Origin of the sequence: Halobacteriovorax sp. RT-2-3 (assembly GCF_047085075.1) — a bacterium.
GTDB lineage: Bacteria > Bdellovibrionota > Bacteriovoracia > Bacteriovoracales > Bacteriovoracaceae > Halobacteriovorax_A.
In genome coordinates, this window is the sequence record NZ_JBKIYF010000002.1 from 1 (window position 1) to 57,671 (window position 57,671).

Annotated in this window: 56 protein-coding genes and 1 pseudogene (1 of these 57 running past the window's edge); 28 read left to right on the forward strand and 29 right to left on the reverse strand. The window is 35.8% G+C overall.

Annotated features, from left to right (window positions below; all coding sequences use genetic code 11):
- The 6 genes and pseudogenes from ACMAYX_RS05755 to ACMAYX_RS05780 all read right to left on the reverse strand — a co-directional run.
- A pseudogene (locus ACMAYX_RS05755) lies at window positions 1-769 on the reverse strand (hypothetical protein); the annotation flags it as partial.
- A 40-nt stretch (window positions 770-809) separates the two neighbouring features.
- A complete protein-coding gene (locus tag ACMAYX_RS05760) occupies window positions 810-1,658 on the reverse strand; it encodes a signal peptidase II (protein WP_412471930.1) in 849 nt (282 codons plus the stop codon).
- Window positions 1,659-1,961: 303 nt separating this feature from the next.
- Entirely contained in the window at window positions 1,962-3,515 is a 1,554-nt protein-coding gene (guaA, locus tag ACMAYX_RS05765) for a glutamine-hydrolyzing GMP synthase (protein WP_103219166.1), read from the reverse strand.
- Window positions 3,516-3,534: 19 nt separating this feature from the next.
- Window positions 3,535-5,013, reverse strand: coding sequence for an IMP dehydrogenase (gene guaB / locus ACMAYX_RS05770; RefSeq protein ID WP_103219165.1), 1,479 nt, complete (start codon window positions 5,011-5,013; stop codon window positions 3,535-3,537).
- A gap of 91 nt (window positions 5,014-5,104) precedes the next feature.
- Window positions 5,105-6,391, reverse strand: a complete 1,287-nt coding sequence (locus ACMAYX_RS05775; protein WP_103219164.1) for a hypothetical protein — start codon at window positions 6,389-6,391, stop codon at window positions 5,105-5,107.
- Complete coding sequence (locus tag ACMAYX_RS05780; RefSeq protein WP_103219163.1) at window positions 6,357-7,076, reverse strand: tetratricopeptide repeat protein; 720 nt, start codon at window positions 7,074-7,076, stop codon at window positions 6,357-6,359. The genes ACMAYX_RS05775 and ACMAYX_RS05780 overlap by 35 nt, the downstream gene beginning before the upstream one ends.
- Before the next feature lie 243 nt (window positions 7,077-7,319).
- Here ACMAYX_RS05780 and ACMAYX_RS05785 point away from each other — a divergent pair, with 243 nt between their 5' ends.
- Window positions 7,320-9,500 (forward strand): cytochrome c biogenesis protein CcdA, encoded by a 2,181-nt coding sequence (locus tag ACMAYX_RS05785; protein ID WP_103219162.1) that lies wholly within the window; start codon window positions 7,320-7,322, stop codon window positions 9,498-9,500.
- On the opposite strand, the gene ACMAYX_RS05790 is transcribed toward ACMAYX_RS05785, so the two are convergent.
- Window positions 9,497-10,315, reverse strand: a complete 819-nt coding sequence (locus ACMAYX_RS05790) for a flagellin (RefSeq protein WP_392992378.1) — start codon at window positions 10,313-10,315, stop codon at window positions 9,497-9,499. The two genes, ACMAYX_RS05785 and ACMAYX_RS05790, sit on opposite strands and share 4 nt — an antisense overlap.
- 171 nt (window positions 10,316-10,486) lie before the next feature.
- Window positions 10,487-10,765 (reverse strand): HPF/RaiA family ribosome-associated protein, encoded by a 279-nt coding sequence (locus tag ACMAYX_RS05795; protein WP_103219160.1) that lies wholly within the window; start codon window positions 10,763-10,765, stop codon window positions 10,487-10,489.
- Between the two features lie 206 nt (window positions 10,766-10,971).
- Here ACMAYX_RS05795 and ACMAYX_RS05800 point away from each other — a divergent pair, with 206 nt between their 5' ends.
- Both ACMAYX_RS05800 and ACMAYX_RS05805 read left to right on the forward strand, forming a co-directional pair.
- A complete protein-coding gene (locus ACMAYX_RS05800; protein WP_103219159.1) occupies window positions 10,972-11,490 on the forward strand; it encodes a MotA/TolQ/ExbB proton channel family protein in 519 nt (172 codons plus the stop codon).
- Window positions 11,487-11,885, forward strand: coding sequence for an ExbD/TolR family protein (locus tag ACMAYX_RS05805; RefSeq protein ID WP_103219158.1), 399 nt, complete (start codon window positions 11,487-11,489; stop codon window positions 11,883-11,885). Before ACMAYX_RS05800 ends, ACMAYX_RS05805 begins: the two co-directional genes overlap by 4 nt.
- Here ACMAYX_RS05805 and ACMAYX_RS05810 read toward each other — a convergent pair whose 3' ends face one another.
- The 3 genes from ACMAYX_RS05810 to ACMAYX_RS05820 all read right to left on the reverse strand — a co-directional run bounded on the left by ACMAYX_RS05810 (window position 11,886) and on the right by ACMAYX_RS05820 (window position 15,617).
- Window positions 11,886-13,016: a glycosyltransferase family 4 protein gene (locus ACMAYX_RS05810; RefSeq protein ID WP_103219157.1), complete on the reverse strand. Its 1,131-nt coding sequence runs from the start codon at window positions 13,014-13,016 to the stop codon at window positions 11,886-11,888. It abuts the gene before it with no gap.
- 32 nt (window positions 13,017-13,048) lie between these two features.
- Entirely contained in the window at window positions 13,049-14,518 is a 1,470-nt protein-coding gene (locus ACMAYX_RS05815; protein WP_103219156.1) for a LysM peptidoglycan-binding domain-containing protein, read from the reverse strand.
- A gap of 100 nt (window positions 14,519-14,618) precedes the next feature.
- Window positions 14,619-15,617 (reverse strand): enolase C-terminal domain-like protein, encoded by a 999-nt coding sequence (locus ACMAYX_RS05820; protein ID WP_412470080.1) that lies wholly within the window; start codon window positions 15,615-15,617, stop codon window positions 14,619-14,621.
- A gap of 44 nt (window positions 15,618-15,661) precedes the next feature.
- Here ACMAYX_RS05820 and ACMAYX_RS05825 point away from each other — a divergent pair, with 44 nt between their 5' ends.
- From ACMAYX_RS05825 to ACMAYX_RS05835, 3 genes are all read left to right on the forward strand, one after another.
- A complete protein-coding gene (locus tag ACMAYX_RS05825; RefSeq protein ID WP_412471082.1) occupies window positions 15,662-16,603 on the forward strand; it encodes a hypothetical protein in 942 nt (313 codons plus the stop codon).
- Window positions 16,604-16,625: 22 nt separating this feature from the next.
- Window positions 16,626-18,269, forward strand: coding sequence for a hypothetical protein (locus ACMAYX_RS05830; protein WP_392992384.1), 1,644 nt, complete (start codon window positions 16,626-16,628; stop codon window positions 18,267-18,269).
- Between the two features lie 100 nt (window positions 18,270-18,369).
- Entirely contained in the window at window positions 18,370-19,467 is a 1,098-nt protein-coding gene (locus tag ACMAYX_RS05835) for a type IV pilus twitching motility protein PilT (RefSeq protein WP_103219152.1), read from the forward strand.
- A 262-nt stretch (window positions 19,468-19,729) separates the two neighbouring features.
- Here ACMAYX_RS05835 and ACMAYX_RS05840 read toward each other — a convergent pair whose 3' ends face one another.
- From ACMAYX_RS05840 to ACMAYX_RS05855, 4 genes are all read right to left on the reverse strand, one after another.
- A complete protein-coding gene (locus ACMAYX_RS05840) occupies window positions 19,730-19,975 on the reverse strand; it encodes a hypothetical protein (RefSeq protein ID WP_103219151.1) in 246 nt (81 codons plus the stop codon).
- A 12-nt stretch (window positions 19,976-19,987) separates the two neighbouring features.
- Window positions 19,988-22,189, reverse strand: coding sequence for a carboxy terminal-processing peptidase (locus ACMAYX_RS05845; RefSeq protein ID WP_103219150.1), 2,202 nt, complete (start codon window positions 22,187-22,189; stop codon window positions 19,988-19,990).
- Between the two features lie 125 nt (window positions 22,190-22,314).
- The gene (gene thiI / locus ACMAYX_RS05850) at window positions 22,315-23,502 is read right to left on the reverse strand and encodes a tRNA uracil 4-sulfurtransferase ThiI (protein WP_103219149.1); all 1,188 of its coding nucleotides are present in this window, start codon (window positions 23,500-23,502) and stop codon (window positions 22,315-22,317) included.
- An 11-nt stretch (window positions 23,503-23,513) separates the two neighbouring features.
- Window positions 23,514-24,605, reverse strand: a complete 1,092-nt coding sequence (locus ACMAYX_RS05855) for a cysteine desulfurase family protein (RefSeq protein ID WP_412470081.1) — start codon at window positions 24,603-24,605, stop codon at window positions 23,514-23,516.
- Window positions 24,606-24,752: 147 nt separating this feature from the next.
- On the opposite strand from ACMAYX_RS05855, the gene ACMAYX_RS05860 reads away from it, so the two are divergent.
- Window positions 24,753-25,238, forward strand: a complete 486-nt coding sequence (locus ACMAYX_RS05860; protein ID WP_412471929.1) for a hypothetical protein — start codon at window positions 24,753-24,755, stop codon at window positions 25,236-25,238.
- 58 nt (window positions 25,239-25,296) lie between these two features.
- Entirely contained in the window at window positions 25,297-26,118 is an 822-nt protein-coding gene (locus ACMAYX_RS05865; RefSeq protein ID WP_103219146.1) for a phosphatase domain-containing protein, read from the forward strand.
- Between the two features lie 31 nt (window positions 26,119-26,149).
- Here the strand turns inward: ACMAYX_RS05865 and ACMAYX_RS05870 are convergent, their stop codons facing one another.
- Window positions 26,150-27,718 (reverse strand): AMP-binding protein, encoded by a 1,569-nt coding sequence (locus tag ACMAYX_RS05870; RefSeq protein WP_412471928.1) that lies wholly within the window; start codon window positions 27,716-27,718, stop codon window positions 26,150-26,152.
- Window positions 27,719-27,766: 48 nt separating this feature from the next.
- On the opposite strand from ACMAYX_RS05870, the gene ACMAYX_RS05875 reads away from it, so the two are divergent.
- Window positions 27,767-30,442: a PEP/pyruvate-binding domain-containing protein gene (locus tag ACMAYX_RS05875; protein WP_412471927.1), complete on the forward strand. Its 2,676-nt coding sequence runs from the start codon at window positions 27,767-27,769 to the stop codon at window positions 30,440-30,442.
- Between the two features lie 27 nt (window positions 30,443-30,469).
- Here ACMAYX_RS05875 and ACMAYX_RS05880 read toward each other — a convergent pair whose 3' ends face one another.
- The gene (locus tag ACMAYX_RS05880; protein ID WP_412471926.1) at window positions 30,470-31,507 is read right to left on the reverse strand and encodes a DUF3419 family protein; all 1,038 of its coding nucleotides are present in this window, start codon (window positions 31,505-31,507) and stop codon (window positions 30,470-30,472) included.
- Window positions 31,508-31,570: 63 nt separating this feature from the next.
- On the opposite strand from ACMAYX_RS05880, the gene ACMAYX_RS05885 reads away from it, so the two are divergent.
- The 6 genes from ACMAYX_RS05885 (at window position 31,571) to ACMAYX_RS05910 (ending at window position 38,756) form a co-directional block, all read left to right on the forward strand.
- Window positions 31,571-32,506 carry a hypothetical protein gene (locus tag ACMAYX_RS05885; RefSeq protein WP_103219142.1) on the forward strand — a complete coding sequence of 312 codons (936 nt, stop codon included), beginning with the start codon at window positions 31,571-31,573 and terminating at the stop codon, window positions 32,504-32,506.
- Window positions 32,496-33,410: a hypothetical protein gene (locus tag ACMAYX_RS05890; protein WP_412471925.1), complete on the forward strand. Its 915-nt coding sequence runs from the start codon at window positions 32,496-32,498 to the stop codon at window positions 33,408-33,410. The genes ACMAYX_RS05885 and ACMAYX_RS05890 overlap by 11 nt, the downstream gene beginning before the upstream one ends.
- Window positions 33,411-33,514: 104 nt before the next feature.
- Window positions 33,515-35,860, forward strand: a complete 2,346-nt coding sequence (locus ACMAYX_RS05895; protein WP_412470088.1) for a phosphotransferase — start codon at window positions 33,515-33,517, stop codon at window positions 35,858-35,860.
- Window positions 35,853-37,469, forward strand: coding sequence for an AMP-binding protein (locus tag ACMAYX_RS05900; protein ID WP_412471924.1), 1,617 nt, complete (start codon window positions 35,853-35,855; stop codon window positions 37,467-37,469). Before ACMAYX_RS05895 ends, ACMAYX_RS05900 begins: the two co-directional genes overlap by 8 nt.
- A gap of 4 nt (window positions 37,470-37,473) precedes the next feature.
- Complete coding sequence (locus tag ACMAYX_RS05905; RefSeq protein WP_103219138.1) at window positions 37,474-37,731, forward strand: acyl carrier protein; 258 nt, start codon at window positions 37,474-37,476, stop codon at window positions 37,729-37,731.
- Between the two features lie 11 nt (window positions 37,732-37,742).
- The gene (locus ACMAYX_RS05910; RefSeq protein ID WP_412470089.1) at window positions 37,743-38,756 is read left to right on the forward strand and encodes a diiron oxygenase; all 1,014 of its coding nucleotides are present in this window, start codon (window positions 37,743-37,745) and stop codon (window positions 38,754-38,756) included.
- A gap of 35 nt (window positions 38,757-38,791) precedes the next feature.
- Here the strand turns inward: ACMAYX_RS05910 and ACMAYX_RS05915 are convergent, their stop codons facing one another.
- Together ACMAYX_RS05915 and ACMAYX_RS05920 are read right to left on the reverse strand one after the other, a co-directional pair.
- The gene (locus tag ACMAYX_RS05915; protein WP_392992403.1) at window positions 38,792-39,157 is read right to left on the reverse strand and encodes a response regulator; all 366 of its coding nucleotides are present in this window, start codon (window positions 39,155-39,157) and stop codon (window positions 38,792-38,794) included.
- A complete protein-coding gene (locus tag ACMAYX_RS05920; protein WP_412463127.1) occupies window positions 39,129-40,442 on the reverse strand; it encodes a CFI-box-CTERM domain-containing protein in 1,314 nt (437 codons plus the stop codon). The genes ACMAYX_RS05915 and ACMAYX_RS05920 overlap by 29 nt, the downstream gene beginning before the upstream one ends.
- A 104-nt stretch (window positions 40,443-40,546) precedes the next feature.
- Here ACMAYX_RS05920 and ACMAYX_RS05925 point away from each other — a divergent pair, with 104 nt between their 5' ends.
- The 3 genes from ACMAYX_RS05925 (at window position 40,547) to rpsD (ending at window position 42,729) form a co-directional block, all read left to right on the forward strand.
- Entirely contained in the window at window positions 40,547-41,056 is a 510-nt protein-coding gene (locus ACMAYX_RS05925; protein ID WP_103219133.1) for a rhodanese-like domain-containing protein, read from the forward strand.
- Complete coding sequence (locus ACMAYX_RS05930) at window positions 41,053-41,913, forward strand: aminotransferase class IV (RefSeq protein ID WP_103219132.1); 861 nt, start codon at window positions 41,053-41,055, stop codon at window positions 41,911-41,913. The genes ACMAYX_RS05925 and ACMAYX_RS05930 overlap by 4 nt, the downstream gene beginning before the upstream one ends.
- Before the next feature lie 183 nt (window positions 41,914-42,096).
- On the forward strand, window positions 42,097-42,729 hold the full coding sequence (rpsD, locus tag ACMAYX_RS05935) for a 30S ribosomal protein S4 (protein WP_103219131.1): 633 nt from the start codon (window positions 42,097-42,099) through the stop codon (window positions 42,727-42,729).
- A 52-nt stretch (window positions 42,730-42,781) separates the two neighbouring features.
- On the opposite strand, the gene ACMAYX_RS05940 is transcribed toward rpsD, so the two are convergent.
- Window positions 42,782-43,339, reverse strand: coding sequence for an adenylyltransferase/cytidyltransferase family protein (locus ACMAYX_RS05940; protein ID WP_412471923.1), 558 nt, complete (start codon window positions 43,337-43,339; stop codon window positions 42,782-42,784).
- 3 nt (window positions 43,340-43,342) lie between these two features.
- Window positions 43,343-43,645, reverse strand: coding sequence for a hypothetical protein (locus tag ACMAYX_RS05945; RefSeq protein ID WP_103219129.1), 303 nt, complete (start codon window positions 43,643-43,645; stop codon window positions 43,343-43,345).
- A gap of 69 nt (window positions 43,646-43,714) precedes the next feature.
- Here ACMAYX_RS05945 and ACMAYX_RS05950 point away from each other — a divergent pair, with 69 nt between their 5' ends.
- A complete protein-coding gene (locus tag ACMAYX_RS05950; RefSeq protein WP_103219128.1) occupies window positions 43,715-44,059 on the forward strand; it encodes a hypothetical protein in 345 nt (114 codons plus the stop codon).
- Window positions 44,059-44,475 (forward strand): NINE protein, encoded by a 417-nt coding sequence (locus ACMAYX_RS05955; protein WP_103219127.1) that lies wholly within the window; start codon window positions 44,059-44,061, stop codon window positions 44,473-44,475. Before ACMAYX_RS05950 ends, ACMAYX_RS05955 begins: the two co-directional genes overlap by 1 nt.
- Window positions 44,476-44,524: 49 nt before the next feature.
- On the opposite strand, the gene ACMAYX_RS05960 is transcribed toward ACMAYX_RS05955, so the two are convergent.
- A complete protein-coding gene (locus ACMAYX_RS05960) occupies window positions 44,525-45,094 on the reverse strand; it encodes a hypothetical protein (RefSeq protein ID WP_103219126.1) in 570 nt (189 codons plus the stop codon).
- Window positions 45,095-45,317: 223 nt separating this feature from the next.
- On the opposite strand from ACMAYX_RS05960, the gene ACMAYX_RS05965 reads away from it, so the two are divergent.
- Window positions 45,318-45,539 carry a hypothetical protein gene (locus ACMAYX_RS05965; RefSeq protein ID WP_103219125.1) on the forward strand — a complete coding sequence of 74 codons (222 nt, stop codon included), beginning with the start codon at window positions 45,318-45,320 and terminating at the stop codon, window positions 45,537-45,539.
- On the opposite strand, the gene dtd is transcribed toward ACMAYX_RS05965, so the two are convergent.
- Window positions 45,540-45,974 (reverse strand): D-aminoacyl-tRNA deacylase, encoded by a 435-nt coding sequence (gene dtd / locus ACMAYX_RS05970; protein ID WP_392992410.1) that lies wholly within the window; start codon window positions 45,972-45,974, stop codon window positions 45,540-45,542.
- Entirely contained in the window at window positions 45,974-47,905 is a 1,932-nt protein-coding gene (locus ACMAYX_RS05975; RefSeq protein ID WP_412471922.1) for a hypothetical protein, read from the reverse strand. The genes dtd and ACMAYX_RS05975 overlap by 1 nt, the downstream gene beginning before the upstream one ends.
- A gap of 114 nt (window positions 47,906-48,019) precedes the next feature.
- Here ACMAYX_RS05975 and ACMAYX_RS05980 point away from each other — a divergent pair, with 114 nt between their 5' ends.
- From ACMAYX_RS05980 to ACMAYX_RS06000, 5 genes are all read left to right on the forward strand, one after another.
- On the forward strand, window positions 48,020-48,484 hold the full coding sequence (locus ACMAYX_RS05980) for a hypothetical protein (RefSeq protein ID WP_392992413.1): 465 nt from the start codon (window positions 48,020-48,022) through the stop codon (window positions 48,482-48,484).
- Between the two features lie 93 nt (window positions 48,485-48,577).
- A complete protein-coding gene (locus tag ACMAYX_RS05985; protein ID WP_412471921.1) occupies window positions 48,578-49,234 on the forward strand; it encodes an inorganic pyrophosphatase in 657 nt (218 codons plus the stop codon).
- On the forward strand, window positions 49,215-50,204 hold the full coding sequence (locus tag ACMAYX_RS05990) for a YceI family protein (RefSeq protein ID WP_412471920.1): 990 nt from the start codon (window positions 49,215-49,217) through the stop codon (window positions 50,202-50,204). The genes ACMAYX_RS05985 and ACMAYX_RS05990 overlap by 20 nt, the downstream gene beginning before the upstream one ends.
- Before the next feature lie 96 nt (window positions 50,205-50,300).
- Window positions 50,301-50,483 (forward strand): hypothetical protein, encoded by a 183-nt coding sequence (locus ACMAYX_RS05995; protein ID WP_146037917.1) that lies wholly within the window; start codon window positions 50,301-50,303, stop codon window positions 50,481-50,483.
- Window positions 50,484-50,553: 70 nt separating this feature from the next.
- Window positions 50,554-51,855: an ectonucleotide pyrophosphatase/phosphodiesterase gene (locus ACMAYX_RS06000; protein WP_392992418.1), complete on the forward strand. Its 1,302-nt coding sequence runs from the start codon at window positions 50,554-50,556 to the stop codon at window positions 51,853-51,855.
- 58 nt (window positions 51,856-51,913) lie between these two features.
- Here ACMAYX_RS06000 and ACMAYX_RS06005 read toward each other — a convergent pair whose 3' ends face one another.
- The 3 genes from ACMAYX_RS06005 to ACMAYX_RS06015 all read right to left on the reverse strand — a co-directional run bounded on the left by ACMAYX_RS06005 (window position 51,914) and on the right by ACMAYX_RS06015 (window position 54,623).
- A complete protein-coding gene (locus ACMAYX_RS06005; RefSeq protein WP_103219119.1) occupies window positions 51,914-52,783 on the reverse strand; it encodes a hypothetical protein in 870 nt (289 codons plus the stop codon).
- A gap of 119 nt (window positions 52,784-52,902) precedes the next feature.
- Window positions 52,903-54,117: a chloride channel protein gene (locus ACMAYX_RS06010; RefSeq protein ID WP_412471919.1), complete on the reverse strand. Its 1,215-nt coding sequence runs from the start codon at window positions 54,115-54,117 to the stop codon at window positions 52,903-52,905.
- A 47-nt stretch (window positions 54,118-54,164) separates the two neighbouring features.
- Complete coding sequence (locus ACMAYX_RS06015) at window positions 54,165-54,623, reverse strand: VOC family protein (RefSeq protein ID WP_103219117.1); 459 nt, start codon at window positions 54,621-54,623, stop codon at window positions 54,165-54,167.
- Between the two features lie 149 nt (window positions 54,624-54,772).
- On the opposite strand from ACMAYX_RS06015, the gene ACMAYX_RS06020 reads away from it, so the two are divergent.
- Complete coding sequence (locus ACMAYX_RS06020) at window positions 54,773-55,117, forward strand: hypothetical protein (protein WP_103219116.1); 345 nt, start codon at window positions 54,773-54,775, stop codon at window positions 55,115-55,117.
- Window positions 55,118-55,219: 102 nt separating this feature from the next.
- Window positions 55,220-55,513 (forward strand): hypothetical protein, encoded by a 294-nt coding sequence (locus ACMAYX_RS06025; protein WP_412471918.1) that lies wholly within the window; start codon window positions 55,220-55,222, stop codon window positions 55,511-55,513.
- A 31-nt stretch (window positions 55,514-55,544) separates the two neighbouring features.
- On the opposite strand, the gene ACMAYX_RS06030 is transcribed toward ACMAYX_RS06025, so the two are convergent.
- Window positions 55,545-55,778 carry a hypothetical protein gene (locus ACMAYX_RS06030; protein ID WP_103219114.1) on the reverse strand — a complete coding sequence of 78 codons (234 nt, stop codon included), beginning with the start codon at window positions 55,776-55,778 and terminating at the stop codon, window positions 55,545-55,547.
- A 159-nt stretch (window positions 55,779-55,937) separates the two neighbouring features.
- A protein-coding gene (locus ACMAYX_RS06035) for an ATP-binding protein (RefSeq protein ID WP_412471917.1) crosses the window boundary here: on the reverse strand, window positions 55,938-57,671 show its 3' portion. It continues 243 nt past the right edge of the window; the window shows 1,734 of its 1,977 coding nt (coding positions 244-1,977); its start codon lies off the right edge, out of view — the gene reads right to left on this strand; the stop codon is at window positions 55,938-55,940.

The window sequence follows — 57,671 nt, forward strand, 5'->3', positions numbered from 1 at the left end:
TCTGGCCATCGCCATCAGCTGTTCCTTCTTCGTTACCGTCTCCATAACCATCACCACTATCGGTTTGCTCATTATTGTCGTTGTCATCATCATCATCATTGCCGCCGCTGCCCCAGTCCCAGCCACCATCGCCTGTTCCTGTGTTACCGTTGTTCTCCCAGCCGTGACTTGAACCAGAATAAGTAACTAGAATCTCTTTTTCATTATTTTCAAAATCAACATAATGAATTACAACCTCACGACCCATATCAAGATCTGAAGGTTTATAAAAAAGTTGATTATTAATCATCTCAATTCTACCTTCACCACTAATAATACTATAATTAACAGGAAGATTACCGCATGCATAAGGAAGATGAAAACTCTCTAAACTAGAAAAGTTCACTTCAAAATTACTATTAGTTACTTGATACTTAAGATATTCATTTGGGCATGGAACACTAGCGGAGAACATACTATCGGCAATAATTTTTATGCCATTATTTTTAGTCACAACAACTTCATGAAGCTTGTTCATTAATAAAGATTCTTCGGGAAAGTCACAATAAAATCGATCATCTCCTTCTGGTAAAAAATTTGAACACTCATATCCAGAAATAGAGACTTGGTCACCTCTGTTAACAATGCCTTTCATTAAGTTACAAAAAAGTCGAAAATTTCCATCAATAAAGCGACATTTGTTCTCAATACTTTGAAATGTCTTACCAGTCTCAGTTCCAGGATCTGTCGCATTAGTGCTATTGCTCCCGGTACAATTGTTATAGCTCAAGAACAAACCAATAATAGTAAGAGAAATTAGTAAGGGCTTTCTATCTCTTTTTAGCTTTTGACAATAAAGATTCAATCCTTCTTGCATAATTTTCAATCTCTTTAAATTCATCATTATCCCTCAATTTGAACTCTTTTTCATTAAAGTCTTCATATTTTTTCAAAAGCCTATTGATACTATAAACTGGTCCGACAAAGGTATTTATAGTCAGTAGACAAATATAAGTTGTTACAATATTAAAAATTAATAAAACGATTACTATTCCTAAAACAAATGTAGTGATGAAGTCATTAAGATTGAAATAATTAAAAAATGAAATCGCATAAATGATAAACAATAAAGAAATAGAGACATTGATAACTAACATTTTAAATAAAATTTTTCTTGTTTCTTTAAACTTCAATAAGTGATTCTTTCGTTTATTTAAAACATACCAAATTTCATCCTTATATATGTTAATGTAGAATAGTAAACCGATCGTGCAAATAGTTATATAGATATCTGCAACATTAAAATAGAAATCTCCAACTAGATTAATAAAGTCTCTGACATATCCAAAGATAACTAAATCAAACACGTTACTTAAGATTGAACCAAAGAGACCCCAGATATAGAATAGAAAAGTAACTTTATGTCTCTCTATTCTATTAGTTACAAAAGAGCATACTAAAAACAAGATAACTACTAGACAGGAAAATATAGTGACTCTAAATGGCTGAGGAATTGAAAAGTCTAGGCCTCCAAAAAAATTATAATTAATGACTGTTCTAAAAGAAGATGCATCTTTAGCTACGATAAACTTTGTAAATTGATCAAATAATAAAATATGTAAGACAATTAGTGTTACATATAGATAAGTATATTTAGGAGTGTATTTCGTCTTAAACATGAACAGCTTATCGGAATCAGTGACCGTCTATTGAAAGATATCAGTATATTCATAATAAATGAATAAACGGTGAATAAGATATTTAAATTACAAAGTGATTCATATGATAGTTTCTATAAAGATTTTCAAGGATCTAGTATTTTAACATTATCGCAGGTTGAGGGGGCTTTATTGCAAAGGCTTTCCCATTGCGCCTGAGGCAACAAGGCCGACATAAACGTCGGCCTGTTGAAGTATTGATTCATTCCAAATGGTGGGGCGCTATAGCCGCGTCAAATCTTGGCTTTGCCAAGATGACCGCGGCTATTCCCATTCAATAGTGCCAGGAGGTTTAGACGTGATGTCATAAACCACACGAGTGATACCCTTAACCTCATTAGTGATGCGATTTGAAACACGAGATAAGAAAGCGTGTGGCATATCTGTCCACGTCGCAGTCATCCCATCACTTGAGTTAACCATGCGAAGACAAATAACTTCTTCGTAGGCACGGCCATCACCTTTTACTCCAACTGTTTTTACAGGAAGTAAAACAGTCAGTGCCTGCCAAGTTGATTCATAGAGATTGTGCTTATGTAATTCTTCAAAAAGAATTTGATCACTTTGTTGTACCTGGGCAATACGAGTTTCAGTTAATTCACCAAGAACGCGAATTCCGATTCCTGGCCCAGGGAATGGATGACGGTGAACCCAACTATGTTCAAGACCAAGCTCTTCTCCCATCTTTCTCACTTCGTCTTTAAATAGGTAACGAAGAGGCTCAAGAAGTTTTAAATTCATTCTCTCAGGAAGTCCTCCAACATTGTGGTGAGACTTAATCGTTACTGACTTTCCATCTTCTTCATGGGGAGAGATTGATTCAATGACATCTGGATATAAAGTACCTTGTAGAAGGTATTCAAAATTAATGCCGTGATTTTCTTGGTATTCTTTTACTTTCATTTCAAAGATATCAATGAAAGTTTTTCCAATGGCCTTACGCTTATCTTCCGGATCAGACTTACCTTCTAAGTTTGCCATAAACTCGGCCTTAACGTCGATCACTTCAATATTTAGCTGAGTTTTCTCTTTTAATGTTTCAATATGCTGGTAATCTTGTGGACGAAGAAGTCCGTGGTCAACAAAGAAGCAGTACAGATTATCTCCAATTACTTCGTGTGAAAGTTGAGCTGCAACAAGTGAGTCTACACCACCAGAGAAAGCACATAGAACTTTTGATTTTTCAATTCCACGCACAAGCTCTTTTGCCTCTTCAAGCATTTCAGTCGCATCCCAATCTTTTTCAAGTTTTGCGATATCTTTAAAGAAATGATTTAAAATATCCTTTCCATGTTCACTATGTTCAACTTCAGGGTGAAATTGTAATCCCATCATTGGACGTGTTGTATGCTCAATTGCAGAAACAAGACCGTTTCCTGATTCCATGACAAGATTAAAATTTTCAGGAAGTTTTGAGATATGATCAGAGTGAGACATCCAAACATTTACTTCTTCAGGAACTCCATCCATTTTGAATCCATTTATTAAATGAATCTTAGCATGACCGTATTCACCGATTGTTCCCTTCTCAACAACACCACCAAAGTACTTCCCCATTAGCTGCATTCCGTAGCACACACCTAGGATAGGAAGTTTCTCATTTTCAAAAACAAAATCATAATTTGTTTCATCTTCAAAAACTGATTGTGGGCCACCAGAAAGAACAAGAGCGTTAGGCTTCTTTCCTTCGCTAAATAATTCACGCGCTTTTTTTACAGTGATGATCTCACTAGAGTAACCGAGCTCACGCGACTTTCTTGTAATTAATTGTGTGTACTGTGAACCAAAGTCCACGATCCATATTTGTCTTGCACTCATATTTTATTATTCCTATTTTTTATTTTTCAATTTGATAGTTTGGCGCTTCTTTCGTAATCATGATGTCATGTGGATGACTCTCTTTAAGTGAAGCTGCCGTAATCTTTACGAATTGGGCCTTCTCTTGCATTTCGACAATTGTTGAAGCACCGATATAGCCCATACCACTTCTAATACCACCATTTAATTGGTAGATATTTGAAGCAAGGCTTCCTCTATATGGAACTTGCCCTTCAATACCTTCTGGAACTAATTTTTGATCATCTACATCACCTTGTCCGTAGCGATCTTTTGAACCAAGCTTCATTGCTCCAAGTGAGCCCATACCACGGTAAACTTTATAAGTACGACCTTGATATAAAACCATCTCTCCAGGTGTTTCATCACACCCTGCAAACATTGAACCAAGCATGACACAACTGGCCCCTGCAGCAAGTGCTTTAACAATATCACCAGAGTATTTAATTCCACCGTCTGCAATAAATGGGATCCCTGCCTTAAAACAAACATCAGCACAATCCATAACTGCAGAAAGTTGAGGAACTCCAATTCCTGCAACAACACGAGTTGTACAAATTGATCCTGGACCAATTCCTACTTTTACACCATCAACACCAGCATCGATTAGAGCGAGACATGCTTCAGGTGTTGCAATATTTCCTGCGATAATATCAACACTTTGATCTTTAGAAATAAGCCCTCTTACTGTTTTAACCATACCGATGACACCTTTTGAGTGACCATGTGCTGTATCAATAATGATACAATCAACACCAGCAGCAATAAGATGCTTTGCACGCTCAACCTCTTTATCACCTACGCCAATAGCAGCGGCAACTCTAAGACGTCCTAATGCATCCTTGTTCGAGTTAGGAAAGTTGATACGCTTTAAAATATCTTTGATTGTAATTAGACCTTTAAGCTTTCCATCCTTACAAATAATTGGAAGCTTCTCAATTCTATTCTTATGAAGAATTTTCTGGGCCTCATCGAGATCAATCCCCTCCAGAGCTGCAACAAGCTTATCTTTTGGAGTCATGATATCTTTAACTTTTTGATTCAGATTATGTTCGAAACGAATATCACGACTAGTAAGAATTCCTACAAGATAGTTTTCAGAATCAACAACTAAAACCCCTGTAATCTTATTTTTACTCGTCAGCCTTATGACTTCTTCTAAATGCATTTCAGGATTAACTGTAATTGGATTTAGAACAACACCTGACTCGAACTTCTTTACCTTCTCAACTTCCCACGCTTGATCTTCAGGTGACATATTCTTGTGAATAACACCAATACCACCCTGTTGGGCCATAACAATTGCAGTCTTAGACTCTGTTACAGTGTCCATGGCCGCCGAAACGATTGGAATATTTAAAGCAATATTACGAGAAAACTTTGTTTTTAAAGAAACATCTCCAGGCAATACTTCTGAATATCCTGGTTTAATTAAGACATCATCATAAGTAAGGGCCTGAGGAATTTGTGCAATAGACATAAGACTGATCCCATCTAAATAGTTAAAATATAAGCAAATAGTTGCTTATATTTTAACTGAGATCATTTTTTTATAATACCGGAAATTTTTCTTAGTAGGCTTCTTTGTAATCCTGACTATAACTCTCAAGATCATTAATTAGACTGTTTACAGCATCGCTATGCTTTTGTTGACCTAAATACTCTTTTCTCAAAGATGTCTCAAATACATCATTTTTAAATTCTTCATCAACAGGTGAAGGTACAGATGCAGGATTTCTTAAAGACTGAGGCTTCTCTGGCCTAAACTTACGCTCTGGACGTACTCCTTCTTGTGGAGCTTCCCTCTCATACTCACGCTCTTTTTTCATTTGAGTAGGAGCCTTTTCTTCAGAAGCAGGAACCCTAGTATTTGGCCCGTATACATTAACTTCTACATCAGATTTAGTTGTGTAGTCTGGCTTAAACTTCTTAAAAGCTTTCTTCTTAGGTGACTCTTTAGCCATTTCCTTAAGTTTTTCTTCATAGAATTGCTCAAGTCGAGTTGCTCTTGCCCCACCTTCTACTCCAACAGAAGCAATCTCTCGACGAGACTTAACTGTTTGAGATTGTCTGACAACAATTTCACCAGGCTTATTAGAAACCCTCATATCTTCTCTAAGAGTAACAGAAGCTGTCGATCTTTTAGGAGTCTTTGTATATAGCTCTTGCGAGATCTTATTGTCTTTATGCCTTGGTGCTCTAGCAACAAGAGTGCGTTCATTCATCGGTTTAACTGCAGGAAATAAAGAAGTCACAGCTTCATAAGCGCTAGAAGAAATAGGTGTCGGAACTCTTGGAGCACCATTTTCATAATCTTCTTTCACAAAAGAAAAGCGGCCAGGGCCAACCTGTTCTTTCATAAACTCATAAACATTATTATTAATTGTATGAGTACCTGTAATACTTAAAATTTGAGTCTTTCCATTTTCTGGATCATAAGAAGCAATATACTCTCCACTATCGTACGAAATTGTCGCATTAACAGTTTGAAGTTGAAACTTATCATCAGTATTTTCAATAGACTTTACCCAGATATATCCAGACTTAAGCTCAACTATTTTATTAAGCATTGAGACATAACTTGAACCTGAAACATGATACTCGTGATCAAAGTAATCTCTAAAAACAAGTTCAGCGCCTACTTCAGTAAAAATATCGTCAAAGTCATAGATGTAGCTTCCTGCATCTAACTTCTTTGTTTGTTGATTACTAGTTACAAAAACATTCCCCTGCACTCTTGCAACAACGGCCCTTGGAGATTTTGCCGTTTCGGCACCAAGAGCAACTGTAAAAAAAGTCGAGATGAATGCTAAGATTAGCAGACTAGTTCTTTTTATATTTCTGTACGATTTTCTCATAGTGCCCACTTAGGATATTCCATTCAGGAGTGTTTCTATATTTCTTTCTAAATTCTTCAACGACTGCAAAGAATTCGTCTTTACGATTTTGTTTTAAATAACTCATACCTAGCCATAATTTTGCACCTAGGTAGTATTTTGATGTTGGATACTTCTTAGTAAGATAAGTGAAATATTTCTCACTCCAATCATAGTGTTTTCCTGACTCATAACTTGCTACACCTGCTTGAAATAAGAAGTCAGCATCAAGCTCTTTTGAGTTTGGAAAGTTCTTTGTGTATGCATTAAAAAACTGCGCACTCTTTTCATAATTCTTAGAATCAAATTCTTTTTGTGCAATTGAGACCATCTCTTTTGCATCCCACTTATACACATCGTACTTAACGAGGTCGTTACTATCGACGCGTGCGACACTTGCAATTGTTCTCTTTGTATAACTCTCCTTTTTTGGAGCTTTATCTTTTAATTGTGTTTCGAGATAATAATTCTTACTTTCAAGAGTTTTGATTTTGTAATTAGCTTGCATAAGCTTATTGTTCATCTCTTGATTTTCTTTTGATAAAACTAGAATCTTGTCCTCTAACTCGTTAATGGCCTGGGCGCGTTTTTCAAAATGCTCCACATAGCTACACGATGTTAGCGACATCAATGCAAGTCCAAAGAATAAAGAATTAACGGTTTTCACTTTTTTTTCCTCGTTATTAGTACCTCTTCGCTCTTCTTTTCGGATAATGGACTAAAATATTTAGCAAAATTTGCGACTACGTATTTTTAAGGAGTTACAAGGTAGAATGTTAATATTCATTCACAATGTTAAGAGAGAAGCTTTTATCGTCAAATCTTTGTCAATTCCTAGATTTAGCGTCATGCTTTAGCGTATAATACCGCTAAGGTATGAAATTAATTAAGATATTTTAAGGAAAAAATAATGTACAAAATCCTACTGGCCCTAGCCATCACCCTCTTTGCCTACGCCGATAAAAAAGATTACTCAGACCTAGTGAAGGCCCAGGTAACAACGTTTGCTAAGAACAACAATAAGTACTTGGCCATTAACTTGAGAAATAAAGATGGTTGGCATACATACTGGCAAAACCCAGGGGATTCAGGTTTAGCGACAGAAGTTGAGTTTAAACAAGATGGCGATAAAATTGTACTGGATCTAGTGGAATGGCCAATACCACATAAGTTTATTGAGAAGGGTGATATTCAGACATTCGGTCACAAAGATGATTACTCGTATTTCTACTACCTAGGAAATTCATTTGATAATGCGAAGAATTTTGAAGTTCATTTAAAATACTTAATTTGTCATGACATTTGTATTCCACAGGAAAAGATAATTAAGGGTGACTTTGATGGTGGTGTTTTCAAATCTAAAGATAATCAAATCCAAGTAGCAAATTCTGAAATTGAAAAAAGATTTAATAACCTTCCTACTCTTAGAGAAACTCCAACATACCTAAATCTTCAATTAACAAAGTATGAAGGCGGACTTGCTCTTGTCTATAATATTACTGGTGAAAACCAAAAGCTTACGGCGGGACAAAATGTCCTGACACCTTATACAACGAGTCCAATCAGTTTTAAAAGAGAAGCACTCTATAAAGACACAAAAGGAAATCACTACGGACTCTACCAGTTAGATTGGGATGGAGAATACTTAGAGCCAGAATACCCTCTTCCGACAGATGGGCGTTTTGTTGAACCACTTGCATTTAAGTTTGTTTTTAATGACCCAGTTATCGGTGAAACATATCGAGTTGATTTTGACATTAATTCATTTGGAACAAATGAAGAGTCATTTAAAACATTCTACGCGAGACTAACAAAAGTTGATAATGATAGGCCTGTTCAAGATAAGAATATTGTAAGCAATGAGGAAGGCTCTTCTTCCCTACCTTACTTTCTTTTTATGGCCTTTATTGGTGGATTAATTCTAAATATCATGCCATGTGTTCTACCTGTTATCTCTCTTAAGCTATTTGGGCTAATTAAGCATTCGAATGAGAGTCGTTCAAAAGTATTAAAACATAATATGTTCTACTCACTAGGTGTCCTTGCTACATTTGCGGCACTTGCCTTTACTATTGTTGGCCTTAAAGCATCTGGTGAACAAATTGGTTGGGGTTTTCAGCTTCAATCACCAATGTTTGTAGCGATCATGGTCTTTGTCATCTTCACGATGGCGCTAAACCTCTTTGGTCTCTTTGAATTTAAAACTCCTGGTGGAACAAAACTTGGAAATGTTGAAGTTAGAAATACCTTCTACGGTGACTTTATTAGTGGTGTTTTAGCGACAGTACTTTCAACTCCATGCTCGGCTCCATTTCTTGGAACAGCTCTTACTTTTGCATTTTCAGAATCAAGTACAAATATTGTCATGATCTTTCTAGCAATTGGACTTGGTTTAAGTGCACCTTTTATTCTAACAGGAATTTTCCCTGCACTAATTCGCTTCCTTCCTAAGCCAGGTATGTGGATGGATCACGTGAAGAAACTTTTAGGATTAACTTTAATTCTAACAGTTGTCTGGTTACTTGATGTCTACTCAGCACTGGTGGGATCACCTGTTGCGATGATGTATATCAATTCGGCCCTTGTCTTCACATTCTTCCTTTTCTATATGAGAAAGAATATGACAAAGAAAGCTCTAGCAACCTTAATCATTGTTCTTCCTGTCTTCTACTTAGGCTATTCTGCAATAACAACTCCACTTAATACTGGTGGTAACGGAAACTCTCTTATCGAAGACAAAAAAAGAGAAGGCCTTAACTGGACTAAATGGACACAAGAAGAAATGAATAAGCGCATTGATGAGAAGAAGCTTACATTTATCGATTTCACTGCTCGCTGGTGTATCACTTGTAAGGTAAATGAAAAGCTTGTTATCAATACTGACTCATTCAAAGATATGGTTGCTGAGAATAAGATCGATCTACTTCTTGGAGACTGGACTCGTAAAGATGAGGCCATCGGAAAATGGCTAGAGTCTCAGGGAATGGTTGGTGTTCCTGCTTACTTTGTGATCAATGAGAATGGTGAGTTAATTAAGCTAGGTGAAACAATCACTCTTGGAAAAGTAAAAAAAGCTCTTGGAGTAAACTAACCAAGAAGCTTTGCAATTGCTCCTGGCGCAGTATTAGCTTGCGCTAGGAATGCTGTTGCAGACTCCATTTTAATCGAATCGAGGGCCTTTGCTGCCGTCGCTTTTGCAATATCTGTATCTTCTATTTTTGATCTCGCCGCTTCAGAGTTTTCATAATTATGCTGAAGATTAGCACTAGTACTTTCTACTCTTTTCATCGTTGAACCAACCTTGGCCCTAGAATGTGAGATCTTATCAATTAAAGCATCTGCAGCTCCCATTGCAGACCTCGCCCCTTCTTTTGTCAGAACGTTTTGATTAAGAAGCTTACGATTTGAAGTCATTACATCACTGATATTGTACTTGATACGATCATTCTTCTCTGAGTTACGAATACCAATTTGCATTTCAAGATCACGGCCACCATTTAAAAGTTTTGTGCCATTATATTCAGCATTTTCTTGAATACGTATGATTTCACGTGCAAGCTGCTTGAATTCACGGTTTGTATTGGCGCGATCACTATCGTTATAAGTATCAGTTGCCATTTGGATAGAGAGCTCTTTTAAGCGAATTGCAATATCTTGCATACTCCCCATTGTTGCATCAGCAACCTCGAGCATTGAAAAACTATCGTTTGAGTTTCGTTGGGCCTGAAGATTAGAGCGATTCTGTGCAGACATCTTTAGGGATATAGCTGCGCCGGCCGGATCAATTGCGGCCTGATAAATGCGCTTTGCACCTGCTAGTTTGCGAACCTCACTCGTCTGGTGATCGTTCACTTCACCTAGCATTCTTTGCGCCAGCTGTGATGTGACATTAGTCCCTACTCTCATCCCTGAAGACTACCCTTTAAATTTTCGGCCCTTTCCACCATGAAAGGGTCTACTACTTAAAATTTATCGGAAAAAAATGCCCAAAGTTTATACGTGTAAGTAAAAAACTTTGGGCACTTGTCTAGTTAGAATTGAGAGCCGTAAGCCGACTGTTTTGGTATCTTATTTTAATTAGCTAGCAATCTTCTGATCGCGATACCAGCTTTTAAAAGCAACTAAGACACCAGCAGCTGCTTGATAAACATTATCTCCTTTGGCTTTTTTGTGGAACTGATGTTTGTGACCGTTCACATTGGCCGAGAATACATATTCTGGACCTTTCTTATCGGCCACGAACTGAATATGACCCACATTTCTAAAGTCGTTTGAAATTCCTTTCAACTTTTTAGCTACGTAATCCTCAAAAGCTGGTGAGTGATCAACGTTGTGAAAGCTTAATTCATAGTTCATAGGACCTCCAATTTTTTCCTGTGTTCCTCTATGAATATATAATATCAGGCCAGCACAATTAATTATCTGAGCTATGTTAGATTTTTGTAAATTTCTCTAAAAGTAATAAATTGTTTGATTTGAGCATATCTGATCAAAATATTTTAGTGTTCTCATGGCCCCATTTTTATAATAAAATTAAAATGTTTTATAATAAAGGAGACGCAATGCGCTTATATGAATACATCCAACAGGGTGGCTTAATTATGTATATTCTACTATTTATCAATGTAGTAGGATGGGCAATCATGTTATCAAAAGCTTATTTTCTTTCAGTTGAAATGAAAATGACTTCTCAAACTTCAAGCGATATTCAAAAGAGGATAAAAGATAATGGTGAGCACATGGACACCTCATCAACTATTGAAATTGCAAAGCAGTACCTTGCTGGCCACATCATGAATGTTGAAAAGGGTCTAAACACTGTAAAAATTATTGCAACGATCTCACCTCTTCTAGGTCTTCTTGGTACAGTAGTTGGTGTTCTTACGGCCTTCCACGTAATGTCAGAAACAGGTCTTTCAAATCCGGCTTCATTTGCACAAGGGATTTCAATGGCACTGATCACGACAGTTGGTGGAATGATCGTAGCGATTCCACACTTTGTTGGTCACAACTACCTACTTGGTTCAGTTGATAAACTAGAGACAAAACTAGAAAAAGAAATCATGGAAAAAGTTCTATGAGTTCACGCACAAAAAGAACAAGACAAGAAGCAAATGCTGACATCACTCCATTGATTGATGTTGTCTTTTTACTTTTGATCTTCTTCATGACTTCAACTGTATTTAAGAAGTCTGAGCTTGCGCTACTTTTAAATCTTCCAAAGACAGAGTCTGGTGAAAAGGCTTCTGCAGATTCTAAAGTTTTAACAATTGAATTATCAAAAGAAGAAGTTGCAATTGCTGGTAAGAAATACACTATTGATGAATTAGATACTGAGTTAGCATCTATTCAAGATAAGAATAAACCAATTGATCTAAGAGTTGATCAAGAAGTTCAGTACTCGAGGCTAGTGCGTATTTTAGATGTGTTAAAGAAATACAGCCTAACTAACCTCTCACTAATCACTGAAAAGTAATTACATACTCGAATACAAATCAATTAAATTCTGGGCCGTCTTACGACGATGAAATTTTTCAACGAAGTTACGGCCCGCTTCTACCATCTCAAAGGCAAGATCAGGATTCGTAAGTACGTTGACAATTTGCTCACTCATTTCGTGTTTATTACTTGGATCAATATAAATCGTATTAGGGCCACCCGCTTCAGGAAATACGGATCCTTTAGAAGTAATCACAGGTGTCTTCGAAAATAACGCCTCAATAATTGGAATACCAAATCCTTCAAAGAATGATGGAAAAACAAATAAATCACTTCGTTGGTAAAAAGCTGGAAGGTCATCATTAGTCACATTTGAAAGAATCATGATACGATCTTCAAGTCCTTTAGAGTGAATATAACTTTCAACCTCTTTCTTGAAACTTCCACCATTTCCGATAATAACAAGCTTATGATTAATCGACTTCTTAATATCTGCATAGGCCTTAACAAGAGTTAGAACGTTCTTATTAGGCTCAATTGCACCAACATAAAGAATAAACTTCTCGTTCACACCATAGCGTTCAACTGTAGAAACCTGTTTCTCAATAGGAATTGGAGAATAGAAACGAGGATTACAAGTTTGATATACAACCTTGATCTTATTTGGATCACAGCCAAGATAATGAATTAAATCACTCTTCGTTTGCTCACATATTGCTAAAATAACATCTGCAACTTCTGTCGCGTACTTTATTTTTCTAAGATAAACTTGTCGATCGATCCATTTGAAGTTTTCAGGAAAACGTAAGAATAAGAGATCGTGAATTGTTACAACTGACTTGATTCCCGTCTTCTCAATACCGTGAGGTAGTTCATGAGATAAACCATGAAAAATATCAATCTCTAGCCTCTTTGCTTCATCTGCAACTTTAAAAGATCGCCATGCTGCTGGAAATTTTTTAGACCAAAAGTCAGAAGGTTTAACTACATTCAAATTATCATATTGATCTAGCCAGTGAATGGCCCTTGGGTCATCAAATTCTGGTGTAAAAAGATAATATGAGTTCTGTGAGTGATAGCGACTTAAACTTGCAATGAGGTCCCTAGAATAATTCCCTAGACCTCTGAAGTTATGAAATGCTCTCTTTGCATCAAATCCAATTTTCATTTGATTAGTATAAGGGAAAGGCCACTATTTGCCTATCCCTCACTTGGAACTTTTATCACTTGTCCTGCATATAAAGCAGAACCTGAAATATCATTTACTTTCTTGATTGTTCCAATCGATGTATTAAACTTACGTGCAATGGCAGTTAAGTTATCACCACGACGTACGCGGTATTTCTTATATGCAACACTTGATGGAACTCTTGTTGTAGAAACCTTTAGTCTCTGTCCAATGAAGATTCTGTTTCCTTTAAGATTATTCAATGTCTTAATATTTGAAACTGTTACACCGTACTTACGTGCAATATCAATTAAGTTATCACCTCTAGCAACTTTATGAGTAACGATATCGCCTTTAGTCTGATACTTAAGCCTTTGTCCAACAAGAATCTTAGAACCTCTAATTCCATTAATTCGCTTTAGATCAGTTACTCTAACACCTAGACGATTTGCAATAATTGAAAGGTTATCTCCACGTCTTACTTTATAAAATCCAGAAGATTTTTTATCTGAAGAGTTGGAAGCAATATTGATATACTTACGTGTTTCATACTCTGCTAATGAATCATAATCAGTAAACTCACTTGAAGGTAGGAAGATGCTTTGAGTATGTCTTCTTTGTACCTTTACCCACTTTCTTTTTAAATCTGGATTTAAAACTTTAAGTGTTTTTAAATCAACACCCTGAGCGCGTGCTAATTTGTAAAGATCAAATGAACCTTTTACGTTGAGTTGCTTTACTTTCTCAAAAGGACTATCTTTTGATTCTGTAATCTTCATTCCGTATTTACCTGGATTATTATAGATCTCACGTACTGCAGCGACCTTTGGCACGTAATAGATTGTTTCTGTAGGAATTAACTTACGTGAAACAAGTTTCATATAATCACGTGTCTTACCTTTTCTAATCGCTCTAATGATACCGTACTCACCTTTATTATAGGCAACAAGAGCAAGCTCCCATGAGCCAAAGATATTATAAAGATCTTTAAAATACTGAGCTGCTGCTTCAGTTGATTTAATGATATGAGTTCTCTCATCAACGTAGCTATCAACTCTTAACTTATATCTAATACCTGTTGCCTTAATGAACTGCCAAGGACCTACTGCAGCGGCCTTTGATTTGATAAAAGTATTGTAACCAGACTCGATTAAGCCTACAAAAAATAAATCTTCCGGTATACCGTGTGAGCGCATAATCTTTTCGATTACATTACGATAGCGTGCACCATTATTAACATATCTAAGAAATAAATCTCTTTCTTTTTCTGTAAAATACTTAACCCAAAAATCGAAATGTTTCTGGTGATAGTGAAGTTCAAGTTTATCCATATTGTTGATGGTGTAAGCCTTTACACTACCTACATCTTTAGATTTATACTTTACGACTTCCTTTACAATTACTTTTGGATTTTGTGCCGGTGTTTCACTAACATATGTTGGCTGAACGTTTGCACATGATACAAGAATAAATAAAGGTAATAAGATATTGATTTTTTTCATTGGGCTCCCAAAAAGCTTCAATACAGGTTTTTCTGTAATTTTACCAATTTACATATCTTACTATTTTAAATGAACACCACAATTTTTCGAGGGGGGGAATTTAATTCATATTAGACAAAATCACTTTTCCTTTTTCCCAAATAACATGAGGCCCTGAATCGTCTTTCAATTTTGTAAAACCATCAAAATCAAAATAATCAAAACCATAAGCAATATTGAAAAGTGACGCAATTCCCACTGTTGATTCAACCATGCAGCCAAGCATTGTCTTAAGTCCTAGCTTCTTTGCTTGTTGAAGTTGTGAGAAAGTCTTCATCAGGCCATTTGCCTTTGAAGTTTTAAGAACAACGCCATGACAAAGGTCTTTAAAAGGATCAAGAAATCGATGATCTTCAATGCCTTCATCAAGAAAAACATCGATTGGTGACTTTTCTTTTAATTCTTTATAAAGGTCGAACTCATTTCGATAAAGCGGTTGTTCGATAAAAAGTACATTCTCATCTTCTATCATAGCTAAATGCTCAAGTAATAATTCGAGATTACTCCCATATGACTCGTTAGCATCTAAAACGAATACACGCTTTGATTCATTTATAAGTTGTACCTGAACAGGAAATGTTTCATGTGTAATCTTTAATTTGATAACCCCATTAGTATCTGCATCATCAAGCAGCTTTCTTCCTTCTTCTATTGTTTCAAAAACTGGAAATGAGTCTAATGAGTCTACGCTTTTAACTGTATTAGTACCTAAAATTTTCCATGGACTAAGTTCAGTGGCCTTCACAAGATAATCTAAGAAAGCTGTTTCCACCCCTAGTCTTAGACGAGGAACATAAAAATCATATTGGTCTAGATATTGTGTTAACTCATTATATTGAACAATACCTGCATTTTCATAATCTGATGCAAAACGCTCAAGTTCTTGTTTTAAATCTTCGACGCAGATATTCTCTTTTGAACCATAGCTAATTTCCCCAACTCCCTTGTATTCACCATTTTTAAGAGTCACGTAGATAATCTCTTTGGCCAAAACCTCGGCCCCTGAAATCTTCCATGGTTTATTTAAGTTAACTAGTCGTGTATCTATTGCCCATTCCATATTATGCCTTAAAGCGTTAAAATAATTATTAAAAAGACTAAAATATGTTACCAAAAATAATTTCAAATATCACACTAGCATTTATTGCCATCGTTTTGGCCTACATGCTTGCGCCTCTGTTTAAAGAGTTCTTTGATGGAATCTTTAATCCTCATAAGAAATCAAACAAGTCTCATTCAAAAGAAGAGTTTGATGAGATGGTTCGAAGAAAGATTGAAAGAATGTCTGCTACAGGTAATTCAAACTCAACTCAAGCAACGGGGGCCAAAACAACGAAAGGATCTCAAAGAACCTTTCTCTCTTATTTTGAAGAAAAGAAAATGTTTGCAAGTAATGAAGATTTAAATTTCTTTATAGGTCTTCAGTCGTCTCTTCAGTGGGGAGATTTTAAAGAAGGTGAAGAGATATTAAATCTATTACGTAAAGATTTTAAATTTGATAAAGAAGAGCTATCTCCCCTAATAAATCCTTTTATAAAAAGTTTCTTTTGCAAGGAAGAGCTATTGAAAGTAGCAAAGCTAAACAAATCAAGTCTTTCAAAAGAATCCTTTCTGTCAGCTGCAACAACGGCATTTTTCTTTCAAAACATAGAAAGAATTGAACATAAACGCTTTAATAAACTAACACTAAAGCTACTTATAGCTTTATCCACAATAAAAAGTGATAGAGTAGCAATTCTTGAAGGCTTTATAAGAAGCGAAGAAATAACCTTACCGATTAAGAAAGACTCTTTATTTACTTCGCTGACAAAGAAGATGAACTCTTCATATGATGAGATTTTTGCACTTTTTCCAATTGATGAAAATAAATTAAGTGATGAATTTAGTTCACTAAAAGAAGAAAGTGACCGAAAAAAGAAATATAAGAAATTAGTGCAAACCTATCATCCAGATAAGTGGCAGGCAGAATTAAAATCAAAGATCATTGATGATCGTTTAAATGAAAACTTTAATAAGATTCAAAATATTTATAATAAAAATAAGTAATTGATATAGAGAGAAGTAAAAGATGCAAAAGAGAAAAGAACAAATTATCAATAATATTGAATGTGAGCTAATTAAGATTGTAAGCGAAACAAATGGTATCTCTTTAAATGATACCCTAGAGCTACTTGTGCACTCACCTAGTATTCGCGACAATCAATTATTAGAGAAGCCAGTTCTTGAATTTATGAAGCTACTCTCATCTTTTCAAATTGATGAAGTTGATATTGAAACTCTTCTCAATCACCCTGTATCAGATGCAGTTTTTAACTTTTTTCAAAAATTTCCAATTCCATACTACGAAGAACATATCCACCTAACAGGATCTTTAAATGCAGAATTTATCTATCCACGTTTAAAGAAACTTCTAAGTGGTAAGAATAAAAAAGTTTACGAAAAGAGAATTGCAGAAGTTTATGGAGATGATGCTCTCCCAATTAATAGTATAGAAGATGTCGATAACCTTATTCGACTTAAAGAAGGCGAACAATTTGCAACTTACCTTCGAATACTCTTTTTAGCAAAGCTTATCCTTACATCTAAAAAGGCCCATCAAGATGCTGCCTATCATATGGCAAAAGAATTGTACGAAAATTATAACGTCGGAAGTATTCGTCTAAAGTTTACATTATCTCGTGCTTCAAATATGGATGCAGAACAAATCCCTGGTATCGGAGAAGTTACTGAAGAAGATGTTGTTCTAGGACTTTATGAAGGTTTCAAGAAATTTCAAAAAGAAGTACCAAGTTTCAAATTTATTCTATCTCCGTCTTTTAGAAAAGAATTGAACTTCTTTGATGACATTAACTTTGAGACTAAGAAAGAACACTTTGAGCATCAAGTGGATGCCCTACTAGATATCTTGGAAAAGTATCCGTACTTAAAAGAGAACCTAGTAGAAGTTGACACAGTTGGAGATGAGAAGGCCCTTTATCGTAAGGCGCACTTTAAAGAGCTTAAAAGTGGACTACGTAAGCTTCAGTACCGTGGATTAAAGATTCGCTCTCACCATGGAGAGACTTGGTTGACTTTAAAAAAAGGAATTCAATCTGTCGATAATGCTATGAATATTTGGCATATTGATACACTTGAACATGGGCTAAGCCTTGGAATTAATCCTAACTATTACTACCACCGTCTCTTTCAAAGAATAGTTGAAGCAAATGCAAAACATCAACCGATTGATAAGAAATCAACAGAAGGACATGAGCTCGAAGAGATGGAGTGGGAATCTTATTCTATTGGAGTAAAAAAGAAACTCTTTAAAGGTGAGCCACTTGAAGCAGATGAAGTGACTTTACTATTAAAGACTAAATTTCATAATGCACGTGAAGTTGAACACTATCAACACGATATTCTAAACCGTATTATTCAAAAGAGTGTTTCACTTGTTGCGCTTCCATCATCAAACCTTAAGCTCACAGGAGTTTTCCCAGACTTTAAAGACCATCCATTTTCATGGTGGGAAAAGAAAGGCGTTAAGCTTGGGGTTGGAACAGATAATTACATTACCCTTTCGACAAATTTCATTCGAGAGATGCTGATTCTACTCTACTCAGACCCAAAGAACCTTAAGATCACAAAGCTTCTAATGCTTACGACTAAGGAGTCGAGAAGGCCTTATATTAGTAATCTTCTATGGGAAATGCGAAAGAAATACGCGAAGTAAGATATTAATATTACATAATACTAAACTTTTTTGCGCGGTCTTCCGACAAGTCTCTATCTATCTATGATTTATAGAAGCTATACGATGAAGGACGTAATTAATGACATTTGAGTACTCTCATTTCAAGTCACTAATCAATGTCGCTATTGACAACAATGCGAGTGACATACATATAAGGGCAGACGAAACCCCTTGCTTTAGAATAAGTGGTGACATGGTCGCCGTTAAATCAAATAAATTACTAACCCAAGAAAGCATCTACGATATCCTTCGCCTACTCGTTGGAGATAAGGAACAGCAAGAGCTTGAGGCAATCAAGGATCTCGATGGCTCTTTTGACTTTGAAGATAAGTGTCGTCTAAGATTTAATTACTTTAAATTCAACAATAAGAATGGCCTTGTTTTTCGTGTCATTAAAAAAGAAATTCCAAGCTATAAGGCCTTAGGCTTAAGTGATTCACTAAAACAAATTATCCGTGCTAAACGTGGACTAATTCTTGTTACAGGAGCGACAGGCTCTGGTAAGTCGACGACTCTTGCAAGTATGATCAACTATATTAATGAGCGTCGTGCAAAACATATTATTACAATCGAAGATCCAATTGAATATATCCATGAACAAAAAAAATCACGTGTCACCCAAAGAGAAATTGGAGTGGATACCGATAATTTTGAAGATGCTCTAAAATATGCTCTAAGACAGGACCCAGATATTATCTTACTTGGAGAGCTCAGGGATCAAAAGTCAATCGAAATTGCTCTAAAGGCATCTGAAACTGGTCATTTGGTACTAGCAACGATTCATACGACAGATGCGATATCGACAATTAGTCGAATCATTTCAATGTTTCCAGGTGAAGAACAGGCCGATGCACGAAAACGTTTGGCCGACTCCCTTTATGCCACAATCTCACAACGAATGATACGTTCAAAAAAATCTGCTAATGGTGTACGAGTTGCCCAAGAAATTATGGTCACTGGCCCAGGTGTTAAAGAATGTATTCGTGGAGATGAGCCTCTTGATCGCATCATTCCAATTATTGAAAATGGTGGAACAAATTCAGCAGACATCCCTTGCCAGAGTTTTGATCAGGCAATCCTTAATCTTCTTGAAGGTAATTATATTAGTGAGGAAGATGCTGCTAAGGAAGTGCGAAGCGCAAGTGACTTCATGAGAAAACTGATGCTGACAAAGTAGTAAACAAGAACGCTACCTCAAGAATAGAAAAGGCCCTGGTGGGGGCCAGGGCCAATCCGTCTAACGCGAATTAGACTAACTTGATGTGAGGATAGTAAGAAAAGACTTACATGGTATTTATTATTCGCCATTTTTCCCTTTTTATTAAGAGGAAGAAATTTCAGCAAATAAAAAGTAAAAGGCCAAGTACTTATGACTTGGCCTTTGTTAATTTAAAATATAAAAATAATCTAAAACTTTTACTCTTTTTTACCTTAAAAAATTATTTTTGATGTGAAAGAATCTCTTTTACGACTTTATCAACCAGCTTTTTTGCATCATCACATTGAGTCTTCCAATGTGCATGATCTAAACTAGGATCGTGATTCATTAACAACTCTCCTAAGGCCTTAGTGCTATCATTAAATTTTCTAAGTAGCTCAACTGATAATTGCTCATCATCCATTTCCTCAAGAACTGCCATCACATGATCAATATCTGAATTATCAATTAATTTATTAAAATCCATTTCTTATCCTTATTATTTCTTTGCTTCTTGAGCAATCATATCACGCATAATATAGATTGCTTCCTCAAGCCCTGCATCCTTACGTAGAGATGATACCCATTCTTCCTTACGTTGTTTAAAGTCTTCTTTCCACTGCTTTTCATCACCTTCTTTTACAGTCTCATGTGACTTTAGTGATTCTTCGAAGTGAGTAACAACTAAATCTTTATTTTCTAGATCTAGTTTTAGACTTTCTAGCTTCTTCTTATTTGCCTCTTCTTCTTTCATCCAAGAGTCAATATTAAGCTTAAGCTCAGTCTCTTTACGTCTCTTCTTAAGGTAAGCAACGCTCTCTTCAATCTTTTGCATGCGCTCATCTTTTTGAACACGTTTTTGAGACTCACTAATAAGCTTTTTCATATCATAAGACATACCTGCCCACTTCTGATATTTCTTTGGCTTAATTTCATCCCACTTAAGTGAGTAAGTTAAATCCTTTTCACGGTTTTCAGCATATGACATTGGATCTGGAATTACAATATCAGGTGTTACACCTTTATACTGTGTTGATACTCCATTTATTCTGTAGAATTTTTGGATCGTAAGTTTTAATGCTCCAAACTCTTCACCAATCATTTTATTTAGACCTTGATCAAGGCTATAGACAACCTGAACAGTCCCTTTACCGTGAGTAACTGCACCACCAACAATTACAGCTCTCTTATAGTCTTGCATTGCTGCCGCTAGAATCTCTGATGCAGAAGCTGAGTAACGGTTAACCATAACAATTAGTGGGCCACCATATTCAATACTTGGATCTTCATCTGCAAGAGTTTCAACTTGATTCATATAGTTTCTAGTTTGAACAATTGGCCCTTCCTTAATAAATAGACCTGACATAAGTTGTGCATCTGTCAGGGCCCCACCACCATTATTTCTAAGGTCAAGGATGACACCATTAACTTTTTGTTTCTTTAATCTTTTTAGTTCAGCTCTTACATCATCAGTACAATTAATCGTTCCATTAAATTCACGGTAGAATTTCGGAACATTAATATATCCAAACTTACCTTTCACACCTTTAAGTTCAAGAACTGAAGACTTAGCAAAAGAGGCCCCCATCTTAACAACATCTCTTGTGATACCAATTGACTTACGTGAGCCATCGGCCTTCTTAACATGAAGCTTAACAACTGTTCCTTTCTTACCACGAATGTATCTAACGGCATCATCAACTCTCATCCCAACAAGATCAACCGGCTCCTTCTCTGAGTCACCTTCGCTTACAGCAAGAATTAAATCATCAACTTCAAGTTCCTTTTGTCTCCATGCAGCTCCACCTGGAACGATTTCAACAACTTTGATATAACCTTCATCTTCAGATAAGACAGCACCGATACCTTCAAGTTGCCCTGACATATCGATATCAAAATCTTCTTTTCTCTTTGGAGCAAGGTACGCTGTGTGCGGATCAAATACAGCACCAACAGAGTTATAGAAAAGCTCCATATAGTCATCTCTTGTGTCTTTTAAAAGTCTTTCGAAATAAAGGCGATATTTCTTGTCGATAGCTTCGTGGGCCTTAGCTACGATTTCTTTTTCAGTTAGAATTTTTTCAGACTCAAGCTTCTTCTTTCCATTCTTTTTATTCTTAGCAGTCTTTTTAGCATTCTTCTTAGGATTCTTGAGGTCTTCTTGGTCTTCTTTAATCGAGATATAACGGGCCATTACTGATTGCTTATAAGTAAGGCGCCAGTTCTTTTCAAACTCACTCTTATCTTTTGCAAAATGTCTTTTTTCTGGGTCTAGCTCAACAACTTCATTTCCATGAAAGTTAAACTTACCTTTAAACATTTTCTTTCTTAAAGCATCTGCTTCTTCAATTCTTTGCTTTTTAATTTTCATGGCATCAAGAACAAGCTTGTAGTTTCCTGATCTCATCTCATCATCCATTAAAGACTCATACTTCTTAAGTTCTTTAACATCCGAATCATATAGAAATTGCTTTGAGTAATCGACTTTTTGAACAAATTCTTTGAAAGCATTTTTAGAAAGATCATCATTAACTTTTAATTTTTTATAATGAAGTTTTTCGAGAACATCGATTAATAAGTTCCCTAAAACTTGATCTTTATTAATACTAAATAAACCATTTTCCGCTCTTAAAACAAATGGCGTTGATAAAAGAATGAGACCTAAAAATAGTCCCAACGACTTTCGAAATTTCTTGTGCATTGAAGCTCCAATTCTAATAATATTAGGTAGTTCCTAAATTATATTTTAAAGCCTCTTCAGTATTAATCAAAGATTAATTATTCAGGAAGAAATTACTTGCAATGCACAATAAAATCTCATTCCGCTCATTTTTTTTCAAAGTTACCTTGAATATCATACTGATATACTTCAGCATTATTAACGCATTCTTTAATTAACTCTGATAAATCATGCTCTTCGCAAAACTCCATAAAGTACTTTATTTCTGCCTTAATTACTGGATGTTTCGGTGCAAACATTGAACAAGCGTCATCATGTGGAATAATAGATGTTTCAAATGTATCAATTTTTTTGGCCTCTGTAATGATGTCCAGCTTATTCATCCCAATAAGTGGCCTCATCACAAGCATCGGACAAGAACGATCAAGTACACTCATATTCTGAAGAGTCTGACTTGAAACTTGTGAAAGGGCATCTCCCATAATTAGGGCACTCGCCTTTGCTCTTCTTGCAAGATACGCAGAAGTATCCATCATATATTTTCTAAAAAATAATGTTCTGTAATCTTCCTTGCAATTTTTTGCAATATAGTTTTGAATATCTCCATAAGGAAGAACATATAATTTAAAGCTATCCTGAAATTTAGAAAGAATTTTTCCAAGCTCTAAAATCTTCTCTTTTACTTCCTCTCCAACATATGGATAGGCATAGAAGAAAGCAAAAGATTGTCTCACGCCTCTTCTTGCCATTAAATAACTAGCAACAGGTGAATCAATCCCACCAGATAAAAGAGTAATAGCATGTCCGCTTGTCCCTACAGGGAGACCACCAATACATGGAATCTTTTCCCAAGATAGATAGATCTCTTCATTCATGACTTTTACATCAACCATGAGATCAGGATTTTTTACATCAACTTTAAGTTCCGTATTTTTTAAGATTGCAGTTGCAATATAGCGGTTAATTTCATCACTATTTTTTGGAAATTGTTTAAGAGCTCTTTTTGTTTGAACTTTAAAAGTCTTAATATTTGATAATTGACTTAATTCTTTTACGGCAAGATCACAAACATAATCAAGATCTAATGGACACGCTCGCATCGGAGTAACAGAGCTTAGGCCAGCAACAGAAGTTAATCTATGGATTAGTTCTTCACTAAACTCTTCTTCACTTTCGGCCACTAGTCGCTGTTGATTATTTTTTAGCTTCCAAGATGTATGATGATACTTACTAAATATTCGACTTAGATTTGTCTGAAGTTTCTTATAGTAGCTCTTTCTGTTCTTACCCTTAAGCCATAATTCATCAACTGTTAAAATTAAACTTTTATACATCTTTATTATTCCTATTTAATTAAAAAACCAATTTCTTCAATAACTTCGCCAAAACCTTTTAAAAGGCCTTCCACCTCTTCTTGTGTTGTTGACTTACCAATCGATATCCTAAGAATATTTTTATGAAACTTCTCTTCAATCCCAAGTCCTGCAAAGAGAGGGTTTAATCCCTTAATCTTTGATGAACAAGCTGTAGATGAAGAGATCATGATTCCCTTGGTTTCAAGGTGTCTCATGATGATATCACTAGCAATTCCCTCAAAGAGAACACATAGAATAAATGGTGAAGTATTTCGATCCTCAAATGGATAACTTATATTTTTATGTAGAGCACTTAGCCCTTTTTTAATTACTTCTTTAAGAACTTCTGCTTTCTCAAATGAACTCTCTAAATCCTTAAAGGCCAATTCACATGCTCTCTCAAGAGCTACAACAAGAGAAGTAGGAGGTGTCGATGCTCTTAGGCCTTTTTCATGTGCACCACCTCTTAGGTAGCGTTTAAGAAATTGAACCTTACTTTCTTTAAAAATAAGACCGCCAATTCCTCTTGGACCTCCCATTTTATGAGCACCAAAAGTGACATAATCAATTTCAGAGTCTTTGAGTGTGAAAGGAACCTTACCAAAGCCTTGTGTCGCATCCACATGAACGAGACACTTTCTATTCTTGGCCTTCACAGCTTGCGCTATTTTTTCAACTTCAAAGTATTGTCCAGATTGTGAGTTAACAAGGCTGATACATACAAGTTGTGTTTCACTTGTTACGCCATCGACAATTTCATCGATGCTTTTATAACCTTGTCCATTATCAATGACTTTAGTGACAGAAGGATGATCTCCACTTAAAAAAATAATCCCCTCCTCAATCGAGCGAATCACCTGATTATTTGCTTCAGTTGCAGAAGAAGTGAAGATTAGGCCATAGTTTTTGGCCTGAATAAGTTTTAAGATATTACTTCTAGCATCCTCAATTTTCTTAGCACATTCCTTTCCTGCTAAATGCTTAGCAGCAGGATTTGGATAGTCCAGTTCGAAGCTTTGCGATAAAACTTCAATAACTTCAGGATAGAGCTTAGTTGAGGCAGCGTGATCAAAATAGTACATAATTTGCCTTATACCATGTTTTAAACAGTAAGTACCTTAAATAACGATATTTTTAGACACTGTCCATATACTAAACACTCCAAGTTACTGAAAGCTCGTATAAAACTGCCCTATTTCTTGGCACTTTTCTTGCTCTATAAAATACATATGAAAATAAGATACTTTATCTTTATATTAATCGGAGTCTACTGGCTTTCAAATACGGTTCATGCAGTTGGACCTAAGGCCAATGACTACCTCTTTCGCTCTCAAGTAAAAATTGAAGAGTTTAATAACTTTTCAAAGAAAGGACTGGGCCATCTTGCGGCCAGAAGTCTTAACGAATCAAAAGATTATCTAGAAAGATTAGCACAGATTAAGCACGAACTCTCCCAAGAACAATTAAATCTCTTAAATGAACTACACGAAGAAGTGACTCAAAAAGAAAAAATTGAAGCCGAAACAATCAGCACTTGTGATTATCGAAATATTGAGCACTATAAGGAGATTGAAAAGCTAAAAGAGCTAAAAGTGAATGGTAGTATTCTCACATTCAGATCTCATAAGAATCTCTACTTATTAAAGGCCAAAGAAGTCCAAAAATGCCAACAATTCAGTACTTGGATGGAAAACTTTAACGAAATCTCTGTATAATGTTCATACTAACGCGATACATGGTGAAATTAGTGAATTCATTCAATATGATTTCTTCATGAAAACAAGAAAGATGAAATCAGTAATCCTAGTATTAATGTTAAACCTCTTAGCTTCGGCAACACTAGCTTTTACTAAAGATAGTGGGAAGACGATTCTAATTTCAGATATCGACGACACAATTAAAGTTGGCCATATCAGATCAAAGGTCGATGCCGTTTCAAACGCCTACCGTACAAATAATATTTTCCTTGGCATGGCCGACCTTTATCACATCATAAAAAATCGCCTCGATGCAGATGTTTTTTATCTAACAAATGCGCCAGAGGAAGTGATGGCATGGTCGCACAATGAACTCCTTAAAAACGGAAACTTCCCAGAGGGAAGCTTGGAAATTAGACCTTTTAAAGTATCGAGCAAGGTATTTAAAGCGCAAAGACTTCAAGAGCTAATCGCTGAGAATAGACCTGATACAGTTATCCTAGTTGGTGATAACGGAGAACACGATAACTCTTTCTATAATGGTATCAAACAGACTTATCCAGGAATTAAGTTTCATACTTTTATACGTGCTGCCTACAACTTTGATGAATCAAATGAACTCTACAAAGGTCAAGCAAGTTTTGTTACACCATTTGAAATCGCAGATACTCTTTATCAGAGAAAAGTTTTAGAAAGATCTGACTCGAAAGAGCTTTTAGATAAGCATCTTCAAAATTATATGGAAGAGTACCTTTTAAGAGATAAAGGACAACTTTATACTCCTCACTGGCAAAGATGTTATGGACACGAAGTAAATAGCGGATCAAGCCTATTTTCAACACTACCTAAAGAGCTGACAAAGAAGATCTCAATTCTTTGTCGAAATTACGATAACTAGTATAAGAGTTTAGATATCAATCCAGCACAATCTACTTGTGCTGGATACTTTCTCTTATGGCATTTCGGTCAACTCGAGAAAAATGCCTTGAATCAACAGGAACACGGCCAAATTCAACTAGCGCTTCACCAAGATTCCAATCATTTAAGATTTCACTAATATGTTCTTTTATCTTAACTTCACCCTCAATCAGACACAATATCGTATCATTGACTTGAACGAGAGCTGCTCTTTGAACACCATCAATTCGGGCCAATTCATTCTCATAGTGAAATGTTGGAACGAGCTTGCCATTAACCTTTAAACAATCTTTGAGTCGCCCAAGAAGATAAATCTGTCCCCCACTCACATATCCAACATCACCAGTGAGGTGCCAAAGTCTTCCCTGTTCATCCCATCTCTTAGTCGTTTTATTGGCTGGATGATTATCAATATACTCTTTAATAACATGAGGTCCACTTAGACAGATTTCTCCCCAAACGACTCCTTCCTGAAAATCAAAACCATTAGCGACCTTATCAATCTTAGTATCTAAAACTTCAATGATATGCCCCAACTTAAGTCCAACTTTCTTATTTGAAATATACTCTTCAATTGGAACAAAACTAATGGGCTCAACTTCAGTAGAGCCATAGATAATATGAATCTCAACCAACGAACAGGCCCTATCGAATTGTTCCTTCACAAAACTTGCATGCTTTGTCGATATTTCAGCACCACCAATGATAATACTTCTTAACGATGGAATTTTGACATCATTTGATGCAAGGTAGTCAGCAAGTCTTTTGATAATCATTGGATTAGCACTAAATCGCGTGACACCATATTGATTCATTTGCGCAATAACCCTCGAAGCATCAAACTCAGCTAATTTACGATAGTCGATATCTGGGAAAATTGTGGTGATTCCAAGGCCCAAGTTTTGTAGAACAAGAGTTGGGAAAAATGGCATATCAACTTCATCTTCTTTATGTAGCCAAAAATATTCTGAGACAATCTTTTGTGATAAAAAGATATCAAGACTTCGATTTGCCGCCTTAGGTCTTCCAGTGGAGCCAGTTGTAAAAGAAATAAGTGTCTGAGCATCTTGCTCAATTGGTGTTTGCGAGAAATTAAGATTATCTTGCGCTCTAATACTTGTTAAAGTTTTAGTAAAAAGACAATTTTGATCAAACGTAAAGCGCTTCATCTTCCACAGAGCAGGAATTAAAGGCGTCCATTTTAAAAGCTCTTTAACAGAGATGATCCCTTGAGCATTTGCATCTTCAATGGCCTGCTTAAGTTTATCCTTTGGCATAGTAGAATCAATTGAGACGACAACTGATCCCATATAGAACAATGCCACCATTATCTGATAAAGCTCCAGTCGCAATGGAATGAGTACGATAACTCGATCCCCTTTCTTTATTCCAGCATCAGATAATGTCTTTATCCATGCCCCAACCTGAGACATAAACTCGCCATAGTTCTGATCTTTATTTTGATAGATCAAGCATCGCTTTTCTAAATTATTTCGAAAGTGAGAATCCAGGTAGTGACATCCATTTATCGGTATACCTTCGTAATCCAGTTCTTGCCTTATATCTTCAATTTTTTTCATATGATAATATTAAATGAAAATAATATAATTTGTAATGTTAGGTAGTAAATGTATCTATTAAGTAAATTTGATTCTCTTCTTACAACAAAAACACAAGTTGGTGGTAAGGCCTATAACCTTGCTAAGCTTGAAAAGTGTCGTGTTAATACACCAGATTGGTTTTGTATCACTAGTGATTACTTTCAAACATTAGTTGACCAAAATGAGGTATTAAAGCGACTCATCGTAAGCTACACACAACTTCAATTTATTGATGATTTAAAAGAACTAATTGCAAAAATTCATGCTGAAATTGATAAGTGTGAAATTTCCATTATTGATGAAGTTATGGAGAGAATTAATCCTAATATTCACTATGCTATTAGAAGCTCAGCTGCTGATGAGGATGGTAGTCACTTCTCTTTCGCTGGACAATTAGAGTCTTTTCTCTATGTTCAAGGAAAAGATAAAATAGAAGATGCCATTAGAAATTGTTTTAAAAGCAACTTCTCTCTAACGGCCCTTACATATCGCTTTAAAAATCAAATCCATCAATCGACACCAAAGATGGCGGTTATCATCCAAGAGATGATTGATCCTGAGAAGTCAGGTGTTCTCTTTACGGCCAATCCAATTAATGGATACAGAGACGAGATGCTTATTTCAGCAAACTACGGTCAAGGAGAAGGTGTTGTAAGTGGTGAATGCAATACTGATGAATACACAATCAATGACCTTGGTATCATTAGAGATGAAATTAGGGAAAAAGACTATAAGATTATTGCTGACTACGAAAACAAAACAACAAAGAAAGTTGAAGTTACAGGAAATGATATCAATTCAAGTGTCTTAACTCACGCAGAAATCATTGAGTTAAATAAGCTTGCCCTAAATATTCTTGCATTAAAGAAGAAGCCTCAAGATATAGAATTTTGTTTTCAAAATGGAAATATCTATATTGTCCAGACACGAGATATCACATCTCTTCCAATGGATAAGCGTGAAGACTTCGCCAATGTTTTTGATAACTCAAATATCCAAGAATCATTCAATGGAGTTACAACACCCCTAACTTTCTCTTATGCCTCAAAGATGTACTACAAGGTCTATCATCAACTACTAGGCTTAACTGGGCTAAGTGAAGAAGAGTTAAAAAAGCACGAAAAAAGACATAAGAATATGATCGCTCTTATTGAAGGTCGAGTATTCTACAATATTCAATCTTGGTATAAGGGGCTCCTTTTGCTTCCGTCCTTTAAACAATCTAAAGGAGATATGGAGAAAATGATGGGGATTACAGACCCTGTCGACTTTATTGAAGATAAAGACCTACCTTTATGTGAGAGATTAAGAATGTTACCAGGTCTGATAAAAACCTTTGGTAGTCTTCTTTGGTATTTCTCAAAAATAGATAAAGTTGTTGCCGACTTTATGTCTGATTTTTATAAAGTTTATAATGACATTGATTTCACCAAACTCAATAGACTTAATCTTACTCAACTCTATGATCTAACTGAAGAGCTCGATCAGAAGATCACGAGTAAATGGCACGCTCCACTTATAAATGACTTCTACGTTATGATGATGAATGGTAAGATGTATCGCTGGATGGATAAGCTTGGTGTTGAAAATGCAGATATCACTCTTGGAAATTTATTATCAGGAGAACATGATATTGCCAGTACTCAACCGACTAAAGAACTTTTAAAAATAAGTGATGAAATTAAGAAATGCGATCAAAATCTTAAGGATCAATTCCTAAAACTAGAAAATTCAAAAGTTATGGACTTCTTCTATATCAACAATAAAGCCATTTTTGATTTATGCCAAGATTATATCGAAAACTATGGTGATCGCACAATTGGTGAGCTTAAGCTTGAAAGCTTATCACTGAGAGAAAGCCCAGACTTTCTCATCAATATTCTAAAAAATTACGTGATTAAAGAAAGCCTAAGTTATGAAAGCTTCATTGCAAATGAGCTTGAACTTAGAGAGTCTGAAGAAGAAAAGATTGAGCCAATAGTTAAGAAAAAGCTTTCAATTTTTGGAAGAAAACGTTTTTATAAAGATCTGGCAAAACTTAGAAAGGCCATTCGTTATCGTGAAAACACAAGACTTCTTAGAACAAAGTCTTTTGGTATCTCACGTCAAATTTACCGTGAAATGGGAAATCAATTAGCAAACTTCAATCTAATTAGTACACCAGATGATATTTTCTTTTTAACTCTTAGTGAAATTGAAGAACTAAAAGATGGGCGTATTGTTCAGACAAATCTAAAAGAACTAATAAGCTTAAGAAAGTCTGAGTACGATTCATATGAAGATGAGGAACCTGGTCATCACTTTAAGACATTTGGCTTCGTTCACGCAGGAAATAAATTTATCTATGAAGGCAATACAAATCTTGATCATGATGGTGCATTAAAAGGTATAGGATGTTACCCAGGTCACATCACAGGAGAGGTTGCCCTACTCTTTAAGCCGGATGATGGAATTGATGTTAATGACAAGATTCTATGTACAGTAAGAACTGATCCAGGATGGGCACCATTATTTCCGTCAATCAAAGGACTACTTGTAGAAAAGGGATCGACACTTTCCCACTCAGCAGTTATTGCTAGAGAACTTAAGATTCCTACAATCGTCGGAGTTCCAGGAATTACAAAAATTGTAGAAAATGGACAAGATATTGAAATGGACTGTGAAAAAGGTCTAATCAACTTATTACAAGAAAATCAAGAATAAATAAAGGCCTCATAAGAGGCCTTTTCTTTATGAAACTCTTTTATAAAATTTTATGTCGTAAACTCCGACCTTTTCTTTCTTTATAAGATCTTTAAATTCAGCTGTGATATCTTCAAAGCCTTCTAGTTCCGGCGTATGGACACGTAGATAATAACGGACACAAATAACTCCACCAATAGCAATTGATGGCCTTGCCTTCTTAATAAAATCCTTACCTAGTTTATCATCAAAGTAACTAGGAACATCTGAGTAAGAAAAGTAATCAAATTGATACTTACCACTTTCAAGCTCCGCAACCACATCACCAATATGATAATTAACTTGCGTTGTCTCTATGCACTCTTTAAGCTCAGAATAATTTCGACAACGAAGGGGTGTATTTGTCAAAGTAACTTCACCAAAAAAGCACAGGCTTAAGAAAAAATTATCTTTAATCAGATTATTCTTAAATAGACGAGCAAATCGGTTTCGATAAAATTTCACATAACTTTCTGGGATATTCTTTCTAATGAAGTCACCTCGATACAAGAGAGAGTTCATTAAGGCCTTATTTCCTACAATTGATAAGACAACTGTCCACTTAACCTTAAAGCTTACTGTATCCATTATATTTAATTGCTCTTGAATTGTTTTACAATTTCTAAGGGCCTCAATAATACGATGTCCTAAAATTTTACGACAAAGCTTTGAAAAGGTAATAAATGTTTTTTCCCATGATCCGGCAAGTGCCGCAATTTCATTGGCCTCAAAATAATCATTAAGTCCAACATTAGCACCAACTGTTTTTAAAATCGCGGAATCATCATGGTATGCTCTTAAATAATCCACTTCTTCAAGTGCAAGAATCGCCTTCTCATACGCTCTTGCCCATTCAATCTGAAGGCCCGATACATCAAAGAGGTCTAACTTTGAGTCAGTATTTGTAATAAGGTATAACCCTCTTGGTCCTGCACCACAAATAGAGCCAATTTTTTTAGGAGAAAGTTTTTCACAAACTTTTGACTCCATCTCAATATCTTCATTTGCTAGTGAGTAATTTAATTTGTCAGTAAAATATTTTGCCATGTCACAATTATAGTTGTTTTCATTATATAATGGTACAAAGAAAATAAATTCAGATGAGGATGTATGAGCAAAGATATAAGTCATATTACAATAGAAGATTCATTTATTAAGAGATATTTAGCTTGGTCAAACGAGCGCTTCCCAATGGCCAATGTCATCTCCGGTCTAATAACTTTCTTTGTCATGAGTCGCCTTGCTCTATTCTTACAAGATAAAGCATTAGATTTTACACCATTAGATATCCTAGGGGCAGTTGCTGTAGTCGGACACTACTTTGTCTTAAGAGTATTTGATGAACATAAAGATTTCAAAGTTGACTGTATTAATCACCCAGAGCGTGCGCTCCAAAGAGGCCTCATTAAACTTTGGCACCTAGATATTATTGCTGCAGTTTTTACTATTATTGGATTAATTTATTCTGCTTTAATTTCAAATAATTATTTAACGCTTATTTGCTACGGCGCTGTTTATCTGTGGTCCATACTTATGGCCAAGGAGTTCTTTATTGGTACATGGCTAGAAAAGCGCTTAACGCTTTATTCAATTAGCCACATGCTCGTTTCTCCTCTTATTATTATTTGGATTATGTCGGCAAAATGGCAGGTTCCTACATTTGAATTCTATGTTTATCTTATTCTTGCCATGTCTTTTGCATCAGGTTTCTCATATGAATTTACAAGAAAGACTCGTGGCCCTGAAGAAGAGACTGAAACACTTGACTCATATACAAAGATTTATGGCACAGGTGGAAGCGTTCTCATTATCACATTAATGAATATGATAACTCTTGGATGTTTTCTTTATCTCATCCCACTAATGCCGAATCTACGATCAATTCTAGCAGCAATGGGTATCGCAGGTTTTGCAGCTGCTCAATCGACACTTTTTAAATATTTAAAAAAACCAAGTCTTGAAGGACGTAAGAAGAATGAAAAGTCATTCGGACTCTTCGCTCTCCTACTTTATATCGCTCTTATTGTAGGTGTTTATGCAAATTAATTTAGACCGACTTACCCAAGAGCAAAAACAAGAGTTCCTTCTTTTTAAAGATAACGAAGCAATCTCAAGTATTGAACAATTTGTTGATGGCGATGCTTCAGCAATTTTCTTTCTTATTGATAAGCAAGCGTACTTTGGTTTTTGTAATGGGAAGCTATCACAAAGCTTTATTGAGGCCGCCAAAGATTATCGTGAAAAGTATGGAAGCGAAAAGATGGTTGGGCCATTAAATCTTTCTACATATAATAGCTACCGCTTAAAACAGAATGAAGATCTACCTCATCACTTAATGGAGCCCTCTTACGACAAAGAGTTGTACGAATTATTGAAGTCTCATGGTGAGATCTTTGAGAGTTATGTAACTTATGAAATTAATGATTTTGATAAGCTCTTAAAATGGTCTGAGCAATTTGATGAAATTGATGATTCACCAATGACTGAAAATTATGACCTAAAAGTAATTGATGGACAATTTTGGCTTGATAACCTTGAACGATTTTACCAAAGTGCTGATCAAGTTTTTGGAGAGAATATCGCCTACTCACCAATTTCATTTGAAACATTCAAACTTAAGTATGGCCAACAAGCGGCTGGCCTTATTTGTCCTCATACCTCACGTGCTCTAATTTCAAAAGCAGACAATTCAATTATTGGGATCATCCTAAATTTTGTGGATCCCACAGCAACAAATATAAAGAGGCTCTTAATTAAGACTATGGGAGTCCATCCAGATCATCGTTACATGGGGCTAAGCTTCATTTACCTACTTAAGGAAATTATCCCCCAAGTAAGATCTCATTATGAGCAAGCTTATCTATGCTTGATGCGAGACGGGAACCTTCCCTCACTATTTGCGAAAGATATTTCGCAGAAAACTCGCTACTATCACCTATTCACTATCTAAACTATTGATTTTACTAGTATAAAACTGCCGTCTACTGTGTAGACGGCCATAGTACAATTTTCAATCAAACGTTCTCGTTCATCTTTATAAGCTATATTTGAACTATGAAGATCAATGAAATTAGCACAAATTCAGCTTCTGAGCAGGAAGCAAAAGTCGTAAAGCAGAAGCTTTCGGCCCCATCTCGTTTTGACTACTCTGAAGCGGCAAGGCTAAATCGTATTGCGATTTTAGAGGCCCAGTGTGGGGAAAATCTCGACTCAATTCAAATAACAGACCTAGATGGATTAAACCTCAAGGGTAATATTGAGTCTTATGCTGGAAGTATTTCAATTCCAATGGGAATTTGTGGGCCATTAAAAATTAATGAGAAAGGTGAAAAGGAAGATTTATATATTCCAATTGCAACCTCAGAGGGCGCTCTAGTTTCTTCGATCACTCGTGGTGCACTTGCTGTTTCTTTAAGTGGTGGCTTCAAGGCCAAGGTTTTAAGAAAGCGTATGTACCGTGCTCCAGTTTTCACATTTGATGATATTGACCATGCTGATGAATTTATCTCATGGCTAGAAGATAACTTCGATACGATCAAAAGTATTACTAAAAAGTATTCAAACTTTGCAGATCTAAAAAAGATCAAGCCAGTTCTTATCGGTCGCAATGTTCACGCGAAATTTATCTATGAGTGTGCCGACGCTTCCGGACAAAACATGACAACTGTTTGTACGTGGCAATCATGTCTTTGGATCAAAGAAGAGCTTTTAACTTCAAAAATTAAACTCGTTGAATTCTTCTTAGAAGGAAATGGTTCAAGTGATAAGAAAGTTTCTGTTGGTTCTGCAATGCAGACTCGTGGAACATATGTAACTGCAGAATGTGTAGTGCCAGAAAAAGTATTAAAGCGTATTCTGAAAACATCAAGTACTGATCTCATCAATCTCTACTTAAGATCACTACCTATTACTCGCCTTGAAGGAATGACAGGATATAACGTAAACGTTGCCAACGCTGTTGCGGCCATTTTTGCTTCAACAGGACAAGATCTTGCTTGTATTCATGAGTCATCAACAGCTGTTCTAAATTTTGAAAAACACGAAAAAGGTTTATACGTAAGCTTAACTCTACCTTCACTAGTTATTGGAACTGTTGGAGGTGGAACAGGACTTGGTCACTATAAAGACTGCTTAAAGTCGATCGGTTGTGCAGGAGCAGGAAAGGTCGAAAGGTTTGCAAAAATTATAGCTGGAGCGGCGCTATCTCTTGAGCTTTCAACAATGTCGGCCATCTGTGGTGGACAGTTTGCTTATGCACACGACAAGCTTGGTAGAAATAATCCGAAAGATCAGCTTAAAACGAAAGATATCACAAAAGAGTTTATCAATGAAAACTTCACTGATCAGTCAACTCTAGTGAAAGAAAGTGAGTCAATTGAACACGACCACAAGATTAATATTGAAAATGGAATTATCACAGAAGCTACTTCAAGAGTGGTAAACAAATCTCTTGGCTTTACATCACTAGAGATCAACAAAGAAGATAAAATAATTCTGAAGTCAAAACCCCTTGATACTGACGTAATTGCAGGTTTTGCGGCCATTGCAGGTTTTGCGGATAGTGATATCAGAAGAAAATTCATTAAAACAATTCACAATAATGAATTTACGAAATGTCATATTAGAGAAATTGAGGCATACCGTATGGTTTCAAAGGATTTCTCTCGCTATATGCCAGAGCTTCATGGAACATATATAAATGCTCAGAAAGAAGCATACCTTCTTCTTCTAGAAAATTTAAACTTTTCTCAAATTGAGTTAATGAACACTCAAGGATGTTTAGAATTATGGATAAGCTCAACTCGTGAATTAATTTTTGATGCTATATCTAAGATTCATCAGAACTTTGCAAATTCACAAGAAGTTTCTGAGTCGTCTCTTAACCTTGGAAAAGTAAATATTGATAAAGACTTAACGAAATCAATTATCACTTATATTCGTGCACAAAACTACATCAGTGCAAAGACAGAGGAAAAGTTAGAAGAAGTTCTAAATACTTTTGAACAATGGTCAAAGATCATCAACGAAGGTCCAAAGACACTTACTCACAACGACTTTAATCCAAGAAATATTTGTTTTAAAAATGGTCGCCCATGCTTCTATGACTGGGAACTATCTCGCTACAACTCTCCATATAGAGACCTTGTGGAATTCATGAGCTTTACAACACCAAGTGGTGAAATTGCGAATGATATAAATTATTACTTCTCAAAAGATGGGCTTGAACTATCTAAGCAAGAAAAACTAGAAAATATGTTATCTTGTGCAAATGAATATCTACTTAACCGAGTCCTATTCTACTATGTAGGCCACAGTGTAAATGAATATGAGTTCATGCCACATATCTTCAATAAAACACTTGAGATCATCTCATACCTAGAAGGTCAGCTGAATGCGTAATCTCATCGACAAGCTACTTTCAAATAAAGATCAAGAAAAGAAGGTTCTCTTCTTTTACAAGAACTTTAAGCTTGCTAGCTCACTTTCTATAAATGAGCTTATGGAGAAGGCCCGTGTCATTGCTTCTAAAATTAAGGCAAATGATATTACTAAAAAAAATATAATTCTTTCATTTGAAAATGAAGAAAACTTTGTGACTTACTTCTTTGGTATCATCCTATCAGGTAACGTACCTGTACCAATGGCATCAAGTGCCTTAATGCTAAAAGATGATTACCAAGAATTACTATTCCAATTCGCATCTGCGGCACAAACAAAATATATCGCAGCAAAGAACTCTCCAGAGGGCTTTACCAATATAGCAAAATTTAATGACGCTGAGATGGCAACACAATTTGCAAATCCTGAAAGCAGTGAAACTTGTTTTATTCAATTTTCTTCAGGATCAACTTCTGAACCAAAAGGAGTTGTGATAAGCCATAGCAATCTACTTGCAAATAATGATCAAATTAATCAAGGGATCAAATTGAGTGATTCTGATTCTATTTGTACATGGCTACCTCTTCACCATGATATGGGGCTGATAGGAAGTCTGCTCACTGCTCTTTTAAAGAATCTTGAATGTCATATTATTCGTACTCAAGACTATGTCATTGCGCCTCATAAATGGCTTCACCTTGTTTCAGAGACAAAGTGTAGTGCTCTTTGTATCCCAAATTCAGCATATTATGTTTGTGCAACTAAAATCCCAGAAAAGAAGTTAGAAGGTCTTGATCTTTCTCATATACGCTTTGCTCAATGTGGAGCTGAGCCAATTAAGGCCAATGTTTTAAAGGCCTTTAGCAATCGTTTTGAAAAATATGGCTTCAATACTAATGCCATTATGCCAGTTTATGGACTAGCAGAAGCGACTCTTGCAGTAACTTTTCATGAGGTTGGTACACAGTTTGAGACTGTCACGATTAAAGATGAAGAGTTTATTTCTTGTGGTAAAGTTCTAGCACCGACTCAGCTTGAGATTAGAAATCAACACCAAGGTGTTGGTGAAATCTATATAAAAGGGCCATCAGTATCGACTAACTATTATGGTAGAGAAACTCATCTCGAAGATGGATGGCTAAACACAGGAGACCTAGGCTTCTTAGATGAAGAAGGTAGGCTCTACGTAACAGGACGAAGTAAAGATCTCTTAATCTGCAATGGTGTTAATATCTTTGCAAATGATATCGAGTTTATGGCCGCAAAAGTACCTGCGGTAAAGCTTGGGCGTATGGTTGCTTTTTCAATTCAAACAGATAAGAGCGAGAAACCTCACCTCATCATTGAGCTAAATGAGAAGTCAAAAGAGGCCCGTAAAAAAGTCAAAGAAGACGTGGCAAATGCTCTAAAATCAAAATTAGCACTCACAGAAGACAATATTTCAATAGTGCCAGAGCTAACTCTTAAAAAGACAACTAGTGGGAAAGTAAAACGCCAAAATGCCCAAAAAAGATACATGGCCGGAGAAATTACAAAAATCGAGAAAAACTATCGATTTAATCTTATATTATCTCGTTACATAAAAAATAAATTTAAGTTTAATTTCTTAATTAAAGAGAAATTGGGATAAATAGATGAAAGAGCAAATTTTAAAATATTTGAATGAAGCAATTGCTGAAGTTAGTGATGAAAAAGAGATCACACTGACTTTAGAGACTAGCTTTATCACTCTTGGGCTTGATTCTTATGATGCCATGTCATTTATTGGACGTCTTAAGGAAGATTTTGAAGAACTACCTGTAACAATTTTTTTACAGTGTCAAACAACTCAAGACCTAATTAATTACTTAGAAAAAAATCATAACGAAGAACTGAGACAAGTACTTTCATAATTGGAGCTAAGATGGAAACAAGACTTATTAGCAAATTAGAAAAACTTAATAAGCAATCTGTAGAGCGTGCTTTCACTGTTGATGCACTTGATTGGTCTAAACCAATCGATAAGAATCTCAAGTGGACACCAGAAGAAATGGTCACTATCTCTTACTTACCTAGTTATGATCTGCTTACTGAAGCACAAAAACTTAGATTCAATCAATTAATTGGACTCTCTATTTGTGAGCAATTTATTTGGTTTGAAAATGTACTTCTAAATCCGGCACTTAAAAGCTGTAAAAGAATCTATAAGCTTAATCCTCAAATGACAGAGGCCATTGATCACTTTATGGAAGAAGAAGATAAGCACGGTGAAATCTTTCTTAGAATGCTCATGAAGGCAGAGCCAGAAAATTATTCGAAAGAGAGTCCTCTTCGTATTTTTAAACTTGGACCAGTTCAAAACTTTATCATGAAGGTTGTTACGACATTTCCAAATATCTTTCTATGGTGGATTTGGATTGCCCTATTCTTTGAAGAGAGAACATTAGATATTTCTAAAAAATACAATAAGGCCCTTAAGGCCGGTGAAGTGGACTGGAACTTTTGGCAATGCCACTACTATCATATGCTTGATGAAGTAAGACATCAGCAAATTGATGAGTGTTTCCTTGCTGCTTTTTATGACAAAGCAAATCCTATTCTTAGAAAGATTAATGCCAGCGTTTTTGTGAAATTCATTTCCTCATACTTTGGTCCAAAGAGACTTGCAGGAAGAATTCTAGAGCTAATGCAAGAAGAGTTCAGCGATCTTTCACAAGAGACAGTAAATCAATTAAAGGGTGAATTTGAGTCACTTCGTACAAATGTAGAATTTCAACGAAGTGCCTTTTCGAGACAGGGGCTTGGCCGTACTTATGAGCTACTGGCCAAATATAATGAGATGGATGGTTTTTGGGATCTACTGCTTGAAGAAAGCAAAGAAGATCACATCGGAAAAAATCGATACGTACGTGGTACGCATTCGACAATTCTAAACTAGCCAAATAAAAAAGGGACCGCAAACGGTCCCTTTTTTTATTGTAAATCTCTTTTTAAGCTTGTTAGTAATTCATCTAAATCAAAAGGCTTATAAAAGAAACGAGTCACCCCTTCCTTCATAGCTTCTTTCAAAGAAATATCAGCTTGACCTGAAACAAAGTAGAAAACTTTTTCTTTTTGGCTATCGTTGCTATTTGTGCAATCAAGGACAACCTTTCCATTACCATCTGGCATTTTATAGTCAGAAATTATGGCATCAAATGTTTTTCCACTATTGATAAGCTTTACAGCGCTATTTCCAGAGTTGGCGCACTCTGTCTCATAACCTTCAAACTCAAGCTCTTCGGCCAATAGTTCTAGAATATCTGGTTCGTCATCGACGATTAAAACTTTGTACGGCATATGTTAATTCTCTTCTAAACGTTAACAACGTAATTATAGTCATGCATCCTATTATAAACAGGATATTTTGTAAAATAAAATACATTGAGAAACTATATCTCTTAACCATCGAGGCCAAGGCCTTGTTATTTAAGATCGTTTCAACAAAAAATGGCGCACTGCTATAGTAAAAATCAACAAATGCTGCCCCTAGCGTCGTCTTCATCAAGTACTCATCGCGAATGACACGAAAGTAATTCAAGACATAATGATCTCTTTGAAAGCCTGCAGTCACGAGATAGCACTGATTTTGCGACAAAAGCTTTTCAATTGGCTTCGGTTGATAATTTCCAGTTTGCGTGGCCAAATCAGCATTACTCACACTCCCTGGACCGACATAGCCAAAATGATCAAGATATGAAATTGCTGAACTGTAGGTAGTATTATTAGTAAGGTTAGTTACCTTTACATTACCTTCATTTGATTGATCTTCAACAATTCTAATATCATTAATATTTCTCGTTACAACTCCACCGCCACTTTGCACGTAAAGGGCCATTCGAGAAATATAGGCACCATTACCACCATGATCACCGGTGTACTCAATAACAGCAGTCTGATCCCCTGCATATGTACCAATAATGTTAAGTGTTGCACGAGTTCTAATATCAGTAGCTGCTGCACTAATAACAAGCTTAAAGTAGATTGCTCTACCAACAGCATCCGGAATCTCTACTTCTTCATTTGAGCTGTAATCAGTATCATTAGGCATAAAGAATAACACTAATTCAACACTGTCTTTAATAGAAGCGATAGAGTCTGTAATACCAGCACAATTTAGCTCACTCGTTGAACAGATATCTGCAAAACTTACAAAGGGAGCTTCAACTTGAGAGCTTGGTATTTGAGTAACAATTCGAAAAGCAGGATTTGAATTGTCGTTATCTTTTAATGCAACGTAAAGCTCTTCATTAGTGTAAGCAAGTGAGTCAACATCCTGTAAGTAGAGACCACCTAACTCAGATGTTTCATCTGCCAAGTTTGGGCTTAGCCCCCCAGAGTCTGCAGTATAATAAGCAAAATCTTGAGTTCCCGTCCCAAGGCTTAGGGGAACATAAAGAGTAATTGCGGCTTCAGGAGTGGAACCATCTCCACCCAAATTATAAAAAAGCTCATTTAAGTTCTCACCTGTAGAATTTCTCAAGTAGAAGATTGGCTCAGTTTTGTCATCCAGACTCAGAGACGCACCGTAAGCACTAGTGATTGTAAGGTAAAGAAAAATGAAGATTTTAAATAATTTCTGCATAGTAAAATTATGGGTTAAGTTTTATTCATGGTCAAATAATTAAAGATTTGGCATGATAATCAAAATAGTTAAGTTGTTTAAATGACAAAGGTTTGGATCAAATTATGAAATATATTGTTCTCTCAATACTTCTGCTAACTTCTTGTATCGGAACTGATGGAATCAAGGATCAGAGAAAAGTTATTGGCAGTATGGCAACCGCCCTTTCTAAGAAGTACCCAAGCGTTGAAAATATCGACTGTGACTACCTAAAAAGACGCTTACGTTTAAAAGATAATCGCCTCGTAATTGTAGATGCACGAGATATTTATCAATTTGAAGTTTCTCACATTGAACGCGCAATTCCTTTATCGAAGCTTCATGAAGTCTATCCTCAACTTCAAGGCAAAGAAGTTGTCGTCTACTCTACAATTGGAACTCGTTCAACGAAGGCAATACTCGAGCTCTCTAAAACTAATCCTAATACAAAGTTTACAAATTTATTTGGTGGAATCCTCGAGTGGCTACAATGTGGCCAGAAGATTTATCTAATGGGTAAGGAAACAAAAGAAATTCGCTTCGAGAATGACGCCTGGAATATCATCCCAGAAGGATACAAAGCAATTCTCCCATGAAAGTAATAAGTATCAATGGCCAAATTCTAGAGCGAGAAGAAGATGCAAAAATATCTGTACTTGATCGCGGCTTCCTCTACGGTGACTCTGTCTACGAAGTAACGGAAGTTAGAAATGGTAAAATTGGTTTTCTAAAAGAGCACCTTGAACGCTTACAAAACTCTGCTTTAAAGATGCACATGCATCTTCAACTCAACTTTACTGAATATGAAAAGCGCATTGTAGACGTTGCAAAGAAGCTGCACGAAGCAGGTCATGACAGATGCTATATACGATTAATTGTCACACGAGGAGAGGGAGAAATTACTCTTGACCCGCAAGCGGCCAGTAATCAAAATGTCATTATCATCGGTAAAGAGCTTCCTGAAAATCCTAGCACTTGGTATGAAGATGGTGTTGAGGTAATTATCGCTTCAACTCTTAGAAATCCAGTCAAGTCGATGGACCCAAATATCAAATCTGGAAACTATCTTAATAATATCCTTGCATATAACGAGGCCAAAGAAGCAGGCTACTTTGATGCCATCATGCTTAACCAAGATGGCAATGTCACAGAATGTACAACGAGTAATATCTGGATAGTAAAAGATGGTATTTTTAAAACGCCCCCTATTGCAGCTGGACTTCTTAAAGGTATTACCAGAGAAAATGTTATTCGTATTCTTGGCGAACAAGGCATCCCATTTGAAGAGGTAAACTTCACGGGAAGTGAGCTTAAAGAAGCTGACGAATGCTTTCTTACATCATCAACAAAATACCTTGTTCCAATTGTAAAAGTTGACGATACAACGATCGGAAATGGAAAACCTGGAAGTAAAACTATACAAGTGCTTGATATCTTTAAGTCTGAACTCTGAAACTTATATAATATCTAATATTTACATCCTTTCCCATTGACAATAGTGGCCATTGTTCGCTATAAAGCTTCAGTTACATCCGAAAATATTAAGTAAGATTGATGGGCCTAAGGCGTTAGCCTTTGAGATGTGATGTAACTTTTCCTTGTCCCTAAAGTCTTTTTTATTCAAAAGGAGCCAACAATGGCAAAGAGTACTACAGCGAGATCACGCTTTAAAATCCAAAGAGCACTAGGTGTTGAACTTCCAGGTCTTGGTAAAGCTGGTGCATTAGCACGTCGTCCATACGGACCAGGTGTACACGGTAACAAAAGAAAGAAAATTTCTGACTACGCCGTTCGTCTAAAAGAAAAACAAAAACTAGTATTCCACTACGGTCTAAGAGAAAAGCAACTTGTTACTTACGTTAAGCAAGCTAAGAAGAACACTGCAGGTAAGCCATGGATGGAAGTACTTCTATCTAACCTTGAGTCAAGACTGAACAACGTAGTTTTCAGACTTGGATTTGCACCATCAATGATGGCAGCTTCTCAAATGGTTTCTCACGGACAAATCCTAGTTAACGGAAAGAAAGTTGACCGTTCATCTTTCATCGTTGGCCAAGGTGATGTTATCTCTCTAACTGAGAAAGGTTATAACAACCAACTTTACAAGCAAACTCAAGAAACTCCACGTTTCGCAGCAGTTCCAGCTTGTTACAATGTTGAAGGTACAGATAAGAAGAAAGCAACTATGGTTGCTGCTCCTCTTGAATCAGATGTACCATTTGAATTCAACTCTCAGCTAGTTATTGAGTACTACTGGAAAGTAAAGTAGAACCTAATTACATTAGGCTTGAAAATAAAAGGCTCCATTTATGGAGCCTTTCTTATTTTTGGGATCTAATTCTTGTCGAACTTAGCTCTTGATACTCATGAGGCTTAAGATAGATCACCTCAAGCTTTGGATTAAACTCTTTTATCTTAGCTTCCACTTCCCTATACTCATCCATTTTCTCATCACGAGGCACAACATAGATTTTTGAAAGCAGCTGACATACTTTTTCAACTTCATACCATTTTAAAAATGAGCCAAATGTATCATCACCCATCAACCAATTAATATTTGGGTATTTAACCTCTTGCAGCCACTCATATGTGGGTCTTCTAAGCTTCTGGGCCCAAAAGCCCGTATAGATAGGAAATCGAGCTCCTGTGGCATCTTTGATCTTTAGATACTCTCCGTACGGATCCTCTTGTTCATTGGACTTCCAAGGGCTGTAGTCTAAGACAATGATAATATTGTCTTCAAACTCACTACATTGATTTAGACACTCAAGATGCCCTTGATGAAATGGATGAAAACTTCCTCCAAACAATGTAACTGTCGACTTCGTCTCAGAAGAATAAAGCTCTACACTATTGGCTATTTCATCTAATTTGGACATTACTTAAAAATCTTTTTCTTGAAGTGTCTTTCTTCCGCTTTGCTTTGCACGCTCGGCCGCAGAATCGCATTTTACTCTAATGATATCAGACAAGATTTCCATGACATTTGCAGAAGTATTTAGGCCATGCTTATCCTTAATATATTTCTTAAGTTTTGAGGCCACAATTAAGATATCTTTATCAGCAAGGTTAAGAGTTTTTTTATCACTTGAAACTAGAATGCGACGAGGCTCTTTCCTGTCTTTCGACTTATTTTCTTCGCTCACGTTATCTCCATTTGAGTTCATTAAATAATCAACTTTCACATATATCTCCAAGTCTAGTATAATATTAGTGTAACTTAAATTTAAATCTAATAAACCAACGAGCAAAATATGAAGTTCTCTTGCGAATTTAACGATATTGAGTATTTTTTCACTACTGAAATCGGCCCAGACACAAATGATAAATACCATTTATTTCTATCTGGTACAAAGCTTACGAAGTACCAAAATAATGAAATGAAATTTCATACATTAACGATAAATGCTAAGTATGAAGGTCAAGAGCTTAACTATTTTATCACTGGTATCCCCCTGTCTCTTGATGAAGAAGAGCAAATGGAAGAGCTAGAGGATTTCTTTGAGGCCAAGGAAATTTTTGAAAAAATAGAAGATGCCTTTGAGCTTCTTTTAAGTGAGCGCAAAGCACCTCCATGGGGTCTAAAGGAGTATAAATAATGAATCAACAACAAGGAATTCTCCCTAATAACTCTCACAGTAAAGTCATGGGATATCTATTGTGGCTTTTTGGATTTATGGGAGCTCATCGCTTCTACTATGGTAAGCCTATCTCAGGAACGATCTGGATGCTAACACTAGGCCTTTTAGGGCTTGGCTGGCTAGTAGATATCTTTCTAATTCCTTCTATGGATGAAGAATGTGATAATCGCTATTATGAGGGCGTCCTTGATTATAATATCGCTTGGATTCTTCTAACATTTCTAGGTGTCTTTGGATTTCATAAGTTTTATCAAGGAAAGATTCTTATGGGGATACTCTATCTTCTAACGGGTGGCTTCTTCCTCTTTGGCGTTCTTTATGACTTTTGGACACTTAATGAGCAAATCGACGATATCAACAAAGGTATAGCATAAAAAAGGCCCTCACACAGAGGGCCTTTTCATTTAGTTAATTTTGATTTAATTAAAAACCACAACGTCCTTGATAAAGGTAAACACGGTCGTAGTCTCTAGAAGTTGCATCAAAAGTCGAGTAAGTTTGACCAGCATCTGCAACATCAATTCTAAATACTTTAGAAATAATGTCATCACGGTACTCAACAAAACGACGACCTGGGTAGCGACGATATACTGTCGTACACTGTCTTCTTCTACTGCTACAAACAACTTCAGGAATAGTAATTTCACAGAATTCATCACGGTGGCGAATTGGTCCACGCTCGATATCAGTTGTGATCGTTCCATGAAGATCATAATTTAGAGTTGTGTCGGCCTTATCAAGTGTAAACTCTCCATTACTTGGAAGCTTAAACTTCTCATCGAATTTAACAGTTAGCTTTTCACCAGCAACTTGAATCTTAAGCTTTCTCTTACCGATAAACTTCAGCTTAGCTTTGTACTCACCTTGAGCAAGTGAAATACTATCATCTTTAGACTTAAGCTCTACAGCAGAGTCAACTGCTAGAGTACCTTTAAATTCAGTCTTACAACCAACTAATAGCCCTAGTAATAAGGCAAATGTAAAAAATCTCATATCCCCTCCATATGATGAAAATAAAAATAAATTGTATTTAAAATACAAAAAATGGATTGTCCATACTTGCATAAGTGCCATGAAATTTATACTTATTTCGAATCTAAACAAAAAACTGATAAAGAACATGTTTTCTATTTCATATTTGTAGTAAGTTAATACTGGACAATTTTCTTAAATTGTTTAATATTGACGCAATATCGACTACTTAAACGGAGACCCCATGGAAAACACTAAAGTTTACGAGACGTCTATTGTTCCTAAAGGTGAAATGCTAGAGCCAGTTAGAGATACAGCATATATTGCATCTTCTCTGACGATTGAAGTTCTTCACGTTATGACTTTCTTTGTGATCTTTGCCTTCATCTTTGCTGGAATTTGGAAAACAGCAGTTAGAATGGAGAAAAGAGAAAAAGAAGGATCTAAATCTAAAGTTACTGCTTAATTAAAATTCAATATGAAAAGTTACTGGCCCGTCGTTATGTATTTCGACGGCCATGCTTTCTCCAAAGACTCCCTTCTCTACAGGGACAGTGCTTTTTAGTATCTCAACAAACTCATCAAATAATTTATTTGCAACTTCAGGCTTGGCGCTTCCATCAAAGCTTGGTCGATTACCTTTCTTACCATTCCAAGAAAGAGTGAATTGTGAAACCGCAAGAATACTTCCTTCAATATCCACAACAGAACGATTCATTCTTCCTTGCTCGTCTGCAAATATTCTTAAAGCAAGGATCTTCTCACAGGCCTTTTGGATTGTTTGTCGGTTGTCGTCATGTTCAATACAGACTAGTAAGTGAAGGCCCTTAGATATCTGGGCCACGACTTTATTATTTACTTTTACATTAGAACTAGAGACTCGTTGAATAACTACTTTCATTAAACTTGCTTATACTCTTCAATTTGTTTTAATTCATATTGTTTTTTAAGGTTCTTAATCTTCTCTTCGTAACTTGAAACAAGCTGATCTCTAAGTCTTTGCGAGTCGCTCATTTGTCTCTCTAGCTTTTTCTGAGCAAGATTAAGTTTTCTTCTCATATCTGTATTGTGATCTGCTGTCATCTTCTGTTTTTCAAGATTATGATTATGGGTCATACGAGATGTTTTTACTTCATTTTCTCTTTTTACCATTTTAAGGCGAGTGTTAAAGTCGTCACGAAGCGCTTGGAATTGTTTCTCATACTGATCCTTAATATGATCCAAATTTTCCTTCATTTCGCTTCTTTGCATACGAGACTGTTCTTGAAAGAATTCACTTTCAGACTGCTGCTTTCTCTTTGAAGTTGTTCTCAGCATATATAGCTTTTCTTCAGCATCAGCAATTGACTTCTTTAAGTGCTCTTCTTGAACTTGAAATTTACTTTCATATGATGCCTGGATATCAGAGATTTTCTTATCCATTTCTTGGCGATGAGATTTTAGTGTATCTGCATACATCTCGTGATTACGAGCATTGATCTCTTCTTTTTCTTCTCTAAATGAATCTTGCAAAGACTTAACTGTTTCGAGATTCTTCTCTTCTGTACGAATAAGATTATTTCTAAAGTGATTTCTCTGGCCATCCATCAACTCACGAAATTGATTTTCTTTTTGAACAATATTGTCTTCAGCAACCTTTTTTTCATAAGAAATATTTCTATTATATTGGGCCTTTTTAATTTCATGCTGTCTTTGAGAGCGAGCTTGTATCTCATCAGCATTCGCTCTGGTCTCACTTTGAAAATCGGCCATACGGGCCTGTTGCTCACGAGACTGATCCTTAACTCTTTTTGTTACCGCATTGTCTTTTTCAACTAACTTATCCTCAAAATCTTTAATGACTTGAGAGTTAAGCTCTTTTAAGCGATCTATCTTTTGTTGAAATTTATCTTCAACACCTTTTTGCTCCATTTGGCTCATCGACTGAGAATTTTTGAAACGAGCAATATCGAGATCATGATCACCTTTGATATCTTCTCTTTTACTAACCTGATCTCTGATTAACTCAGAGACCTCTTTTTCGTGACTGAGTCTTTGGTCTTGTAGAGACTTTTGCGTTTTCATATGAAGATCGCGAGCAATTTGATCAACACCTGCTTGCTTTTCATTAATTTGACGAAGATAAGATTGGTTTGCTTCTTCCAATGCATTTTTCTTAGAAGCAACTAAGAAGTCTTCACGTCTCTTGCCTTCATCGACAACTTTTCTAAGATTTTTGTCAGCGGCATTTTTAAGGTCACGATTCTCTAGAGAAAATTGTGACTTAAGCTCATTTAATTGGTCACGATTTCTTCTTACTTGTGCTTTTTCACGGGCAGCGAAGTCAGCATTAAGCTTTTGATTTGATTCACTCGTGTGCTCATTTAATTGCTTAATCGTATCTTGGAAACGGTCTTGATTAAGTGCAATTCGCTCTTGTGATCTTTTATTTTGTGACTCTAAACTACTTTCGTATGTAGTATCTCTTTGTTCAATAGTATCTGCATAAGCTTGTTTTAAGCTAGCAAGCTTTTCGTCGAATTTAGACTTTTGATCAGTGGAAGTCTTATGAAAGTCTTCTCTAATTTGCTCATTTCTTTCGCGAAAGAATTCTTTTGACTTGGCCATAGCAAGCTTGGCCTTCTTTGCAGCTTCATCAAGTTTTTGCTGATTATCCTCAATAAGGGCCTGCTGCTTCTTTGCGTGCTCATGCTTAATATTATCGATTTTATGAGAATTCTTATCTTGAATATTTTGAAGATTGGACTGATAGCCTTCACGAATATGATTGAGCTGCTTTCGCTGCTCCTGATTCATTTGAGTAATTTTCTTAGAGTAATCTTCGACTTTCATAAATTTACACTACCGCCCGTCCTAAAAATTATACCTTCTTTATAGTCTCGCGTTCACTAGGCAAAGAGTGTCATGCCTAAATAGCTGATTTTTCAGTTGTGCTAAGATATTTCAATGAATAGTTTAAGTGATGATAAGAAGTACGATAGTTTCCTAAATATGTGGAGAACACTAGTTTCTCTGACTCATCTCGATAATATTGTTTCAGAACAAGAAAAAACTCTAATTCAAGACTTTATCAACAATGCCAAGCTTGAAGATAAAGATAGACTTCAGCTAAAAGAAGACCTGATTCAAAGACATCGCCCAGATGAATTCATTCATAAAGTAAACTACCCTGCTCACTTAAGCCAACTCCATCACCTAGCAAATATTGTCTTTCGCTCTGATGAGCTCGACCCAAAAGAAGAAGCATTTCTTAAGAAAATCCTCGATGATATTGAGGCGAAGATTGGTATTCTTAACGCTACTACCCATAGCGCTCATGCTATAAGTGAGCTCAATAAAAACAATCTAAAGAATACAGTAAATGGACCAAAAAGTGCATTTGCAGAGATCATTCGCTTCTTTTCGAAGTAGCGACGAATCCCTTTTTATTGGGCCTGATAAAACTTCCTAGACTATCCTCTTTGTGCTAAGTTAATGCCAAAATATTCACAAAAAGGATTAATAATGACTAACTCAGAGCTAAATGATTTCTTAGAGAAATATGGAAAAATGTTTAGGCCAAATCCATGGCATGGTATCAAGACTTGGGACAATGAAGATAAGAAAGTTCTTAATGCTTATATCGAAATTACTCCTAATGACCGCGTGAAATATGAAGTTCATAAAGAAAGTGGATACCTAATGGTAGATCGTCCACAGAAGTTCTCAAATATTATTCCACAATTATATGGATTAATCCCACGCACTTACTCTGACTCAAAATCAGCAAGCTTTGCTGAAGCAGAAACAGAACGCACAGGAATTGTTGGAGATCATGATCCAATCGATATTTGTGTACTTGCGGAAAAGAATATTGTTCAAGGTGATATCCTAGTTAACTGTATTCCTGTTGGTGGTTTTAGAATGCTAGATGGTGGTGAAATTGATGATAAAATCATCGCTGTATTAAAAGACGATGCAATGTTTGGTCACATCACTGATATCGATCAAGTTCCTGCAGCTGTACTTGCAGAACTTAAGCACTACTTCCTAACTTACAAGGAAATCCCTGTAAAAGATGGTGAAGCTAAAGTAGAAATTACAGAAACATACAATGCTGAAACAGCAATGAAAGTTATCAACCTCGGCGTAGAGGACTATAATGAAAAATTTGTTAAATAATTACAAAGGGTGCCTTATTGGGCACCTTTTTTTTGCCCTACTAATTTCCCTTAATACTCTTGGATCATCTTATATTGTTAATAAAGAACATTCAAAATTAAAGTTCAGTGTTAAGTACATGGCCTTGACTGATGTTGAAGGTCAATTTGACGATTACACAATTTACTTTAAGAAAGACGATAATACGATCTCTGATCTTCAAGGTGAGATCATCGTTAAGAGTATCAATACTTTTGATAAGAAAAGAGATCAGCACTTAAAGAAAAATGAATTCTTCAATGCTGAGAGTTTTCCAATTATCAAATTTAAAAGTGCTCAGGCCATTGTTTTAAAAGACAAAAAGGCCGATGCAAAGCTAGCGATAACAGTAAAAGAAAAAACGAAGACTATTCCTGTTAGCTTAAAATATCTTGGTAAGCGTACTGATCCTTGGACTAATAAAGAAGGGATCTACTTTGAAGGAAGCTTTAAGATCAATCGTTTTGACTTTGGTATCAACTGGAGTAAAAACTTTGACGGCGGACTTGTTGTTGGTGAAGAAGTTATCATCAACTTTACGATCGAAGCCTATCAATCAAATGATAAGCCGGCTTTTTCTCGCTTTTACCTTCCAACAGAATCAGTAAAACGTGAAGTCTCTCTGGATGCTCAGACATCCGGAGGGCCTCTCATCCTTCCAAGTGGAAAAATCACAAAGAACACGACAGCAAATGTCGCTCCTGATAGTGACTATACTGAAATTTCAAATATCCTCCTGACACTTGTTTCAACAGGTATTCTATTTATTGTAACCATCGTTTTTGGTATCTGGGGACAGGCCAAGCTAGTTAATTATTTAGAAGAGAAAGGAATGTCAGAAAATGTTACACTCCTACTATCAACAATAATCGTAACATCTTTTATTGTTGCATGTATCTACATCACTAGTGAATACACGGGTGTAGGAACTCACCCTCTTTTTAAGCGTTAACGAACCTTAAGATAACCTTAAGAAACGGGGCTTTAGAGCATTTCTTAAGAAAATCTTTACTTGTTCACCTTTAATCACTTGTCTTAAAATTTCTTCATGAAGAAGGAGATAGAGTTTATGACAATTGAAGCAGTTGAATACAGAGTAGTAGATGGAATTATTTTCACAAAGGATATAGATGGATTATTTCGTCAAGAATACGATATCCCTCTAGACCATATTCGTACATTGAAGTTCAGGTTCTCTGACATCGATTATGACGATTATAACTGTTATTAATTCCTAATATACAAGAATACGGTTAATCCCTTACAATCTAAGTAAATATTGATTTACAAGGGATTAACCAATGAAGAAGTTACTAGCTCCGTTAGCAATAATAAGCTTATTCTCGTATAGCTCATGTACGAAGAACGACTCCACTTACAAGAATAGTTATCATATTGAGAGATCAAGCCAGAATGTGGCCTCTGAAGAAGAATTACAAAATATAAACCCTGTACTTCTTATTTCTCTTGATGGTTATCGATACGATTATACAAAGAACTATAAACCAAAGTTTTTAACAAAATTTTCAAATGAAGGAACTCAATTAAAAAGTCTCATTCCTTCTTATCCGACGAAAACATTTCCAAATCATCTCTCGATTGCAACAGGTAGCTACCCGATGAATCATGGAATTGTGGCAAATCATTTCTATGCTCCAGATCTAAAGTTAAACTACTCTCTAAAAGATCGAAAAGCGGTAAGAAATAAGAACTTCTATCTTTCACCTACGATTTGGACAGCTGCAGAAGAGCAAGGACTAAAGACTGCTACTCTATTTTGGCCAGGATCTGAAGCTGATATTTCAGGAATAAGACCTTCGTATTGGTATGACTATATTCATAAAATGCCACATGAAAATCGCATCAAACAGATCCTAGAATGGCTAAAACTACCGACTAAAGAAAGGCCATACTTCATGACTCTCTACTTCCCAGATGTGGACTCTGCCGGCCACCATTACGGAACAAAATCAAAAGAAGTAAAAGAGGCCATTGAGAATGTAGACACCTCTCTTGAGAAATTAATCACAGCAGCAACAAAACTTGTTCCAAATCTAAATATCATAATTGTTTCAGATCATGGAATGGAAGATATTGATCAGAACAAGAAGGAAATTATCTTAAAAGATGAAACGCTAGCTCTGTTAAAAGATGATTATCGAATTTTTGGAGAGGGACCAATTGTTCAATTCTATAAAAAAGAAACAGAACAAAAGATCGTCTTAGATATTCAAGCAACACTTAAACAAATAAACGCAAAAGCAAAGAACTTTAAGTGCTATGATAAAGATTCAATTCCATCACGATACAATTTCAAAAATAATGTTCGTATTGGAACATTTGCCTGTATTGCTAATGCTGGTTGGTGGATTGCCGCAACAGACTTTGATACACCGGCGGGCTCACATGGCTGGGATCAGTTTACAAATCAGCAGATGCATGGAATTTTCTACGCTCAAGGGCCAGATTTTAAAAAGAATTACATTGCAGACTCAAAAGAGAATATTCACATCTTCCCTCTTGTCTTAAGGCTTCTAGGCCTTGATAACCATTATCAAATTGATGGTAAAATTGAAGCGATCCAAGAAGTCATCAATCAATAGAAATAAAAAAGGCAGGTTTAAAACCTGCCTTTCTTTTTATATATAATTTAAAATTTAATTACATATTTTTTGGCTTATACCAACATAGTGGTCTAATACCTGTTTCGTAGTTATCTACTCTGTTACAAGTACCAGCAAGAGCATCTGTTTTAGATACGTCATCATTTAGGTCTTTGTCACAAAGAGCACCTTGGAAGTAAGTATCTAGACGACACTGACCAGCTGGGTGCTTGTCATCAGTTTTTCTAACAACAGACATATCTGGTGTTGTGAAAGATACTGAACGACCAGAGTTCAGAAGAGTCGCTAGACCTTTTGAAGCTTGTGCCATTCTCTTACATAGAGCATTTTCATTTGAATCAGACCAAACAGCATTACACTTTGACTCAACTTCTGGATCGATATCCATTTTTGATACGATACGAGCATTGTCATCATCTTGGAAGATTCTTCTGAAACACTTAAGTGAAGCCCAGTAATCAGACTGACCTTCGTTTGATGCCCATGAAGAAACCCAAAATCTTTTGATTTTTGGAGCACCAGCTAGGTGGTGACCTAGTTCGTGACATACTACAAGAGCAAATCCATCTGGAGATACTAGCTCGTGACGAGCAAGACCACCAAACATGTGAACATTCCATACTCCGCCACCTTGGTTAGCGTAAGCATTTACTGTTCCATCTTCCCATTTACGGTGAAACTTTAGAGTTGCACCTTCAGTTTCAACAACTGGAGCGTAAACTTCGTTTGCACGATCAATGATGATATTGAATAACTCTTCAGTCATTCCATTACCTGTTAGTGCGTCAACACCACGGTATAGATCGTTCTCTGGCATGATTCCTGTTTTTCCATGAATATCACATGAATAAGATTGAATTGAAAAGATTGCAGCAAAAAGAGCAATCAATAGCGTTGATTTTCTCATCTCTTTCCTCCCTGAAAGCACATAAATAAATATAAACAAGTTATTATAGAAATTAAAAAAACAGTCTGTGAAGAAAAAAATTTAACTTGCCAGATTTAATTAGAAAGTATTTTGGTCAACTATCTAAACTTCTTAACGATTTGAGATGTGTAAATTGTCTTCTTACCCGAGACAAATTGTCCTACGGTCATCGCAACAAAGAGATATGGCAATAATTCATAACCAAAGATCTCAGCTCCCATAGCAATACAAGCAAGAGGTGTATTTGAAGCACTTCCAAAAACAACACAGAACCCAAGAGCAGCGAGAAAGTTTGGATTGATCGCAACAATCGATGACATCCAAGAGCCCATTGTCGTTCCAATATAAACAAGAGGTGTAAACTCTCCTCCTTTAATTCCTGAAACAAGAGAAATTGCCGTGAGTATGAATTTTAAAATAAAATCTTTTATTGAAACAACTTCTATTAATGCCTGCTGAATAACTTCGATACCTAGTCCAGTGTAGCGCTGCTTGTAGAAGTCATTAAGTACAAAGTAGAAAAGTAATAAAACAACACTTCCCGTAAATGTAATTAGCAAAGGTTTTCCCAAAGTTTTAATTTTCAATTTTGATTTCTCAACAGTTAAAACAAATATCCTTGCAACTAGACCAAAGGCAGCTCCAGCAATAAGTGCATAGAAGATTAGATTCCATGAAAAACCTAAAAATTTGAATCGAATATAATTTGAGTGTGGCGCATATAATAGATGTGTTGTGTAAAAGCCAATATAAGAAGCAATTAAGCACTCAAGAAAAGTCGATAACTTAATTCTTGCATTTAAGTAAATGGCCTCAATGCCAAAGATTGCTCCAGCAAAGGGAGCACCAATAGCAGAGCCAAACCCGGCCCCACATCCGGCCATAAGAAGAACCGCCCTCTTTCTTTTTGAATGATTGAATAATTTAGCCAGATAATTGCCAATTGCTCCCCCCATCTGAACAGCACTTCCCTCTCGGCCAACACTTGCACCAAATAAATGAGAGAGTAGCGTCGAAAATAAAATCAGGGGAATCATGATAAGGGGAATATCCCTTTTTGGATTGTGAATTTCATCAATAATAAGATTATTTCCCTTCTCACTTATTGGAGAAAATTTCTTATAACAGAAATTTACAGCAACCATTGCAATTGGAAGAAAATAAATAAGGTAGCTATAACGAAACCTTAAAGATGTAACGATTTTTAAAAGGTGTAAAAAGACAGACGAAGCAATTCCAGTCAGGACGCCAAGAGCGATAAAAGAAAAGTAGTATTTTATATTTCGGGTATCATTACCAATGTCTGCTGCCATATTTCTATTCTAGGTTAGAAACACAGCAGCGTCCATTAATATGAATTTTACCAAGATCCGATATTCTCCATATCTTTCCATGGTGCAGATGGGGCCAATGGCTCACCTTTTTGAAGTAACTCTATTGAGATATCATCTGGCGATTTTAAGAATGCCATATATCCATCTCTAGGTGGACGATTAATTGTCACCCCTTGATCCATTAGTTTCTGACAAGTTTCATAAATGTCATCAACACGAAACGCTAAATGGCCCCAATTTCGACTACTCGTAGGTAGCTTTTCAGTATTACCATTTTCATCAGGCCAATTATAAGTAAGCTCGATTAGTGGAGCTTGCTCCTTTAATGCTTTTTCTTCATCTTCAGGTGCACTTAAATAGACAAGTGAAAATCGACCCGCTTCACTCTCGATACGGTGAACCTCTTTAAGTCCAAGTTTATTACAATAGAAGTCCATACTTTCGTCTAGGCTAGTTACTCTAACCATTGTGTGGAGAAACTTCATTTTAACCTCCAAAATTAGTTGTCAAATATTGGTCTACTTTACCAAGACTTATCTATATAAAGTACTAAAATTTCGTTAGTTTTTGGTCAAATCTGTTTCTCATTTATAATCTCTGCATGAATTTGGTATATGAATAGAGAGAGACAAATATGAATTATTTAAGGCCATTGATACTTATTTTATCACTTAAACTATCGACATTTGTCTATGCTCAGCAAATAGATCGCAATGCAACAGTCTCAATGATTGACCAAATGGTTGCCAGAGGAATCATTGGTAAAGATGAAGCTGAGCAAGCAAAGTCAAAACTGGTAGCAATGCCAGATCAAGAATGGAACCAACTAAGTGAATTAGGAAGAAAGCTTGCCTCACAGCAAACGACAAATACAAACACAGAGCTAACAGTAGATAGTGCTGCCCAAAATATTGATTTTAACTCCAAGCAATTTAAGAATATCCAATCTCAGGTAAAAGATATTATGGGGAATCCGTAATTTATAATAAGATTAGATTAATTTTTTCATATATACTCAATGCTAATTGACCTATCAAAACAAAATTCATATAAGCTCTTTAAATCAATATGAGGAGCCCTTATGAAATTATTTATTCAACTAGTACTTGTTTCTATTATTGCATTATCAAGCACATACGCTTCATGTCGCTTAGAAGCTGAACTTCAGTCAATGGATATCCTAGCTCAAGAGCTAGCAGTTTCTTACGACGAAGTTTATAACGAATATCAAACTAATATCTCTTTTGACGGACTAAACGAAGAAGGACTAGATCTTTATTCGGCTTACTTCAATACTTACTCAGGTGCATATAAGCTTGAGACGGTAATTGACGAGAGATGCGATGTCGTAAGCTTTGAACTATCACTACTATAATAAAAAAGGCTACTTTATGTAGCCTTTTTTTTTAACGTTCTCTTGTTTCTGATTGGAGTACCTCGCGGTAATCCTGGATGTCATCATAACTTCTCTTGTAGTTCTTTCTTTGATGACTTCTCTTTTTTCCATTTGCATAATTGCTTAATTCATTCACTTTACTCTTTGGCGCATTGTAAGTTTCAGAGCTGTTAATTTTTCTCTCATTAGCTGCAAAAGAAAGTGGCGAAGTTAAGAAAATAGCAAGAATAAATAAACGCTTCATCTTACACTCCTAATTTTCTTAAACTGAACCAACGCCTAAACGTTGCTACCATTCTATTCTAATGCACTTCTACGACGGGCGAAAGGGCCCGGCAATTACTTATTCAAAACTTAACATACTTAACAAAAACCAAACAATTTACTATTACATTCTTAATTGTTAAGCGATCTTCTTTTCAACAGCAACATTCATTGCCTTTGTGATTTCTTGAACTATATCTTCTTCGGAGAACGGCTTATACAAAAATCCGTCAACCATTTCAGCAACTTCGCGATCTTCGCCTTCAAAGTTTATACTCACACAGCCTGTTGAAATTAAAATTCTCGGCTGCTTTAATTGTTTATTGTTTCTGATACTTTTAATTAATTTTGGGCCACTCATAACAGGCATTTTCATATCAGTTATAATTAGGTCATAGTCCTCTGGCCTTTGGAGGTACATTTCATAAGCAACCTTACCATTTTCTGCTAGCGATACAGTAATTCCTGCATCCTGTAGAATCTCCTGAAGTAGATCTCTAATACCTTCTTCATCATCAACTACAATTGCACGAAACTTCATCTTAAAATCACTTAAACTAACCACTTTATTCTCCTGTGATGGTAGTTCTTCTCTTCCATAATGTATCGGGAGTGAAACTTTAAATACTGTTCCAATACCAACAACACTTTTCAATGCAATCTTTCCGTTAAAATCATCTTTAATAAATCCATGAGCAATGGAAAGTCCCATTCCTGTACCTTTACCAACATCCTTGGTGGTATAAAACAGATCAAATACTCTCTCACGTTCTTCTTCACTAATTCCATGGCCATTATCTTCGACTTTAAAAATAATTCGATCATTATTTTCTTTTACAATGACATTGATCTTTCCATTTTCCTTCCCTTCAACTGCATCTCGAGCATTTGAAATTAAATTGATTAAAACTTGTTGAAATTTTCCTCTCTCACCCTTTATCAATGCTTCATCACTCACATGCATATAGAGATTTAGATGTACATTATCTTTATCATAGAAGTCTTTAAGCATTGAGACAGTATCTTTAAAAACATTATGCACACTAAAATCTGTTGGCTCATCATCTTGAGTCTGCCGTGAAAACTTTCTTAAGCCTGATACAATTTTTTCTATTCGAAGTGCAGCTGACTCTGACTTTTCAATCTTTTCAATAATTTCTTCTTTATGACTATTTGTAACTCTTTTTTTCAAAGACTTTAAATGACCTAAGATAATTGTTAATGGATTATTTATTTCATGCCCAATTCCTGCTGCAAGAATTCCAATCGAGGCCAACCTTTCATTTTGGCTTGCCAACTTCTTTTGTCTTCCTAATTCTTCATACTGCTTTTTTATTGCTTCTTCTTGTCTCTTTACTTTTTTTGAAATCAGATACTCTCGCTTTCTTCCTGTTTCAATAATGTAAACAGTTAGGATAATGATGAATAAAAAGAGAACAAGGTTAATAATGTAATCAAATGAAACCGTAAGTGTTGATAAAGTTTTTGGACTAGATACAGTTAAGTAATAATTTGTATTACCATCTGTAGCAAATGGCTCCTCTTGACGATAAAAATTGTAATTCTTATCACCTTCACCATAACCGACATCTAGATTCACTCGATAATTTGACAAGTCTCCTCGATTGACATTTGAAGGTAATAAAGAGGAGAACGAAAAGATCATATAGGCCCTCCCCTTAGTTCCATCAACAGAGCTTACAAATTCTTGTAAGATAATATCGGATGTTGCAGTATCAAAAATCACCTTATTATTCTTGCCAAACTTGCCACAAGTCTTTCCCTTAGACTGCAAAGTTTCGTAAGTTGTTCCATTTTCACCGCTATAACAAATGGCCGAGATTTTTAATTTATTTAAAGTTGATTTTGTGAA

What these genes read in the sequence shown, in the direction of transcription:
- ACMAYX_RS05760 (WP_412471930.1), bottom strand. Translation starts at nt 1,658, where the DNA reads ATGTTTAAGACGAAATACACTCCTAAATATACTTATCTATATGTAACA.
- guaA (WP_103219166.1), bottom strand. Translation starts at nt 3,515, where the DNA reads ATGAGTGCAAGACAAATATGGATCGTGGACTTTGGTTCACAGTACACA.
- guaB (WP_103219165.1), bottom strand. Translation starts at nt 5,013, where the DNA reads ATGTCTATTGCACAAATTCCTCAGGCCCTTACTTATGATGATGTCTTA.
- ACMAYX_RS05775 (WP_103219164.1), bottom strand. Translation starts at nt 6,391, where the DNA reads ATGAGAAAATCGTACAGAAATATAAAAAGAACTAGTCTGCTAATCTTA.
- ACMAYX_RS05785 (WP_103219162.1), top strand. Translation starts at nt 7,320, where the DNA reads ATGTACAAAATCCTACTGGCCCTAGCCATCACCCTCTTTGCCTACGCC.
- ACMAYX_RS05790 (WP_392992378.1), bottom strand. Translation starts at nt 10,315, where the DNA reads ATGAGAGTAGGGACTAATGTCACATCACAGCTGGCGCAAAGAATGCTA.
- ACMAYX_RS05795 (WP_103219160.1), bottom strand. Translation starts at nt 10,765, where the DNA reads ATGAACTATGAATTAAGCTTTCACAACGTTGATCACTCACCAGCTTTT.
- ACMAYX_RS05800 (WP_103219159.1), top strand. Translation starts at nt 10,972, where the DNA reads ATGCGCTTATATGAATACATCCAACAGGGTGGCTTAATTATGTATATT.
- ACMAYX_RS05805 (WP_103219158.1), top strand. Translation starts at nt 11,487, where the DNA reads ATGAGTTCACGCACAAAAAGAACAAGACAAGAAGCAAATGCTGACATC.
- ACMAYX_RS05810 (WP_103219157.1), bottom strand. Translation starts at nt 13,016, where the DNA reads ATGAAAATTGGATTTGATGCAAAGAGAGCATTTCATAACTTCAGAGGT.
- ACMAYX_RS05815 (WP_103219156.1), bottom strand. Translation starts at nt 14,518, where the DNA reads ATGAAAAAAATCAATATCTTATTACCTTTATTTATTCTTGTATCATGT.
- ACMAYX_RS05820 (WP_412470080.1), bottom strand. Translation starts at nt 15,617, where the DNA reads ATGGAATGGGCAATAGATACACGACTAGTTAACTTAAATAAACCATGG.
- ACMAYX_RS05825 (WP_412471082.1), top strand. Translation starts at nt 15,662, where the DNA reads ATGTTACCAAAAATAATTTCAAATATCACACTAGCATTTATTGCCATC.
- ACMAYX_RS05830 (WP_392992384.1), top strand. Translation starts at nt 16,626, where the DNA reads ATGCAAAAGAGAAAAGAACAAATTATCAATAATATTGAATGTGAGCTA.
- ACMAYX_RS05835 (WP_103219152.1), top strand. Translation starts at nt 18,370, where the DNA reads ATGACATTTGAGTACTCTCATTTCAAGTCACTAATCAATGTCGCTATT.
- ACMAYX_RS05840 (WP_103219151.1), bottom strand. Translation starts at nt 19,975, where the DNA reads ATGGATTTTAATAAATTAATTGATAATTCAGATATTGATCATGTGATG.
- ACMAYX_RS05845 (WP_103219150.1), bottom strand. Translation starts at nt 22,189, where the DNA reads ATGCACAAGAAATTTCGAAAGTCGTTGGGACTATTTTTAGGTCTCATT.
- thiI (WP_103219149.1), bottom strand. Translation starts at nt 23,502, where the DNA reads ATGTATAAAAGTTTAATTTTAACAGTTGATGAATTATGGCTTAAGGGT.
- ACMAYX_RS05855 (WP_412470081.1), bottom strand. Translation starts at nt 24,605, where the DNA reads ATGTACTATTTTGATCACGCTGCCTCAACTAAGCTCTATCCTGAAGTT.
- ACMAYX_RS05860 (WP_412471929.1), top strand. Translation starts at nt 24,753, where the DNA reads ATGAAAATAAGATACTTTATCTTTATATTAATCGGAGTCTACTGGCTT.
- ACMAYX_RS05865 (WP_103219146.1), top strand. Translation starts at nt 25,297, where the DNA reads ATGAAAACAAGAAAGATGAAATCAGTAATCCTAGTATTAATGTTAAAC.
- ACMAYX_RS05870 (WP_412471928.1), bottom strand. Translation starts at nt 27,718, where the DNA reads ATGAAAAAAATTGAAGATATAAGGCAAGAACTGGATTACGAAGGTATA.
- ACMAYX_RS05875 (WP_412471927.1), top strand. Translation starts at nt 27,767, where the DNA reads ATGTATCTATTAAGTAAATTTGATTCTCTTCTTACAACAAAAACACAA.
- ACMAYX_RS05880 (WP_412471926.1), bottom strand. Translation starts at nt 31,507, where the DNA reads ATGGCAAAATATTTTACTGACAAATTAAATTACTCACTAGCAAATGAA.
- ACMAYX_RS05885 (WP_103219142.1), top strand. Translation starts at nt 31,571, where the DNA reads ATGAGCAAAGATATAAGTCATATTACAATAGAAGATTCATTTATTAAG.
- ACMAYX_RS05890 (WP_412471925.1), top strand. Translation starts at nt 32,496, where the DNA reads ATGCAAATTAATTTAGACCGACTTACCCAAGAGCAAAAACAAGAGTTC.
- ACMAYX_RS05895 (WP_412470088.1), top strand. Translation starts at nt 33,515, where the DNA reads ATGAAGATCAATGAAATTAGCACAAATTCAGCTTCTGAGCAGGAAGCA.
- ACMAYX_RS05900 (WP_412471924.1), top strand. Translation starts at nt 35,853, where the DNA reads ATGCGTAATCTCATCGACAAGCTACTTTCAAATAAAGATCAAGAAAAG.
- ACMAYX_RS05905 (WP_103219138.1), top strand. Translation starts at nt 37,474, where the DNA reads ATGAAAGAGCAAATTTTAAAATATTTGAATGAAGCAATTGCTGAAGTT.
- ACMAYX_RS05910 (WP_412470089.1), top strand. Translation starts at nt 37,743, where the DNA reads ATGGAAACAAGACTTATTAGCAAATTAGAAAAACTTAATAAGCAATCT.
- ACMAYX_RS05915 (WP_392992403.1), bottom strand. Translation starts at nt 39,157, where the DNA reads ATGCCGTACAAAGTTTTAATCGTCGATGACGAACCAGATATTCTAGAA.
- ACMAYX_RS05920 (WP_412463127.1), bottom strand. Translation starts at nt 40,442, where the DNA reads ATGCAGAAATTATTTAAAATCTTCATTTTTCTTTACCTTACAATCACT.
- ACMAYX_RS05925 (WP_103219133.1), top strand. Translation starts at nt 40,547, where the DNA reads ATGAAATATATTGTTCTCTCAATACTTCTGCTAACTTCTTGTATCGGA.
- ACMAYX_RS05930 (WP_103219132.1), top strand. Translation starts at nt 41,053, where the DNA reads ATGAAAGTAATAAGTATCAATGGCCAAATTCTAGAGCGAGAAGAAGAT.
- rpsD (WP_103219131.1), top strand. Translation starts at nt 42,097, where the DNA reads ATGGCAAAGAGTACTACAGCGAGATCACGCTTTAAAATCCAAAGAGCA.
- ACMAYX_RS05940 (WP_412471923.1), bottom strand. Translation starts at nt 43,339, where the DNA reads ATGTCCAAATTAGATGAAATAGCCAATAGTGTAGAGCTTTATTCTTCT.
- ACMAYX_RS05950 (WP_103219128.1), top strand. Translation starts at nt 43,715, where the DNA reads ATGAAGTTCTCTTGCGAATTTAACGATATTGAGTATTTTTTCACTACT.
- ACMAYX_RS05955 (WP_103219127.1), top strand. Translation starts at nt 44,059, where the DNA reads ATGAATCAACAACAAGGAATTCTCCCTAATAACTCTCACAGTAAAGTC.
- ACMAYX_RS05960 (WP_103219126.1), bottom strand. Translation starts at nt 45,094, where the DNA reads ATGAGATTTTTTACATTTGCCTTATTACTAGGGCTATTAGTTGGTTGT.
- ACMAYX_RS05965 (WP_103219125.1), top strand. Translation starts at nt 45,318, where the DNA reads ATGGAAAACACTAAAGTTTACGAGACGTCTATTGTTCCTAAAGGTGAA.
- dtd (WP_392992410.1), bottom strand. Translation starts at nt 45,974, where the DNA reads ATGAAAGTAGTTATTCAACGAGTCTCTAGTTCTAATGTAAAAGTAAAT.
- ACMAYX_RS05975 (WP_412471922.1), bottom strand. Translation starts at nt 47,905, where the DNA reads ATGAAAGTCGAAGATTACTCTAAGAAAATTACTCAAATGAATCAGGAG.
- ACMAYX_RS05980 (WP_392992413.1), top strand. Translation starts at nt 48,020, where the DNA reads ATGAATAGTTTAAGTGATGATAAGAAGTACGATAGTTTCCTAAATATG.
- ACMAYX_RS05985 (WP_412471921.1), top strand. Translation starts at nt 48,578, where the DNA reads ATGACTAACTCAGAGCTAAATGATTTCTTAGAGAAATATGGAAAAATG.
- ACMAYX_RS05990 (WP_412471920.1), top strand. Translation starts at nt 49,215, where the DNA reads ATGAAAAATTTGTTAAATAATTACAAAGGGTGCCTTATTGGGCACCTT.
- ACMAYX_RS05995 (WP_146037917.1), top strand. Translation starts at nt 50,301, where the DNA reads ATGAAGAAGGAGATAGAGTTTATGACAATTGAAGCAGTTGAATACAGA.
- ACMAYX_RS06000 (WP_392992418.1), top strand. Translation starts at nt 50,554, where the DNA reads ATGAAGAAGTTACTAGCTCCGTTAGCAATAATAAGCTTATTCTCGTAT.
- ACMAYX_RS06005 (WP_103219119.1), bottom strand. Translation starts at nt 52,783, where the DNA reads ATGAGAAAATCAACGCTATTGATTGCTCTTTTTGCTGCAATCTTTTCA.
- ACMAYX_RS06010 (WP_412471919.1), bottom strand. Translation starts at nt 54,117, where the DNA reads ATGGCAGCAGACATTGGTAATGATACCCGAAATATAAAATACTACTTT.
- ACMAYX_RS06015 (WP_103219117.1), bottom strand. Translation starts at nt 54,623, where the DNA reads ATGAAGTTTCTCCACACAATGGTTAGAGTAACTAGCCTAGACGAAAGT.
- ACMAYX_RS06020 (WP_103219116.1), top strand. Translation starts at nt 54,773, where the DNA reads ATGAATTATTTAAGGCCATTGATACTTATTTTATCACTTAAACTATCG.
- ACMAYX_RS06025 (WP_412471918.1), top strand. Translation starts at nt 55,220, where the DNA reads ATGAAATTATTTATTCAACTAGTACTTGTTTCTATTATTGCATTATCA.
- ACMAYX_RS06030 (WP_103219114.1), bottom strand. Translation starts at nt 55,778, where the DNA reads ATGAAGCGTTTATTTATTCTTGCTATTTTCTTAACTTCGCCACTTTCT.